Consider the following 57671-nt stretch of genomic DNA (forward strand, 5'->3'; position numbering starts at 1 on the left):
GACCTCTTTCAAAGTTAAAATCTCACTTTTAGAAAGGATATCCATCTGCAATAACCAATATACTTTTCACTTAAATATGGATATTTATTGTTCATAGCTTTCATATCGCCATTGTTTATCTTGTAATACGTCTTTGTAGAAAGGATCAGAACCTATAACTTTAATACAATCTGCCAATGCTTCTACCTCGTCTAAATGATGCGTGGTCAATATAATCAAGCACTCATGCTTCATTTGGTTTAACAAGCGATGAATATCATACCTAGATTTTAAATCTATACCTACAGTAGGTTCATCTAAGATGAGGATTTGAGGTTGGCTTAACAAACCAATCAGTACATTTACTTTACGTTGAGTGCCCCCAGATAAATTTGAAACTGTAACATGTAAATCTTTTAAATTTAATTGTTTTATATATTTCATAATTAAATCGTCAGATATCGATCGTTTACATAATGCTTTGAAACAGTTAATATTTTCATTGACTGTCATATGTTCAAATAATGCAATAGCTTGAGGTACATATCCTATATTCTCTTGCAATTGTTTTTTAGATAACTTTTGGCCAAAGTAGGTAATTTCACCTTGGTCGGATTGTTCTAGTCCTGAAATAATGTTCAATAGCGTTGATTTACCAGCGCCATTTTCACCTAATAAGACAGTTAACTGTTTATCTTCAAATGTCATATTAAGAGACTGGAAAATGGTTTTATTACGATATTTCTTCTGCACACCTTTTAATGTTATCATCCCATCCCTCCTAAATCTGTATGACGATATAAATGAAACTTATGACAAGTCCATATATCAACGTCAAAAATAATCTATGACTCAATGTGTTTACTTTGAATAATAAGTAAGTAACCCCCGCTTCAAATAGCAAAATAATTAAAAATGATTTCGAATAAAATCCCCATGATAACGATTGGTTAAACAATATAGCGCTTATGACTAGTACCGCTAATAATAAAACTGTATGTGTAATAATATATGTAGCATACAATTTCAATTGACTGTATTGGTATATAAACAATCGGATGAGCGGACCATTTTGTTTTAACCTCTGATGTAACACAATTTGTATACTACTAACACACAACACGATCGCAAAAATAATACTTAATGAAATAGAAGTTTCTGAATGGTCTTTTACAAAATAATGTGCGATTTGAGATTGAGGTGTCTTTTTATTCAATGTATTATTTACTTTATTTAAAGTAACGTCATCACCTTTATACTCTAGATGACTTTTGATGATATTCGGAATTTGTTGTTCGTATAGTGACCTACTTATGATTTCTAATGTAATGTTACCAATAAAATCATCTCTTCCATATAATATAATAGTTTCTTTTAGATTATTTTCTTGTAGCCGCTGGCTAAAATTTTCAGGAATTTTCAAACTGACGGTTGCTTCTTTTCTATCTATATATTCATCTAAGTATGTTTCATCAGTTGGCACTTTAATTGTTGTAATAAATTCATTGCGTGTAATATTTTGGACTAATGCTTTAGAAACCGATGATTGATCCATATCTTGTATTGCCACTGGAATTTGAAGCGATTTATTCAATACTTTGTATACACTCCAAATCGATAATAAAGTGAACAATAAGACGCATAAAAACATTAAATGCTGTTTCCATTGTTTTTTTACAACTATGAAAAAATAGGGTTGAATCATAAACGATACCTCCCAACAACTATCCATATTAAGATGAGGATAGATAAAAGTATACTGCCATAAAAGGTGATTGACATATCCAAAATATAATTATTCAACACAATTTCTAGCATTTGGTTCGTCACAAAACTCAATGGCGAGGAATCAAATATTCCCAATATTGAATGTTTAAAATAAATCGTTGGTATCGTAAGACCAGATAGTACAAGGATTAATATGCTCAATATACTTTTTAATACATAGTTCATCCATTTAAAAGCAATCAAATCAATAATAGTTAACCAAATGATAATCATTAATACATAATAGATCAGCTGAATTATAATGGTTAACCAATTATAACTCTCAAATTGATTAGGTAATACTTTAAGCACCCATAAAACGCCGACAACTGCCCATAAGCTTGTATAAAATAGCGTAAATAAGCTTCGTATTAACGTTAATTTTTCAAAAGAAAAATGATACATGCACAATCTTGATCTCAATGCAGTCGTTTGATTCATTTTTAAAATTGTGAACAGCGACAAAGCTAAAATATAAATGGAAGCTAAGTAAGTAGTTACTACGTAATAACTTGCACTATCATATACATGGATTGGCTCATAATCAAAGGCACCAGTACGATTTAATCCTGTAAATAACAAGTCTGTCAACATCATTAATGTAGCTTCTTTATCTTTATGTGTTGCCAATGTTGTATATGTTAACCCTCCGCCCATCGATAACATTAACCTGTGATATACTGAGTCCGTTAACTGATTGATAACCAGGCTTTGGGTTGACTGTTTATCATATGTATATACTGAAATAGGTAAACTTCCATTTTTATAAAAAGCATGCGTCATGCCCTTTTCAAAAATATAATAACCTTCTAAATTTTTAGCTTCTAATTTTTTTTGGGCTTCCTTTTTATTATATTTTTTAATACTAATATCTTTTCCAAAGTTAGCGCCATCACCCAGTGACTGAAGGATAAGTTGTGTTTCAGGAGATTGATCTCTATCAACAACGCCAATTCTAAATTTTTCGTCACCTTGATTAAATTGCTGAACCACTAACAAAGTGGCAAGCAACCCTATAAGAATAAGCAATATATATAGTAGTAAATGCCATTTTTTCAATAAAAAAGAGTGGTAAATGCGAAACAATTGTAATGTTTTCATTTAACCACTCCCTTCTCAATTATTTTTCAAAGTCTTTAGCTAAATCTTTAACGATATCCTCTGCGTTTTTCGAAATTTCTTTCTGTAACTTTTCAAAATCACTATCAGACATACTATTTAAATCTTCAGCATCTGATTGGTCAAATTTAATATCATCTTTAAGCTTTGTTTCACCTTTAATATTAAATGTTACTGGTTCATATTCGATATCTGTAGTAAGTTTAAAATCTTGTTTTTGTGTATTATTCTTCACATCAGTTTCTAACTGATTGTTATATTCAAATTCAGTCGTTTGGTAATTCGCATCAACAACAACCTTGCCTTTATCTGTGCGTTTATCTCCATCTTGAGTTTCGTTATTTGTTAATTTAATTTCTGATTTCTTATAACTTTCGTCAGTGCCCACAGTATAACTATCTTTATATTTATCCTCGTCTTTTGTAGATTTACCTTTTAATGACAATTCAGTATCATCTGCAATAACCTTATAATCTACAACTAACTTATCATCATCAATTTGACTCTCACCTTCTAATTTCACTTCTTGGTTATTATTATCTTTAGCTGTGAGTTCACGTTTAAGAATTTGATTGTCTTCTTCCCAAATTACTGATTTAATACTCGGGAAATCATCTTTATCCGTATCTTTTACTTCTTGTAACGCATCATCCACACTATCTTCATAATCTTCAACTTTGAATTGATCTTCTGCAATTTTTTTAATGTCTTTATCTTTCTTAGCTTTTTCTAAAACTGATTTCAGAATGGATTTTGTCTCACTACGATTGATGTTTAATGTCACTTTATTAACATCTGTATCGTCACCATTTACATCAATTGTCTTTTTTTCTTTTTCAAAATGATCATCATCTAATTTATCTATAATAATATCTGTATATTTACTACTCAGTTCATCAATATCTTCTTGCGAAATTTGTGTGCCTGATAATAATGAATTCAAATTTAATGTATCATTTGTGATGACGCTATCACGATTTGTAGCACTTGGTGTATCACCTGTTATTTTTTCATAAACATCAATGAGCTCATCATTTTTTGCTTTATACACATTATCAAATAACGGCGATGCATAATATTGGTTATCTTTATCTGCGGCCCATTGAAACTTCCCAATTTCATTGTCTGCAATCGTTGGATTTAACGCTAAAACTGATTTTTCTTTTTTAGGATCATGTCCCACTGTTAATCCTAATTCAGAAGCATCTGCAACGGATCGAGGAATACCTGATGACTCCAATAAACGTTTTGGCACATCTGCATTTGCTTTTAAATCAATTAAATATGACTCATCTTTCATTTTATCTTGAAATTCGAACTCATTTTCAAAACGATCCTTTGCGTATGTTTGAAATTGATTCGCTGTTTCTTTTTCACTTAATAAATATGTGTTCTTAGGTGTGTTTTTGGCAAAATAGTAAAAAGCAGCGCCCCCTATACCTGCAATTAATAATACCCCAATAACGACTACAATAATTATCTTTACTGACTTAGACATACCCTTCAGCCTCCCCTTAAGTTTTATTGTTTTTATAATACCACAAATGACTTAATAATAAATTATTTATTTGATTTTTCTTTTATTTTTTAAACTAACTTAAATTTTAATTTATAGTCATATTCACTTACTTCAATATACTATTACATTAAATAAATTGTGCGCCTTACATAAAAATATGAGGCTGGACATAACAATGTCTCAGCCTCATTCATTTATATGATATATTTTCTAATCGTTGTATGTTGGTCCTTGATATTCATGCTTAACTTCTTGCTCCCACCATAATGCGTCCTTTGGGTTTTGAATGACGTCTTCAAAATCTTCTTGTGTTTCAACGTTTGGATATGATCCTCTTAGAGATTTATTTGATGTGGATTTAAACATAGTTAAGAAAATAATAAGTCCAACTACATTAATGAACATTAAATAATACGATGGTGCAATTTGTTGTCCGGTCGTTTCTACCAATGTAGAAAGTATAAATGGCGTTAAACCGCCAAAAATAGCAGCGCCGATATTATAAACAAGAGACAACGTACGTAATCTCACTTTAGTATGGAACATACTCGGTAATACTGAAGGCATAACGCCTTCAAATGTTGACATAAATAGTGCAATGATAAATAACCCAATCACCACGAACGGCAACATCGGTATACTCATTAACCAAAACGCGAGTACGGAGAATAAACTAAATCCAACTAAACCAAATATAATGGTACGCTTATTACCAATTTTATCACTGTACCAACCGAAGAAAAAAACAGCTGGTATCATAAGTAACATCGTAATCGTACTGAGTATAGAGCCCATCGTTCCACCTAAATTAATCGTTGCATTTAAGAAAGATGGCATATAAGATAACACCATATAATTAGCTACATTTAAGAAAGCCACACCTGTAAAGCAAACCACTACATCTTTCCAATAATATTTAAATATATCTAAATATGAATATTCTAATTCTTCTTGTTCTTCTAACGTAGACTCATATGCAGGACTTTCATCAAGTGATGAACGAAGGATAATACCCACAATACCTAATGGCGCTGCAATGATAAATGGAATTCTCCAACCCCATTCAGCCATTTGTTGATCGTTCAACAAGCTATACATCGTACCTGCTAATATGGCGGCTAAAATATTTCCAGCAAGTGTACCTACCTCAAGTCCACTGCCTAATTTGCCACGTGTTTTATCTGGCGAAGTCTCAGCAATATACGTCATTGCGCCTGCGTATTCCCCACCTGTTGAAAATGATTGAATCATTCGTACAACTAACAATAATATAGGCGCCCAAATACCAATTTGTTCTTGGGTCGGTAATAAACCAAGCATCAATGTTGAAGCTGCCATTAATAAAATAGTTGTCGATAAAACAATTTTCCGACCATATTTATCTCCTAAGTGACTAAAAAATATGCCACCGATAGGTCTTACAATAAATGCAAACGCAAATACAGCAAATGTTGAAACAATCTGCATTTCTTGTGGTAGATTACCAAAGAAATTTGCACTTATAATCACTGCTAATTGCGCGTATAGACCAAAATCAAACCATTCGATTGCATTACCAATCCCCGTAGCTACAACCCCTTTTTTAGCTTGACCTGAATCTATATGATTCACTTTTTCTTTTTTAAACTTCACAAAAATAACACCCCTTATTTACTTTCATAAATATAAAATAACCTATACATTAATTTATAAACACTTGAATGATGTATATTTAAAATTTCATTTTATATATTTAATCAATTTAATAATCTATGCGTTGATAAACAAAGATATGTATTTGATACTTATTTGGTATAATCATTTTAAATAATCAAAATTGGAGGACTAAATATTATGAAGAAGGTTTATTTCAATCATGATGGTGGCGTAGATGATTTAATTTCGCTTTTCTTATTAATACATATGGAGGATATCGATTTAATTGGTGTCAGCGCAATTGGTGCCGATAGTTATATCGAACCAGCTACAAGCGCTTCTCAAAAAATAGTGAATCGTTTTTCAAAAACGCCTATTCACATAGCAGCTTCGAAAGAACGTGGTAAGAACCCATTCCCTAAAGACTGGCGTATGCATGCCTTTTTTATGGATGCCCTACCTATTTTAAATGAACAAGTACCTCAACAATCTCAACTATTAGCGGATTCAGCTTACGAAGATATTATAGAAAAAGTGAACATGAGCAAAGAAAAAGTAACATTATTATTTACTGGCCCACTTACTGATTTAGCTAAAGCCATTGCTGTGGATCCAAAAATTGTCCATAACATTGAACGTCTTGTTTGGATGGGTGGCACATTCTTAGAAAAAGGAAATGTTGAAGAACCAGAACATGATGGTACAGCTGAATGGAACGCGTTCTGGGATCCTGAAGCAGTTAAAACTGTTTTTGATACAGAAATGAAAATTGATATGGTCGCTTTAGAAAGCACGAATCAGGTCCCAATGACGTGGGATATCAGACAAATGTGGGCAAATGAACGTCATTATACAGGCGTAGATTTTTTAGGTGTAAGTTATGCAGCTGTTCCACCTCTCACACATTTCCAAACAAATTCTACTTATTTTTTATGGGATGTTTTGACTACCGCTTATGTAGGTAAACCAAACCTTGTAAAGCAATATGATGTTAAAGCCTCTGTTTATACGGAAGGTCCTAGTCAAGGTCGTACCTATATCGATGAACAAAACGGGCGGTTACTTTCTGTCGTGAACCATGTTGAACATAACGATTTCTTTAATTACATCACAAAGTTAGCTAAAAAAGTAAAATAAACAAGAAGAAACACAGTCAGTTTACAATCTTTGACTGTGTTTCTTCTTGTTTATTTTAAAATTATTTCTAATGTAACCATTTATACATTTGGCTTTAACATGACTTACTTTAGTAATTGTTTAGTAGCTCTGCTCAGTTAGAAATGCATCGTTAATGTTGTCTTGTGTAATTGTTTTTAAACGCTTTGTTGTTACCTCTCCCTTATCATTTTGATTTAAACCGTGTTTGCGTGCTAATGCATCATTATATTGATTTAATGAGTACATTTTAAAATTATGCCTGTCATCTTTATAGAATGACTGCTGCATTTCATAATGAGTCACAAGCGACTTCCATTTTACATTATTGATTTCTATGCCTTTAGGTGTTTTTTTAATATTAAACGCTATATTACCACCGAGTATATTATTTTCATCACCTGTTGATTGTCCATTCAAAAAATTTCCCAGAGAATAAGCAACTAAGGTTTTATGATTATTTTTACCCTTTATCCATTTTACAGGTTGAATTACATGCGGATGTGTTCCAATCACTACATCCACACCAGCATCAGCAAATATTTTGGCATATTTTTGTTGCATTTGGTTAGGTTGGTGTTTACCTTCGTTACCCCAATGTGCCGAAACAATCACTACATCACTTTGTTTTTTAGCTTTAGCCACATCTTGCTTAATTTGTTTTTCATCAAAATAATTAATATAATACGGTTGTTTAGGTTGGATATCATTCGTGCCATATGTATAACTTAATAAAGCAACATCTACATTATTTTTATGTATCGTTTGAATTGTATTACGATTATTTTGTGAATCATACGTACCAAAATACGCTATGTCCTCAAATTTTTCCCAAAGGTTAATCTCATTTATAAGACCACTTGAACCTTGGTCTAATGTATGGTTATTAGACCCATTTACTAAATCAAAACCAGTGTTTGATATATCTCTTGCTATCGCCTCCGGTGTATTGAAACGCTTAAAACCAGATAATCCTTTACTGTCTCCGCCAATCGGAGATTCTTGATTAATAAAAGCAATATCCGCAGATTCAACGTCGCTTTTAATGGGACGGTACATCGGTTTAAAATCAAAGCTTCCATCAGCTTTTAATGCATCATTGTAAACTTCTGGATGAATTAAATTATCCCCTACTGCATAAAAAGAAATATTGTGATTTAAATGCTTTATATTAAGCACACAAAATATACTACCAACTATAAAAAGTAAAAATAATAAAGTAAGTAAAAACTTGTATTTCAGCACTTATAAAACAATCCTTTCTATTTAACATAATCTTAATTTTATATTTTTCACTATCAATTTAACCTATAAATACATATATAAACTTTTTATAACTTAATCAACTATAAAAACACCTCCGTATAAACTCATTTTAATATGAATACACGAAGGTGTTTTAGTATTTTTAGCCAAAAGGGAGCCCAATTTCAAAAATAGGAGATTTTTTATTTTACTCATAAATGTTTATATATCGCATGAAATCTAACTACCATTAACAAACAATGACCACTATTTATCTTAATTTACATTCATATTTATCAATTTAAATACATCCATTTTAAACGTATTTTGTAACCGTATCTGCCGATAATCTATAAGAATCATGCCCAGGATTTTTTGCTTTCCCAATCGCAACAATCATTACTGGTTCAAAACGCGTAGCGTCTAAACCAAAAGTCTCAGCAATTTGATCTTTTTCAAATCCGCCTATTGGATTCGTATCATAACCATGTGATCTTGCAACAAGCATCAATTGCATAGCTGCCAAACTACTATCTATTTTAATAATATCGTTCATTTCTGTACGGTTTAAACTTTGATATAACGGTAATATTTTCCCTAGCATTTCAATTTTTACATTTTCTGGCATATAGCCATTTAAAACTGCATTACTGTATATTTCTTCACCATACTCATAGTTTTTCATATCTCCTAATATAATAACCATAGCAGATGATGTGTCATTTTGACGTGTGTTAAATCGAACAAGTGGTCTTAATTTATCTTTGCCTTCTTCACTTTCGACAACTAAAAATCTCCAAGGTTGCATATTTACAGATGAAGGGGCTTTGGTTGCCTTTTGTATCATCTCTTCCATTTCTGTTTGAGGAATTTTTACATTTTCGTCAAATACTTTTACTGACTTTCTATTTAATACAATATCTTCAAAATCATTACTTTTCATTTTTATATCTCTCCTTAACTTTTTTCACAAAATCAAATTATACTCAATTTAATTAAATATACAAATCATTTGTTTAAGGTTTTATTTTTTATTTACTCAAAAATTTTTCTGATTAACGAACTCTATAAAGTCATCATTTTACATAAATGTTATAATTGAATTTGTTATAAAAACTAATTATCTATATATAATATATACATCACAAAATACGATCATAAAAAATCAATGGTTGATATTTTGAATATATCTTTATATTGTAGTAAAATAGGTAAATCCGCTTTGATTCTCAAATAGAATAATAATTAAATTATAAAATATCCTATTATTTAAGAATATGAACATTATATTTTACTTTAAATAATAAATAGAGATAATTGAAAAAGAGGTAAAGTAATGAAATCTATATCGGTCATTGTAACTTATTATAACTCAGAAGATTATATTGAAAATTGCTTGAATAGTCTAAAAAATCAAAGATTCCAAGATTTTGAATTAATATTAGTTAATGATGGCTCAACTGATAATTCAAAAAAAATTGCAAACGATACTATTAAAAATTGGGATCTTCCCATTAAAGTAATTGATTTAAAACAAAACTATGGTCACGCACATGCGAGAAATATTGCGCTACAAGAAGTAACGTCACCGTATTTTATATTTGTAGATTCGGATGATTATCTTGCGTCTTATGCGCTTGCATTTTATATGAAAAAATTAAACCAATATGATGCTTTAATCGCGCCTATCCATTCTTTCACTTTAGATGTTCCACAATACGTAGATCAAAACTTAGTGAAAGTAGAATATTTAAATACAAAATCAAAATCAAATCAATTTTTACGTAAGCATTCAGCATGTAATATTGTTTTCAAGACAGCAATCATGCGCGGCCACGACATTAAATTCAACGAAGATTTAAATATATTTATTGACTGGTCATTCATCTTAGAATTTATTAAATATGCTAATGGATTTGTAAGAGTCAGTAGGTTTCCTTTCTATATCAAAGGCGAAATTTACGACCCATTTGAAAAACCAACGTTATCTACACAAAGCTTTAACATTATTTTCAACGACTATGTATATAGTTTTTCTGATTCGGTGAAACGTGCACCATTAAAAGAAAATAAAAAATTCATCAAAAATAAAATGAAAAATTTATATAAGGATTCATTTGAACCTTCACTAAAGAAAACACCAGAAAGATATGAAGCTAATAGTGAGTTATTACCAAAAGTAACTAAACAATTAATGACTACTATTTTCAAAAGTGAAAAACCATTATTTATTTTAGAATCCTTAATGTTGATGTTTAACAAGAAAAAACCAGCATTTAAAATTAATAAGTTAAGAAAGAATGCACGCTTAGCTAAAAATGTTATTTTACGTCGTAAAAATAAAAATCGTTCATTGTATCTACTTACTGACAATGAAAATAAAGTCAAACCCAATACAATCGTGTTCGAAGCTTTCGGTGGTAAGAACTATAGTGATAGTCCAAAATATATCTATGAATATATGATGAAATACCACCCAAACTATGAATTTATTTGGGTGTTTAGCAAACCTAATCAAGTTTATTTACCTGGTCCTGCTACAAAAGTCAAAAAAGGCTCCAAAGCATATTACGAAGCTTATGCTAACGCTAAATACTGGGTGACGAACGCAAGATTACCATTATACTTAAATAAAAAAGCTAATCAAGTTTACATCCAAACTTGGCACGGAACACCGCTAAAACGTTTAGCTAACGATATGAAAGTTATCCGTATGCCTGGAACCACTACAGAGAATTACAAACGAAACTTCAAAGAAGAAACAAGTCGCTGGGATTACCTTATTTCGCCAAACGCGTACTCATCTAAAATATTTGAAACAGCATTCTGGATGCCTCCAGAAAAAATACTTGAAATTGGATACCCTAGAAATGATGTATTAGTCAATCGCGCTAATGATCAAGATTATATTCAAGAAATCAAAGAAAATTTAAATCTACCTAAAGATAAAAAAGTCATTATGTATGCACCTACCTGGCGTGATGATGAATTTGTTAAAAAAGGTAAATATCTATTTGATTTAAAAATTGATTTAAGTAATTTGCAACAAAAAATTGGTGATGACTATGTCATTTTATTAAGAATGCACTATTTAATTGCTAATGCTTTAGACTTAAGAGGATTTGAAGATTTTGCAATTGATGTATCAGATTATAGCGATATCTCAGAATTATATTTAATCTCTGATTGTCTAATAACAGATTATTCTTCTGTTATGTTTGATTATGGCGTTCTCAAAAGACCTCAAATTTTCTTTGCTTATGATTTAGATAAATATGCTAAAGATTTAAGAGGATTCTACCTAGACTATCATAAAGATTTACCTGGCCCTATTTACCAAGACGCCTATCAATTAGCAGAAGATTTACAACGCTTAGATCAAATTGAAACAGATTATAAAGCAAAAATAAATCAATTCCATGATAATTTCTGTTCAATTGAAAACGGTAAAGCATCGAAAGCCATAGCTGATTTAATAACACAAGACAAGTAAATCACAAAACATATAATAACGCCGGTCGCATTAATTCTTTGCGATCGGCGTTATTATATATTACAACATTCATAAATTTTGATTATTTAATAACCTTTATCAAAATTCATTTTATTTTCTTCATTTATCTTTTTCGTCACAGCAAGCAATGTACCAAATGCAATACTGACACTCAGCATCGAGGATCCACCATAACTTAACAATGGCAGCGTTACCCCTGTTAACGGAATTAAGCCTGATATACCTGCTAAATTAACAAACACTTGGATAAATAAGTAGCTCACAATCCCTACACATATTAATTTATAAAAATGATTACGTGTTTTATTCGCATATATAAGACCTTTAAATAAAATAAAACCGTAAATAATTAAAATAAATAATACGCCTATTAAACCAAGTTCTTCAGCAATTACTGTGAAAATAAAGTCTGTATGCGGTTCAGGCAAATACCCTAACTTAGCCACACCATTACCTATCCCATTACCACTAAATCCCCCATTACCAATAGACATAAGGGCACTTGTCAACTGGTAACCATCGTCACTCTCATACTTAAAAGGGTTTATCATAACGTTAATCCGTTTTAATCTGTATGTATTTTCTGAATCTATCATTAAAGTATAAATCAAATAAAAAACCATAGGGATTAAAGTAAACCCCATAACTTGCAACTTAACTTTATTTGTTATACCTGAATAGATAAGTATACAAGCAATAATACCTACCGTTAATACAGTACCTCCCAAGTCGCCTTGAAGTAAAACTAATACTAAGCCAATACCCAGTAAAAATAAAGGCGCAAAGAGGTAACTTAATTTATGATGCTGTCGACTCGTTAAACGTTGATTAATGATATAAGAAAGATAAAAAATAGAAGTTAACTTTAAAAATTCTGAAGATTGAACACTAAAAAAGCCTAAGTTTATCCAATTTTTTGATCCATTAACTTCTTTACCAATTAACACAGTTAAACATAACAGCACCAACGTGCCAAATACAATCAACATTTGTACTTTAGTGTGCTTTAATATATTGATATTAATAAATAATGAAACAACAATGATTAAAATACCTAAAACTAAAAAAGTAAATTGTTTTTTCATAAAGTAATCGCTTGAAATCGCTTGGCCACCAGTTAACGCCCCTTTAGCTGCTGGCACCATGCTGGCACTGTATACCATAATAACACCTATAACCCCCAAAATAATAAAGCTTATGATTAAACTTATATCTACGCCTTTTTTACTTTCATTTAGTTGTTTAAGCAAGTGCTTCAATTCAATCTCCCCTTAAAAATCTTTAAAGTCCAGTTAATCAAATAATAACTCTTTTGACAATGGTTTATATATAATTATTTTATAATTCAAAAAAACAACAAAGCATGCTTTAAACATTTAAAAAAGGTTATGTAAATAATATTTTTAGGTTTACCTAATAATATTATTTTGTTACATTAGAATAGTTGGAGGGAACAAAATGTTAGAAACAAAAAATATTACAGTAACTTATAATAATACAATTGAAGCTTTAAAAGATATTAGTTTAGAAGTCCCACCAGGTAATATTTATGGCATTATAGGACCCAATGGTGCAGGTAAATCAACGTTAATCAAAGCTATGTTAGATTTATTACCTCATTCTGGTTATACATTATATAATGATAAACCAATCAAAACACAACGTAAAAATTTATCTTACGTTGAGCAAAAAAGTAATATTGATACGACTTTCCCTATGAAAGTCATTGATTGTGTTATTTTAGGTATTTTCCCCACACTTAACCCTTTACAAAGACCGGGTAAACACGCAAAACAAAAAGCTGAAGAAGCTTTAAAAAAGGTTAATATGTATGATTACCGCAATAGACAAATCAGTGATTTATCAGGTGGACAATTTCAACGTATTTTAATTGCAAGAACAATTATCCAAGACGCTGACTTGGTCTTTTTGGATGAACCTTTCGTAGGTATCGATATTACAAGCGAAAATATTATCATTAAATTATTAAAAGAAATGGCCAGACAAGGCAGAACAATATTAATCGTTCATCATGATTTATCTAAAGTGAATAAATATTTTGATGGGTTAATTCTGCTTAATAAATCGTTAATTGCTTATGGTGCTACTTCCGATGTATTTACTGGAGAGCATATTAAACGTGCATTTGGTTCGGAAATATTAGTGTCATCAGAACAAGGAGGTGCAGACAATGATTCAGCAATTCGTGAGTGATGTTATGGAATTTAGTTTCCTACAACGTGCACTCATTACTTCTATTATTATCGGTATCGTCTGTGGCGTCATCGGTTGCTTTATCGTACTCAGAGGGTTAGCACTTATGGGAGATGCTATTTCTCACGCAGTATTACCAGGTGTAGCCATTTCTTATATGTTAGGCGTCAATTTCTTTTATGGCGCTGCATTATTCGGTATTTTAGCTGCACTTGGTATCGGATTTGTAAATCAAAATAGTAATATTAAAAATGACTCTGCAATCGGCATTGTATTTTCATTCTTTTTAGCGTTAGGTGTATTACTCGTTACCAAGGCGCAATCTTCTATTGACTTAACGGAAATTCTTTTTGGTAACGTCTTAACCGTTAAAGGCGAAGATAGAACTTTAACAATGATTGTTGCAGCTATTGTACTCATTATTGTCATTGTCTTCTATAAAGAGCTTTTATTATCTACTTTTGACTCTACTATGGCTGCCGCTTCAGGTTTGCCTGTAAAATTTATACATTATATAATTATGATTTTATTAACATTAGTAACAGTAGCTTCATTACAAACAGTCGGTGTTATCTTGGTAGTTTCTCTACTAATCACGCCTGCAGCAACAGCTTATCTATTATCCAATAGATTATCCACGATGATATTTGTTTCTGCATTTATTGGGGCAATTTCTGCAGTTATCGGCTTATTCTTAAGCTTTTCTTACAATTTACCTTCTGGCGTGGTCATTGTATTAGTTATTACAACGATTTTTATAGTGACATTCTTTTTAGCACCTAAATCAGGTCTCTTATGGAAATCCATTAAAAGTAAACGATCGATTGCGAGGTGAAAACGAATGAAAAAATTAGTTCTACTCATACTCACTTTAATATTATCTGTTATTTTCGTAGGTTGTAGTAGAGAAGATGATATTACATTAAAGTCTAATCATCCCCCTACACAAACCGACAAAGATCAAATTGAAGTCATTACTAGTTTTTCTATGATTGAGGATATGACTAAGTCAATTGGTGGCAAACATGTAAAAGTCACAAATCTTGTGCCTATAGGTACTGATCCGCACGATTATGAGCCAAAACCAGACGACATGAAAGATATTGCACGCTCAGATTTAATTTTGTATAACGGGCTAAATTTAGAAGGCGGGGACAAAGGTTGGTTAGCTAAGGTTTTAGATACAACAGACTATCAAAAACGTAACGCTGTGGCCGTATCCAAAGATGTAAAACCTATGTATATTGGAGATGAGGATAATAAAGAAGTTAACCCACACGCTTTCATCGATCCTTATGTTGGAGAAAAAATGGTAAAGGCTATTACTTCCTCTTTAATACAAAAAAATCCTGAGCATGAAGCATATTTCAAAAAAAATGAGGCACGTTATTTAAAATCGCTACATGAGATTGAACGTGATTACGATAAAAAATTAAACAGCATCCCCAAGGATAATAAGGTATTCGTGACGAGTGAGCAGGCGTTCCAATATTTAACCTCACGCTATAATTTAAAAGAAGGTTATATTTGGGCCATAGATACAGAAGAAAATGGTTCTCCAGAACAAATTAAGAATTTAGTTCAATTTATTCACAGAAACAAACCTCCTGTACTATTTATCGAATCTAATGTAGATAAACGGCCTATGGAAACTGTTTCTACAGAGAGTAATGTTAAAATCTATCCTAAGCCAATCTACTCTGATGAAATTGGCAAAAAAGGCGAAGATGCAGATACTTATTTAAGTTATTTACGCTATAATTTAGAAGTGATATCCGATGGCCTAAATTCAAAAAATAAATAATTAGTATATATCTTAAGCCCTCATTAATTTATAATAAATTAATGAGGGCTTACGTTGTTTTACACCTTTATCTTAACGTGTTAATTATTTTATTGTGCCTGCATCTTTATCGTGTACACCATGACGATAGAAATCAAGATATTCTGGTTCTAATGGTTGTTTACCTCTAATGATATCTGCTGCTTTTTCAGCCATCATTAAGACAGGTGAATGAATATTACCATTAGTTGTTCGTGGCATCACTGAAGCATCTACAACACGTAAGTTTTCCATGCCATGTACTTTAAATGTTTCTGGGTCTACGACTGACATTTCATCAGATTTAGGCCCCATTCTACAACTACATGATGGATGTAATGCAGTTTCTCCATCACGTTTAACCCATTCTATAATTTCCTCATCTGTTTGTACTTCTGGTCCTGGTGAAATTTCTCCACCATTGAAAGGATCTAATGCTTTTTGCGATAAGATGTTTCTAGCTACTCTTATTGCTTCTACCCATTCACGCTTATCTTCTTCAGTTGATAAGTAGTTAAACACAAAGTCTGGTTTTTCAAATGGATCTTTAGATTTAATCTTGAGATGCCCACGAGAGTTAGAGTACATAGGTCCGACATGCACTTGATAACCATGAGCAGTTGGTGCTTTCGTACCATCGTACCTTACTGCAATTGGTAAGAAGTGGAACATTAAGTTTGGATAATCTACTTCGTCGTTTGAACGAACGAAACCGCCACCTTCAAAGTGGTTTGATGCAGCTGCACCTTTACGTCCCAGAATCCATTGCAATCCAATCAACGGCATTTTTAATTTATTTAAACTTGGTTGCATAGAAACTGGTTCTTTACATGCATGTTGCACATAAACTTCTAAATGGTCTTCAAAATTTTCACCTACACCTGGTAAATGCAAACGTGGTTCTACGCCAACTGAACGCAAGTGTTCTGAGTCACCAATACCAGACAATTGTAATAATTGAGGTGAGTTAATTGCACCACCTGATAAGATCACTTCTTTAGCGTTTACTGTATGCTCTTTTCCATTTTTCTTAAATGTAACGCCTGTTACTTTGTTCCCATCAAAATTTAATTTCGTAACGAATGCACGTGTTTGTACTTCTAAATTTTTACGTTTCATTGCAGGATGTAAATATGCTCTAGATGCAGACACGCGGCGTCCGTTATGTACTTGGCTGTCAAACGGTCCGAAACCTTCTTGACGGAAACCATTTACGTCTGGCGTTTTATTATACCCAGCTTCTACGCCAGCGTTAAAGAATGCTTGGAATAATGGGTTGGAAGCAGGTCCGCGTCTCAATTTAATTGGACCATGGTGACCGCGGTACGGATCATCTTTAGTCGCACCAAATGTAGTTTCTAAACGTTTGAAGTATGGTAAACAATGTGCATAATCCCAACTTTCCATGCCTTCTGGTTTAGCCCATTTTTCATAGTCCATTGGATTACCTCTTTGATAAATCATACCGTTAATAGAACTTGATCCACCCAGTACTTTACCACGTGCGTGTCCTACTTTTCTACCATCCATATGTGGTTCTTCATTCGTTTCGTAAATCCAATCATAAAGTTTATTGCCTGCTGGGTACATCAACGCGGCTGGCATTTGTATTAACAAATCCCAAGGATAGTCACTACGACCCGCTTCAAGTACTAACACACTATTAGATGCATCTTCACTTAATCTGCCTCCTAATACGGAACCGGCACTGCCGCCACCAATAATGATATAATCGTATGATTTTTTCATCTTTAATATAGCCTCCTAATGCTTAAATATTATTTTAATTTATAATCGTCTTTTATTATGCTTTACCAAACCAATTGACTGGTTCTGGATTTGTATTACGAAGAATATGTTTCTCGACTTGATATTCAGCTAGTCCTTCTTTACCTAATTCTCTACCGATACCGGATTGCTTATAACCGCCCCATGGCGCTTGTGCAAAGTATGGATGGAAATCATTGATCCACACAGTTCCCATCTTCAATTGATTCACAACACGTTCAGCTTTACTAATATCTTGAGTGAATACGCCACCAGCTAAGCCATAAATAGAATCATTCGCGAGTTCAATCGCTTCTGCTTCTGTGTCAAAGCCTTCGATTGTTACAACAGGACCAAACACCTCTTCTTGGACGATACGCATTGATGTATCACAATCAGTAATTACAGTTGGTTCAAAGAAAAAACCAGCTTTTAAATCTTCGCGCTCTGGTCGTTTACCACCGATAGCAATTGTAGCGTTTTCTGATTTAGCAACTTCCATATATTTTTCTATTTTTTCTCTGTGTTCAGCAGAGATAACGGGCCCCATTTCTGTTTCAGGGTTAAAACCGTCTCCTAATTTAATATTTTTAATTCTTTCAATTAACGCCGATTCAAATTGATTTTTGATATCGTTATGAACTATAATTCTCGCACCTGCCGAACACACTTGTCCTGCATGGAAAAATCCACCATTTAAAGCTTGATCAACTGCAAGTTCAAAATCAGCATCTTCAAAAATAACATTTGGATTTTTTCCACCTAATTCTAGTGCCACATTGGTCACATGATCTGCAGCTTGTTTCATTATATGTTTACCTGTTTTAATACCACCTGTGAATGATACTAAGTCTACATCTTTATGTGAAGATAATGGCTCTCCAACTTCAGAGCCTTTACCTAAAACTAAGTTAATTACGCCTTTAGGAAAACCGACTTCTTCCATTAATTCAAATACACGAATTGTCGTTAACGGCGTAATTTCACTTGGCTTCATTACTAGGGAACAACCAGTTGCAAGTGCTGGAGCAATTTTCCAAGATGCCTGTAGTAAAGGATAGTTCCAAGGTGTAATTTGAGTTACAACGCCTACTGGTTCTTTGATAACTTTACTCTCAGTATTTGGAATCGGAGAATCAATGATTTCTCCGCCATCTTTGTCTGCTAATCCTGCAAAATAGTTAAATACATTTGCGATGTCGTCCATATCTGCATAAGATTCTTCTAGTGTTTTACCTGTGTCTAATGTCTCAAGTCTTGCTAGCTCTTCACGATGTGTTTCAATTAATCCAGCAATAGCATTTACTTTTTTACCTCTATTTTCGCTTGTTTCTTGAGACCAGGTACCCTCTTCAAAAGCGCGTCTTGCAGCTAAAATAGCACGTTCACTATCTTCTGCAGTGCCTTCTGCTACTTCAAAAATAACTTCTTGGTTATATGGGTTTATGATTTTTCTCGTTTCTTTACTTGAGCTGTCTACCCATTCTCCATCTATATATTGACGACGGGACAAATGATTTACAAGTTCCATTAAAATTACCTCCGTTAAGTTTGTTAAATTTTTATTTAACGAATTTTATGAACTTTATGTTATCATAGTAATTGAAAAAGTGTCAAACGAGTTTAAAAATGATAGGGGTTTATACATGCATCTTCTTTAAATGCTATGTACACTATAATCAATCCCTATTTATTTAATTATTGAACTCAACAAGTATTTGGACGGAGGTGGACAATTGGTACATTCGAATAATCCTGATTACCAACTAGAAGAAGCGAAAGATATTGTTATTAACGCTATTGGCGAAACAATGGACCTTTATGGCATAAACAGAAGTGTAGGGAACTTATTTGGGACAATGCTCTTTGAAGATAGCATGACACTTGATGAAATGAGAGAACAGTTACAAATGAGTAAACCAAGTATGAGTGCTGGTGTTAAACGACTTCAAGAATACGATATCGTCAAACAACAGTTTACACGCGGTAGCAGAAAACAACACTTTATCGCTGAAAAAGATTTCTTTAATTTTTTCAGAAATTTCTTTTCACGCAAGTGGCGTAGAGAAATTGTTATCAATTCAGAAGGCGTGCACGATGCAGTAGCAATTCTTGATAAAATTATTGATAATGATAAAGCAGATGAAGCTACAATAGCTGAAGCAAAAGAAGTTAAACAACAATTACTTGATACTTTGCCTTATTATGAATGGCTAGAGCAATTAAGTGATGCGTTAGAATCCGGAGAAATTTTCAAATATTTTCCAATGCCAGAAAGAAAAGAATAATTAAGTTTCCGGAGCGGTATAGCATTTACATTTTTCACAAGTGGTTGCGTTGTCTTTTTCTATCAAAAATATACATGCTTATATGCTTATATAAGCACTCCCAGGACTATGCAGCGGATTACAACTACTGTTTATCTGCTAATAAAGGCCGAGGCATTTTATGTCCCGGCCTATTTTATATTTATAAAGCATAAAAAATACTCCCTTCAATATTTTCACTTTTAAGTGTCCATTTTGAAAGGAGCATGCATCTTCAATATTTTTATTTTACGTTTATAAATTATCGTCTTCTTTTTTCTCTCTAACTTGAGTAATCCTCAACGAACGTCTTTCAACTTCTTTATATTTTTCAGCTCTGTTTTCTAACTTCAACCGATCTTCGGATAACGTCCTTAAGAAGGCAATCATCATCATAATAAAGACTACAAGCACAGGTACACTCGCCAATAAGGAGGCTGTCTTCAGCACTTCTAAGGCACGTTCCCCACCTACTAACATTAAAGCGAATGGTAATAAACATAAAGCAAATGCCCAATATAAACGATTTGCTTTTAATGGTTCTCCAATTACTTTTTTCTGTGAAGCTGATGCCAATATATATGACCCCGAATCAAATGTAGTTGCCAGGAACAAAATTGCAGAAATTAAAAATAACGTAATAATTACATTTGGAAACGGCAATTGATGTAACACTTCAATAATTGTTGCTTCTGTACTATGTGAATTTAAATATTGAATAACGTCAAATGCACCGCTGATTTGTAAATAAACAGCATAGTTCCCAAAAATACCAAAGAACAACGCACAGCCTAACGTGCCATATATCAATGTACCTAACACCAGTTCTTTAAGCGTACGGCCTTTAGAAATACGGGCAATAAATAACCCAATAAACGGCGCGTACACGATCCACCATGACCAATAGAATATTGTCCATTGTTGTGGGAACTTCGTTTCTTCACGTCCGCCGACTCCGCCAAATGGTTCAATCCATGTCGCCATTTGGAAAAAGTTTTTCACCATATTGCCTAAGCCTGTAATCGAGGTTTCCATTATAAAGACAGTAGGACCGACTATAAATACAAAACCAAGTAAAACAAATGACAATATCACATTCCAATCACTTAGAACTTTAATTCCTTTTTTCAATCCTGAATAAGAACTATAAGCAAATATCGCTGTGATCATTAACAGAATGGCACCACGCATTATCATGTTATCCCCATCTATACCTGTCAATCGCTCAATACCTGCTGCGACCATTGGGACACCCAGCGCTAAAGAAGTCGCAGCGCCGCCTAACAAACCAAAGATGAATATGATATCAACGACTTGACCAATAAAACCATCTGTCTGACTTTTTAAAATTGGTCGTAGCGTCTGACTTATTTTATAGATTGGTTTTTTCTTCACAAATATAAGATAACCAATACATAATGCTGGTAACACAAATGTTGCCCAAGCTATGGGGCCCCAATGAAACATGCCATACATTGTAGCATAGTTTAAAGCTGTATCAGTCATCCCTTCAGCACCATGAGGCGGATCCTGGTAATAGAAAGCCCATTCTATAATACCCCAATACAAAATATCAGAAGCAATACCAGCGCAAAATAACATCGCCGCCCAACTAAAATTATTAAATTCAGGCTTATCCGTTGCTTTACCTAACGTAACATTACCGTATTTACCAAATGCTATGTATAATACAAATATTAAAGTAGCTAAACCTATGATGAGATACACCGAGCCTATCGTACTTGAAACCGCATCATTCATTGTTGTGATAATGTCTTGACTGGCTTTAGGAAAAACCATCATTGGAATTACTGCAATAAGTAAAATTACGGATGACCCTATAAAGGTCGTCCAATCCATAACTCTATTATTTTTCAAAATTTGACACCCCTTATAGTAAATATTATGTAAAAAATCGCTAACTTATTTTTTTATCGTTAGCGAAACGATATATTAATTCACAAACATGAGCCTAACGAACTTTAAATAATAATGCAAATTACATTCAAAAACACGAGAGCCAAAAGATGAATATTTATATAATAATAATTATTAGCGTAGCTTTGGTATTTGCTACAATCACAGTGTTAAGTTTAAATTTAACGAATTTAACGAAAGAAACAAATTTATTTTATGTATTTTTATACTTTATTTTTGTATTAATATTAATTTTATATTTTTTGAAAAACTTTTATTTTTCAAGTTTCCAGGAATGTTTTTCCAGTTACATAATTCTCTTATTTTATTACAATCATATTGTGTGAATTAATCATTGCGCGTTGAGGAGTGGATAACGTGTAGCATTACTATAAATGATATTGGAAAAATGCGTTTGATTTTAACGGATGTGCTAGAAGAAAATAATTTTGGTTTCCCTTTTTAGTCAATGTACTCATCACTCTCATATTAACTTTAGGCGTAAACTATATGCTTAAGGTATCTACGAAAATTAGTGACGTAATTGAAACTTTCTTCACCGTTATCATTATTTATCCCAGATTTTGCGTTAACTACGAGAGGTATGCATGATATTGGAACAACAATGGCTTTTCCAACTGTATTTGCAATCTTGTACATAATATCGAAAGTACAATTGTATATTACGTTTAGTAATGGGGTTTTTTCAATATTATACAACTTATTTTTGGTATTTGAGGTATCGTACTCTTTATTTTAAGTATCATTGCGCTGTTTTATATATCTATGACTAGTGACAAAACTTCTAATCAGTACGGGTGGTCTCGTGTATAATGACTTAAGTGATAATAAAATTTGCTACATCCCCCCTTACATTTTAGTTAAATTATTTTATAATCGATATGTACTATATTTCTAACAAATGAGGTATTAATCATGGATAAAAATAAAATAATAAATTATTGGGATAAACGTGCTACTTCATTTAGTGACGATAAACAAGCAGAATTAAAAAGTGAACATGCTCAAAGATGGCTAGATGAAATCAATCAAATTATTAAAATCAAGTCTGGCATGAAAATTTTAGATATTGGAACAGGTGCAGGCTTTTTAGCTATTTTATGCCGTCAACAAGGCGCACAAGTAACTGGCATTGATCTCTCCCCTGATATGATTCAATCAGCAAAACAAAACGCCTCACTTTTTGATCAGCAAATTCATTTTCAAGTCATGGATGCTGAAAACTTAAAATTTGATGATGCACATTTTGATTTAGTTATAGCTAGAAATGTCACTTGGTTACTACCTGACACGAAAGCCGCCTACCAAGAATGGCTACGTGTTTTAAAACCGAAAGGCAAACTAATCAATATTGACGGAAACTATGGCAAAGACTCATTTGTAGATTATAGTGATCTGCCAAGCGATCATGCACACAATACACTAGGTGATGAGATGTTACAAGAAAGCGAAGATATAAAGCAGAGTATTTCGATCAATCACTATGAAAGACCGCAATATGATTTAGACATACTTCAACAAATCCATACGCAATCTATTCATCTAGATACAGATATCTACAAACGTATTTATAAATCAGAAGATGATTTTTATAATCCGACCCCCATATTTTTAATAGCAATTACGAAATAATTGAATATCTTAAGTGCCAAAATATTGCTAATGATATAGATTTTTTAATATTTTAAGTCACTCAAAGCCTAGAACTTGCGTTGTACCTTAATTTTTATCATACTATATATGTATAATAGCTAAAGGAGTGGTAAGAATGAATAAAGAACAATTAGAAAAGATGAAAAACGGTAAAGGATTCATCGCTGCATTAGACCAAAGTGGTGGCAGTACGCCTAAAGCGTTAAGTGACTATGGCGTTACTGAAGACCAATATAGCAGCGAAGATGAAATGTTTAAACTCGTTCATGACATGCGTACTCGCATCGTTTCTTCACCTGCATTCAGCTCGGATAAAATTGTAGGTGCAATTCTTTTCGAACAAACGATGGATCGCGAAGTAGAAGGTAAACATACTGGTGATTATTTAGCTGATAAAGGCATTGTTCCTTTATTAAAAGTAGATAAAGGCTTAGCTGAAGAAAAAGACGGTGTACAATTAATGAAACCAATGCCAAATTTAGACGATTTACTAAGTCGTGCAAACGACCATAAAATCTTTGGCACAAAAATGCGTTCGAATATTTTAGAATTTAATAAAGCTGGTATTGATCAAGTTGTTCAACAACAATTTGAAGTTGCAAAACAAATTATTTCAGCTGGATTAGTTCCAATCATTGAACCAGAAGTAAATATTAATGCCGAAAATAAAGCTGAAATCGAATCATATTTAACAAGTGCTATTTTAGCTGAATTAAATAAATTAAATGATGATCAATTAGTTATGTTGAAATTAACAATCCCAACTAAAGCAAACCAATACCAAGAATTGATTGAGCACCCTAATGTGGTTCGTGTAGTTGCATTATCAGGGGGCTATAGTAGAGAACATGCTAATGAAGTATTGAAACAAAACAAAGGCTTAATTGCCAGTTTCTCTCGTGCGTTAATCAATGACTTAAATGTTAATCAATCAGATGAAGAATTCGATAGAATCTTAGGCGAAACAATCGAATCAATCTACGATGCATCAGTAAACAAAGTTTAATATAAACATATTAGCGTGTTAATATAAATATATTAACACGCTAATATGTTTATATTTCCCGGGAAATCATCTGGGGTAAAATAGACGTATTTAATATAAAAGCATAGTCATTAATTATAAAATCCCCCTCGAACATCAAAGTTCATGTTGAAGGGGGATTTTTCTATTTAAAATGTTGCTGCTTTAGACGTGTATATGTCAAAACAATTGTTATACTTTTAGCAGGCGCACTTTTATGACGCAAATGTCGCCCATATATTATAAACGTGATTCATTTTTACGTGCTATCATTTTTCGTTTAACATTGGGTAAACTACTTGGCCATCTGTTTCAATAATCGGCATTGCGCCCCATTTTCCTAACTCATGCTGTTCGTCATATACATTTTGTTGATGATGCAACATAATATGATATACTTTCCAATTATGCGCGCCAAGCCAATTACTAATAATTAACCTATGACAGCGTGCTGGATGTGACTCAGCACACATAATCGCTACCCGTCGATGACTTGCTAATTGCTGTAATGCTTTTATGCCTTCTTGAAATGTCTCTGTCAAACTATAGTCTGCATAATTATGAAAAGATTCATTTTTCCATGCTTCATTAATTTTTCTCCCTATAGTATCTGAAGATGTTCTTCTGCCCCCAAGGTTAGGCATTACACAATATTCTACTTTTGCCTCACCTAACCATTGTTTTAACACCTTCTCATTATATTGTGTATGTCGTTTACTCGTCCTAAATGCTCTTATATCTATAACTTCTTCTATGTTATATGCATTAAGCATTGTAATAAATTGATTTTGACTATAATTAGAATGACCTATAGTGTAAATGTCATACATCGTTCCCACTCCTTTTATTTAAATCTATCCTTCAATATATCCATTTATTTGAAATTTTCAAATTTACTTATATAACTTCACTATAAATATTGAAACCGTCTAGCCACAAGAACAAACAAACTATATAATAATATTAATTTACAACATATCAACACATTTTTAAGGGGTTTAATATATGAAAACTTATTTACACAGATGGATTATTGAAGCTTTAAGCTATATGGCTTTAGGTTTATTTGGTTCTTTAATTATTGGATTAATCCTAGAAACACTAGGGGGACAAACACTGTTACTACAATTAGATTTGTCATTTTTATCTGAAATAGGTAAAGTAGCAATGTCTGTCACTGGGGCTGCTATAGGTGTGGCGATTGCTTACGGTTTAGGCGCAAAACCGCTGATTGTATTTTCTTGTGTCATTGTAGGGACATTGGGTTATACAACATTTGAAGGAGGCCCTGTAGGCGCTTATATTGCCACAGTCGTCGTAGTAGAGCTGAGCAAATTATACGCTGGAAAAACAAAAATCGATATTATTTTATCTCCTCTTTTAACTTTATTAATTGGTGGTTTTATTGCAAAAGCATTCGGTCCTGCGTTGAACCAATTTATGACTGGATTAGGAAATATTATTATCGTTTCAACAGAGCAACAACCTTTAATTATGGGCATCTTGGTTTCAGTGATTTTTGGCTTAGCTTTAACCGCACCAATTTCTAGTGCTGCGTTAGCGCTAATGCTAGATTTAAGCGGTTTAGCTGCAGGTGCTGCGACCATAGGATGTGCTGCACAAATGGTCGGTTTTGCAGTCACCGGATTTAAAGATAACGGATGGGGCGGCACGCTTTCAGTGGGTATTGGTACGAGTATGTTACAAGTTCCTAACATCATTAAACACCCAATGATTCTACTACCACCTACTGTCACAAGTGCCCTTGTTGCACCTATTATGACGACGTTATTCCCAATGACAAATAATGCTGCAGGCGCTGGTATGGGTACAAGTGGATTAATCGGTCAAATTATGACTATCAACACAATGGGTGGTTCATTACGTACTTGGGTATTAATATTCGTCTTTCATATCATATTGCCCGCAATCATCAGTTTTCTCCTCTATAAATTCTGTTTGAAAAAGCAATGGATTAAAGCAGGAGATCAACTTATTCACATTGCAAACTAACAATAAAAATCAAAGCCTGGGGCATATAACATGTCTCAGGCTTTGATTTGCTATTAGCAGTTGATTATTAAATGATAAATATCTTGATATCACGCTTGTATTTTTTCTTAATGTGCTTTTACGAATCGAGTCATAGAGAAATATTAAAAATAGATGGTTATACCATCGCTTTATTTTACGTTATTCTTTATTAATATGCGCATTAATAGGCACATCCATATCAGATTTTTTTGTCTGTGTTATATATAAAATTGCTGCTATGACATACCAAGCTAATACAATGAGCCATTCTGAAGGCCAAGCTAATGAGGATGGCATGCCCGGTAAATATATAGCTATAAACAAAACACTTAGAATAATAGCTATGCTGCCAACAATCTTCCCATTTTTAATACGGTATGGTCTGGGGAACTCAGGTTGAACCTTGCGTAATTTCATAAATGAAATAGCCACTAGTAAATAACCTAATACTACACCTATACCGCCAGCATTGACAATCCACACAAGCGCTGCTCTACCTAATAGTGGCGCAACAAATGCTAGTATACCAAGAAACAAAATACCATGTGTCGGTGTCTTATACTTTGGATGTATAAATGCAAACCACTTTGGAATCATTTGATTTTTAGCCATGGCATATAATATTCTACTACCGCCAATAATAAACGCATTCCAACTTGTGATAATACCAGCTACGCCGCCTAGCACAAGTAAGACACCAAACCCACTATGACCAAACAAATTGACCATTGCATCCGCTGTTGCTAAATTGCTGGCATTTAAAGCTTGAGGCGATAAACCTGTCGCTACACCAAAAACAATTAGTAAATAAAAAATAACAGAGGCAATAATCGACAATATTAGGATGCCGCCTATTTTCTTCGCTGGCGCTTTAACTTCTTCTGCAATTTGTGGAATCACATCAAACCCTACAAATAGGAAAGGGATCATCATCAACACTGACATCGTACCGCCTACACCATTTTCAAAAGGTTGTAAATGATTAAAGTTGCCGTTAAAACCTGCCCCGAAGACGAGTAACAAGCCTACACCTACTATAAAAATTGTAAAAACAGTCTGTATGATCGCTGCAGGTTTAACACCGAAATAATTGAGTGAAGTTAATACCACACTACCAAGTGAACCAATAATAACCCAAGTGAGATACACATCCCAACCGGCTACGTTCCACATTAATCCTTGATGTTGAAATGGAATAACGTAGTCAATAACGGTGGGTAAAGCGACCGCTTCAAATGTAATTACAGAAACATAGCCGAATAATACAGACCAACCAGATATAAACGCAATACCTGGGGAAAATGCTTTTTTAACAAAAACAAATCCTCCACCCGTTTCTGGAATTGCTGCAGCTAATTCTGCATATGTAAGTCCGATTACAATTACTAAGAAACCACCAAGTAAAAATGCTACAATACTACCTACAAAACCAGCTGTTGATACCCATTCTCCTGATAATACGACCCATCCCCATCCAAGCATGGCACCGATTGCAAGAAATAAGACATCAACAATATTCATCGTCTTATTAAATTGAGACTTCATTTAACATACCCCATAACATTCATCAATTTAAAAGTGAACCTATGAGATTGTGGTCAATAGTTTGACCACTTAATCTCATTATCACTCATTTATTATTTTAAACTTCTATGTCTTCCTTTGTTTATTAACAGCACTACTTTGTCGTCATCTTAAATGCCAATTGATAAATATTTTGTTTCTAAATACGGTTCTATGCCTTCTGTCCCACCTTCTCTACCATAACCACTTTCTTTCAAACCACCAAATGGCGCATGCGCTGCTGAAGGTCCGCCGTCATTCCATCCAATAACGCCATATTCTAATTCGTTATATAATTTTAAGCCAGTTCGATAATCATTTGTAAAGAAATAAGACGCCAAGCCGAATTCAGTGTCATTAGCTATTTTTATCGCTTCATCTAGATCATCATAAACCATAACAGGTGCAACTGGCCCGAATGTTTCTTCATGCATTACTTTCATACCTAAATTTGCGTTAGAAATGACCACTGGCTTTAAGAAATTACCTTTTAATGATTGTATCTCATCAAGCGTACGTGATAGCTTACCGCCTTTCTCTTGGGCATCCGTAATATGTGTCAGTACCTTTTTGACTGCATTATTATCAATTAAAGGACCAACTTTAACATCATCTTGTAAACCGTCACCTACTATTAGTGCATGCACTTTATCAATCAATTGTGCTGTATATTGTTCTGCAATATCTCGATGCACAAAGATACGATTAGCACAAATACAAGTTTGTCCAGCATTTCTAAATTTAGAATCAATTGTCCCTTGTACTGCCGCTTCAATATCAGCATCTTTATGAACAATTAAAGGTGCTAAGCCTCCTAATTCCATCGTTACATTCTTCACACTTTTGGCTGATTGTTCTATCAGTGATTTACCAACCGCTGTTGAACCAGTAAAGGTTAATTTATGGATACTTTCATGTGATGTGAAAATATCCCCAGCATCTTTACCTGAAGCAATAATATACGATATAGCATCTTTAGGTATGCCAGCTTTATGTGCAAGTTCAACCAGTTTAATCGTTGTTAATGGGGTTTTCACTGCAGGTTTACATATTATCGTACAGCCTGCTGCCAATGCAGGTGCCATCTTACGCGTTATCATTGCTGCTGGAAAATTCCAAGGCGTAATTGCACCGACTACGCCAACTGGAAATTTATCTATCACTATTTTTTTGGATGGCGTATTGGCAGGTATTGTTCGACCATATACTCTCTTTGCTTCTTCTGCATACCATTTAACGTAAGCATTAGCATAAGTTACTTCACCTTTTGCTTCATCTAAAGGTTTGCCTCCTTCTAACGTAATTAATTTCGCAAGATCATCTTGATGTTCATCAATCAGGTTAGCCCATTGATACAACTTTGCTGAACGTTCGTGTGCGTCAACTAATTTCCAATCTTGGAATGCGTCATTCGCGTGTTTAATTTGTGAATTGATTTCATCATGGTTCGTGTAATCCAAACGTTCTATAACTTCATTTGTAGACGGATTAAATACTTCTAATTGTGTCATTACGATTTCTCCTTTTCGATGATTTATATTATGAGGTATGACTTATCTATACCCTATATTTAAAAATAAATTTTTAACCGTTCATATGCGTTTGGGTAGTACCCACTACATTTAATGTATTGGTTAAAATGGATAAACCTTGTTGCAATTCATCTTCTGAAATGACTAAAGGTGCTAAGAAACGAATAACATTCCCTTTAATGCCAGCAGATAATAATAGTAAACCTTGTTCATTTGCCGTTTGAATAATTTTTCCGGTTAATGCTTTATCAGGTTCACCCTTCTGTTCATCAATAATTTCACAAGCAACCATAGCCCCAAGTCTTCGAATACGAGCTATATATGGATGCTGCTTTGCTATTTGATATAAGTAATCTTCAAGTTGCTCGCCTAGTTTTTCGGCTTTGCTATTTAAATCTTCTTCTTCTATAATTTCAATGACTTTTAAAGCTGCTTCACACGCTAAAGGATTTCCAGTATAGGTGCCGCCTAGTTCTCCAGGTTCTGCACTATCTATCATTTCTGCTCTCCCAACCACACCGCTCAATGGAAAGCCTGCTGCTAAAGATTTAGATACTGTTATTAAATCTGGCTCAATACCAAAATGTTCAATCGCAAACGTTTTACCAGTTCTTGCAAAACCTGTTTGAATTTCATCTGCAACAAAAATAATTCCGTTAGCTTCACATATATTTTTAACAGCTGTCACGAATTTTTTATCAGGTATAATAAAGCCACCTTCGCCTTGTACTGGTTCCATTACAATACAGGCAACTTCACTTGGATCTACTGTTTCAATAAAAAAGTCATGTAATTTTTGTATTATTTGATCGACATAAGCTGCTTTCGATAATTCTTCAGATTTTTCAGAAATATCAGGGTATGGTGCTTGGTAAACAGCTGAGGCGAAAGGTCCAAATCCTAATTTGTAAGGCTTTACTTTACTCGTCATAGACATCGTCAAATTAGTACGGCCATGAAACCCTCTCACAAATGATACGACCGCTTGTCTTCCAGTATACTTTCTAGCAATTTTGACCGCATTTTCTACAGCTTCTGCACCTGAATTAAGCAAGATTGTTTTTTTAGCAAAATCACCTGGTGTAATTTCAGTTAACTTTTGCGCTAAATTTAAGTAACTTTCATACATAATGACATTGAAGCCAGGATGTATAAACTTATCTAATTGTTCTTTTAAATGTTTCGTTATTTTAGGATGTGTATGACCTACATTTAATGTACCAATTGCACCTGCAAAATCAATAAACTGATTACCTTCTACATCCGTGATGGTAGCACTCTGTGCATGCTCTGCAACATGTAAGTTGCCATTGCCTACACCACGCGCTACATATTGTTCCCTTTGTTTTTTATAATGTTCAAATTGATTTATCATCAATCATCCCTCCTTGTTAACTTAATTCAAGATTTACAGTTTCCTAAAAATTTAAGGGATTATTGGTATAGTGTAAAGAACCAGTTATATCACTTTAATGGTACCAGTTTATTCCCAGAGCACTTCCTTTAAACGTCGTACAGCTTGGGGTATCTGTGCCTGTTTGATTTTTGAAAAACCTATAATAAGCGTTTTATTCGTCTTATTATTTTCAAGCGGTTCTACAGAAAATCGGTTTAACGTATAAAGTTCCAATCTTTTTTCTTTGGCACGAGATTCAATTTCAGCATAAGAATATGTGGTGTTGATTTCCACGATGAAATGCAAACCCGCGCGTGTATCTTTAACTTTAATATTATTTTTAAACACATTTGTTAGTTGTGCTATAAGGTATTCCCTTTTCTTTTCATATAAATGATGCATCTTTTTTACATATTTTTCATAATGTCCTTCTTTGATCATTAAATTTAATGTCAGTGCATTAATCATTGAAAAATCAGGTATCATATTTAAGTTCAACATCTCAAATTGTTTCACTAATTTAATTGGTAAAATCATATAACTCATCCGTAATCCAGGCATTAAAGTTTTAGAAAAAGTACCTAAATAAATCACACGTTCATTTTTGTCAAAACTAAACAATGAAGGTATATTATCTGTTTCATATTTAAATTCACTATCATAATCGTCTTCAATGATATAACTATGTGTTTCACTTGCCCAATTCAAAAGATTAATACGACGCGAAACAGGCATAATTGTCCCCATAGGAAATTGATGTGATGGTGTCACTATAACAGCGCCGGGTTGAACTTGTTTGATTTTATTAATCGATATACCTTTATTATCTAAAGAAATTGGTTCTAAATGTGCGTGTGTTTGTTTAATCAAAGACCTAAATCTTGAATAACCCGGGTTTTCTACTGCAATTTTTATACCCTTAGGTAATAGCTGCATGAGTTTTGTTAATAAAGTATTCGTACCAGAACCAATAACGATTTGTTCTGGATGACATTGTATGCCCCTTTGATAAGATACTAATTTAGCAATCGACTGCCTTAGCTCAACTGGGCCTTTAATATGAGGTATCGAAGATAAATAATTATCATAATTTTGAAATACACGTTTAATCAATTTAGTCCATAAATCGACTGGAAATGCTGCAATATCCGTACTCATATGTGAAAAAGAGTACTCAAAACTATCTTCAGTGGGAAACTCTTGAACTTCCAAAGCGATTTGTGCATTTGGATCCACAATCAACTTGTCTAAAGGTTCAATAAAATATCCTTTTCGCTCTTCAGTATAAATGTAACCTTCTGCTAGCAATTGTTCATACGCAGCTTTCACACTATTCACGCTGATGTTTAAATATTTAGCCATATCCCTTTTTGAAGGTAATTTCTCACGGCTCTCATATTTGAATGCAAGTATATCTTCTTTTAATTGACTATATAATTGTCGATAAATATATTGACCTGCCTCACGTTGCATCCAATCCCCCCTTGTTTTCATTCTAATTTATAAATTTTTCCTCTTACATCGCTTACATTATTATAATAAAAACGAGAACGGGATAGAAATCAAAAATGCTAATTTGATTTCTAATACCCATTCTCGTTAGAATGATAAATGATTGAAATGCTGAGTTTTATCGCTCACCACACCAATAAAATATCGATTGCGCACCTTCAAAACAATACGATTAACTATGTTTCAGTCGTAAGGCAATTTAATTTTTATGTCGTGGAAGTGCAATATATCTGATTGCTTTCAATTTTTTATAAAATTGGAGATGCTAGTTTTGCAATAGATTGCTTAAATTTAATCCAAGTTGAACGTTGTTCGTAACGTGCTTCTGTGAGTTCTTCTGATACTTTCAAATCTTCCATAAATGCAGCTTTCAGTTCTTTCACAATCTTTTCATCATACATAAAGGCATTAATTTCAAAATTTAATTCAAAACTACGCACATCCATGTTTGATGATCCTACACTAGCTACTTCGTCATCGATAATCATCATCTTAGAATGAATAAAACCATTCTCATAGGTATAGACTTTGACGCCGTCTCTAATCAATTGAGCAACACTTGTAATCGTTGCCCAATATACGAAGATATGGTCCGGTTTATTAGGTATGATTAACCGAACGTCGACACCAGCTTTTGCAGCTATACGTAAGGCGTTAACATAACCTTTATCCGGTATAAAATAAGGACTGTGCATATAAATAGATTTTTTTGCATTCATAATCATTTTCATATAACCAAACTCTATTTGATGCCAATTATCGCTAGGCGCACTGAGTGCGATTTGCAGTGGAACATCTCCGCCTTGATTTGCGTTATCCGGGAAATACTTGTCAGTATATTCGAGTTGTTCACGGTGGGATTGAGAATTCCAATCATGTATGAAACTTAATTGTAAAGCGTCTACGCCATCGCCCTTAACTCTTAAGTGCGTATCACGCCAGTAACCAAAGTTCTCGTCTAATCCCAAATATTCGTCACCAATATTAAATCCACCTACATAACCGGTCATACCATCGATGACTAAAATTTTACGGTGATTTCTATTATTAACTCTAAAATTCACTAAAGGAATCTTAGCTTGGAAGAAAGCTTCAACTTGCCCACCAGCTTCTTGAAATTTTTTGAATTTAGATTTATGTACTGATTTAGAGCCGACTGCATCATACAATATTTTAACTTCTAAACCTTCTTCAGCTTTTTGCTGCAAAATATCAACGATTTCAGAACCTAAACCATCTAATTTCAAAACATAATATTCTAAATGAATATAATGTTTTGCGTTACGTAAATCTTCTTTCATTTGATCGAACAACTGATGGCCATCAGTATAAATGTCAATATTATTATTATAACTTAAAAATGTAGGTTCTTTTGTTAATAATGTATTTACAATATCTGCGTGCTTTTTTATTAATGGAGAATCGGAATTGTTTATCTTATTGGTAGAATCTAACAATTGTGTTTTCATACGTTTTTTTATATCATCTATCTGGTTATTGTGAAAACCTTGTTCACGTTTTTTTCGTACACCTCGCCCAAAAAAGATATAGATGATAAAACCTAAAATGGGCACGACAAAGAGTAAAAAAAGCCAAGCCCATGTTGCAGTAGCGTCTCTTCTATCTCGGTCTAAAAAAACAATAACAAAAGCTAACGCTATATTAACGACAAAGAAAAATGCAAGTATTCCTCTATAAATTGGGCTTACACTTGGATCAAATATTAATTGCATACAGACACCTCATCATGTTTATTAATTATTAATGAATACTAAGTACTTTTTGTGATTTTGTATATTAAAATGCAGCACAATTTATTAAGCTCAACTATTTTAAATGTATTAAATACCAAGCTAAAGTACGTTACAAAATATCGTACAATATTTAAAATAGACTGTCTATTCTTCCATCGTTTTCTCTATCGTACGATTACGACCAGCTTGTGATCCAAATAATGTGATTAACAATGAAGTGATTAATAAAATACTTAATGATGCCATCCATTTGCCTGTTGCATCATGTAATACACCAAACAATAATGGGCCAACAGCAGCAAATATATAACCTACTGATTGCGCCATACCTGACAACTTAGCTGATGTTTGGCTATGTTCAGTTCTCAAACTAAAGAATGTGTTTACTAGGCCAAATGCTATACCACTAGCAACACCGATTAATACTGTTGAAATGAGAGCAAATTCTGGTTTAAACAACATAATCGAGACGCCAATCACAAAACAAACCCCAGTCAAAAATGTTAATAGGAATTGCGACTTCATTTTAGTAGCAAAAATTGGAGTAATAAACGTTAAAGGTATAATTGCTATTTGCATTATAGATAAATACATGCCTGCTTCATTAATCGACATACCATTTTGAGATAAGTACGCAGGTAACCAATTGATTAACGAATAAAAAATCAGTGATTGCCCGCCCATAAGCATGGTGATTTGCCATGATAACGGAGACTTCCAAACATTAACACTCTCTTGTGGTACGGAGGCTGTTGTATCTTGCTTAGTATTTAATTGAAACATCCATATAATGATTGTTATCAGCGTAATCACACCTATCACGCTAATAGCAATGTTGTAATTAAATGCTTTGACAAGTGGCGCTGTTCCATAGGAAGATAGCCCTCCAAATACATTCATAACCACTGTATAGTAACCCGTCATAATACCTATATGTAAGGGGAACTTCGCTTTAATAACAGCGGGCGCAAGTACATTGCCAAAACCAATACCAATACCGATAAGAACCGTACCTATATACAGCCATGAAATACCTATGACTGAACGTACAATAACACCAATCAGTATCAACCATAAAGCTACAAAAATCGTTTTCTCTAATCCAAAGCGATTACTTGTTTTCGCAGCAAATAATGAAACAATTGCAAATGCAATCAATGGTACTACTGTAATCACGCTAACCGCACTATTAGACATGGCTAAGTCGTGTTTAATATCAGGTAACGCAACACCAATCGAAGTAATAGGCGCCCTAAGATTCGCGCCTACAAGCAATATGCCTATAAATAATAACCAATTAATCGGTTTTACTTTTCTATTATTTTCCATTTTGTCCACCTTACTTAACTATTTTCATAAATAACATTATATATGGTACAATATGTACGTTATAATGTAAATAGGAGCGATTCACTTGTATAATATTCAAAATATCATTGCCAAAAATATTGCTGATTATCGTAGTAAACATCAACTTAGTTTAGATAAAATGTCTAATTTAACTGGTGTTAGCAAAAATATGCTGAGCCAAATTGAAAAAGGTGTGTCCAATCCAACCATTACTACGTTATGGAAAATTGCCAACGGGTTACACCTCTCTCTTTCTGAACTTACATCAACAAAAAAAGAGTGTGTAGATTTTGTAGACGAGTCAGACATCGTCCCTATTATGGATGACAACATTAAAATCTATCCTTATTTTCCATATAATGATAAGAATCACTTTGAAATGTTTAAAATGGAAATTCAACCTGGTGGCAAAATGGACTCCGATGCACACCATGTGCAATCAGAAGAATTTATCATTGTTAACACAGGCAGTTTAAAAATTGAAGTCGATGGAACCACTTATACAATTAGCAATAACCAAGCTTTTCGTTTTAACAGTGATGTAGCTCATAGCTACTGTAATCCAACCAAAGACGTTGTTACATTTACTGCCACAATTCATTATCAAACGCCATAGTTATTGAAATTGATATATACAAACTGTATTCGAAACCATCCATAAATATAAACGAGAATAACAAACATTGATCTCTCTAAACATACCTTTTCACCTCCTGTCGCCACTTCTAGTGTGTATAGATAATTATTTAATATTAATATAGGCCAATTCAATGAACTATTGCCAACAGATAGGGAGCGGGACAGAATTCATTTCACAAAATATGAATTCTGTTTTGTTCTCTATTTTTGTATAGATCAATTCATATTCAATAATAAAGTTAATAAAATAACTATAAATATATTTTTCATTTTATATTGCCTTGACCGCAAAAATTATGTCATATATATTTGACATAATCACATCATTCTAACTATAAAAAAGGCAGTGAGTCCGTAAATTGAACAAAGTAAAACATTATCGAATCCAACAAAAAATATCTCAACTTTCTTTAGCACGTTCATCAGGTGTCTCACGACAGACGATTAATATGGTTGAAAATAACAAGTACAATCCTTCATTAAACTTATGTATACATATTGCGAAAGCGTTAAATGTCACGTTAAACGATTTATTTTGGGAGGAAGAAACGAATGAATAAAAAAGACAAATGGATTTATCAAAATTTTGCTGGTTTAATTGGTATACCAGATGAGTACCAGCGGCATGAAATAGATAAGTTAATGGCAAAAATTGCTATCATTGCTTTATATACACTATTAGCTTTAGTATATTTATCTATTTTTCTAGATATTGAACGCGCATTTTTATCTCCGTTCACCATTGGCGGTGTACTATTAATTATTATTTTATTTTGTAGAGTGAGCATGAACCAATTCAGCGCTGACCCCGTAGAAATCGAAGTACATGATCAATATACATATCATCAATTGCTCAAAGAAACACGGAATAAAAGAATTATTTTCTTAGTTATTGCTTTAATTTATATGCCAGTTACCGCAACTATCGTTGCACCTATCCTGGCAGGTAATCCCTTGAATTTTAGTTATTTATTCAATATAAGTACTTATTTACCATTTTTAATGTGGGCTATTTTTACCGTTGCAAAAGACTCACGTGTAAAATTAATAAAAAAGAGGAGGACGCTGATATTGACTAACGAAAAAATACTCCGCTTAATTCCAAATTATAGATATACAGATGAATATGAACGGAAAGTGTTATTAAATATATATGCCAAACTATATGTATGGATATTTTGGGGCACTTTGATTATTTCCACATTGGACATCTTTGTTTCTATGTATCTAAAACAAATTCCAGTCGTTAGTATACTTGCAATGATTGCATTAACCGCAGCTTCGATTGTGTTTACTTCTTCACTTCGCAATAAAAAAATAGATCGTTTTGAAGTCGATTCTAAAAAGGGATACCAACGATATATTAAAAAAGCACGTAAAGGAAGTTTCATATTTGCATTTGCTATGTTTATTGTCTTCAATATAAATAATTACTTAATCCCGTTTGTCATACATCAATCTCTCCCTGAAAATTCAGAGTTAACTTATCAATTGTTAATTTTTGCTACGATTGCTGCTATTGCTGGATGGATAATATATATGATATCCAAAGCCAAGATTACACGTACGTATAAAGATTAAAAGCTAACATAAAATGACCCGCATGACTTTTTGTATTATAGTCATGCGGGCAGTCTTAAATACGACTTTCTATTCGTTCATCTCTGCACGCTATAAAAATCTTTCTATATAGAATGCTGATTCCTCTATAGATTTATGTTCAGTGTTAACTACAATTGCATTCAACTTGGCAAACATTTCTTCGGCGTACATCAATTCTTCCTTGATGCGGTCAATACTATTATAATCAGTTGGCCCGTGTAATCCCAATATCTTCACGCGCTCATTCCGAATATTTAAAATATAATTAGGTTTGGCTGTTAAACCAAATATTTTGAGTTCTTTATGTCTAAAAACCTCATCTGGTATATCCACTTCTGGTACCAAAGGGATATTTGCTATCTTATATCCTTTATTTGCTAAATACATACTAAGTGGTGTCTTTGAAGTACGAGAAACACCTATGATTAAAGCGTCCGCTTCTTCTATGTCAGTAAAATGTTTTCCGTCATCATACTTAACAGCATATTCTATGGCTTCAATTCTTTTAAAATAATTTTCGTCTAATTTGCGTAATGCACCACTTTCTAAAATTGGTGAACAATTCGTTCGTCGCTGAATAATACCGATTAAATCCGACATGTAATCAACATATGGAATTTGTTGTTCAAGTGCATATTGCCGGCCTCTTTTATTAAATTCTGGATTCACTAAAGTCGTTACAACCACTGCGCCGCGTTTTTTGGCTAATGAAAGCACATTAAGTAATTCATCGTGATTTTTGATAAAAGGAAACTTTTTTATCTCAACATGAACTATATCCGGAAACTGCGTTAATGTTGCGTTAATCATACGTTGTGCAGTTTCTCCGATTGAGTCGGATACAACAAATAGGCTTAGTTGTAATTGCTCAAAATCATTGGACACGTAATCTACCACCTTTGACTTCACTTTGTGCCGTAGATAGTAAGGCACCGGGCACTCTAAACGGTGAGCAAGAAACATAATCTAATTCTAATTGGTTAAAATATTGTATGGATCTATGGTCTCCGCCTAACTCTCCACACACACCTATTTTAATCGTCGGATTTACAGATTTCGCCTGTTCTGTCGTCCGTTGAATTAATTGCCCTACACCCTCTAAATCTAATGTTTGGAATGGGTCTATATCTAATATACCTTGTTCTGAATATGCATTTATAAATTTACCAGCATCATCACGTGAGAAACCGAATGTTAATTGCGTTAAATCATTTGTCCCAAAACTAAAGAAGTCACATTCTTTTGCTAAATCTTCAGCAATTAGACACGCCCTCGGTGTTTCAATCATAGTGCCAAGCAAGTAATGCGCGCTTTCATCCATTTCAATTTCTAATCTTTCTATTTTATCTATGATTTGTGCTTTTAATGTTGTAAACTCTGACACAGAAGAAACAAGCGGAATCATAATTTCAGGTTGGCAATCAATGCCTTGTTGTTTCAGTTTCAAAGCACTCTCGACAATAGCTTCTGCTTGCATGATATAAAGTTCTGGATAAGTTATAGCTAAACGACAACCACGATGACCTAACATAGGATTCACTTCATTTAAACTTGCTATATAGTGTTCCAATTCTGAAACAGATACATTAAGCTGACGCGCAACACTGTGTTTTTCCTCTGTTGATTTAGGTAAAAATTCATGTAGTGGCGGGTCCAGCAAACGAATGATAGTTGGACGTTCGCCCGACAGTTTTAATATTGTTTCAAAGTCTTCTTTTTGATATTGCTTAATCTTATTTAAAGCATTAATCCTATTTTCTTGTGTATAAGATAAGATAAACCGTCTCATTTCAATTAAACGTTCTGCCCCAAAGAACATATGCTCAGTACGGACTAAACCGATACCTTTCGCTCCAAATTGGTAACCTGCTTGAATATCTTGGGGCGTTTCTGCGTTCATACGTACGTCTAACCTTGCCACTTCTTCTGACCATTGCATAAACGTTTCAAAGTCTTTGCTTCTTTCAGCCTTCGTTGTTTTAACTTCATCCAAATAAATGTCACCTTTAGCACCATCGACTGAAATAATATCACCTTCATTTAATGTGCCATTTGGATATGTTACTTTTTTATCTATGATATTAATCTCAATATCCGAACATCCTGTCACGCAACATTTCCCCATCCCTCTTGCGACAACTGCTGCATGAGACGTCATGCCACCATGTGTCGTAACAATTGCTTTACTTGCAATCATACCTTCAATATCTTCAGGAGAAGTTTCAGGCCTCATCAATATAACATGCGCTCCTTGCTCAGCTTTTAATTTTGCAGTTTCAGCCGAAAATACGATTTGACCGCTTGCTGCGCCAGGGCTCGCTGGTAGTCCCATCTTAGAAATAATAGTAGCCGCTTCTAATGCATTATCATCAAAATTAGGATGCAGTAATTGGTCTATTGATTTTACTTCAACATTCATAACAGCTTCTTTTTTTGAAATAATCCCTTCTTCTACTAAATCTACCGCAATATGAATCGCTGCATTAGCAGTACGTTTACCATTTCGGGTTTGCAAAATATAGAGTTGCTCATTTTCAATTGTAAATTCAATATCCTGCATATCTTTATAGTGCATTTCTAATTGTTGAGCAACCTTTAAAAATTGTTGGTGAACGTGAGGCATCTGCACTTTTAAAGTCTCAATATTTTTTGGTGTGCGTATACCTGCCACAACGTCTTCGCCTTGTGCATTTAATAAATATTCACCAAACAATTTCGCTTCCCCAGTAACTGGATTGCGTGTAAAAGCCACACCAGTACCACTTTGATTGCCACTGTTTCCAAAAACCATCTCTTGAATATTGACAGCTGTACCAATACCATATGGTATCTCATTTAACTGACGATATACACGCGCTCGGTCGTTATCCCAAGATTTAAACACTGCTTTAATAGCCTCAGTCAATTGCACAATAGGTTCTTGCGGAAATGGTTTATAAGCCTCTTCTAAATATACGTTTTTATAATACTCACAAATTTCTCGCAATCCTTCAGCTGGAATATCTGCATCGTTCTGATAATGATATCGCGATTTATATTGATTAAAATATGTATCAAATAATGCCATCGGGATATCGTATACAACTTCACCAAACATTTGTAACAACCTACGATAACAATCATATGCGAAACGTTCATCGTTCGTCTTTTCTGCTAATATTTTAACATTATTATCATTAAGCCCTAAATTTAATATTGTGTCCATCATACCAGGCATAGAAATTTTCGCGCCACTTCTTACAGATACTAACAATAACGCTTCTTCGGAAGAAAATGATTTTTTAGTGCGTTTGGAAAATGCTTCTAATTGTTCATGTAATGATTCCATAACCTCTTCTGAAAGTTTAGAACCATGGTTCAAATATTCAATACATGCTTGCGTCGTCAGTGTAAAACCATCGGGAACAGGTAAACCTAAGCGTTTCATTTCTGCTAAATTCGCACCTTTACCACCTAATAAATCTTTCATTGCTTTTTTGCCTTCATCAAATGCATAAATATATTTTGTCATACAAAAGCACCTCAATCTTTTAATGTGTCATACTAATTATTATTGAGTATGTCATATTAAAATCTAAAAAACAACTAAAAATTACTATTATATACTTATTTTGCTTTAAAACCCCAAAGTGATTGAATTCAGATTAAATAAAAAAGCCTAAGCAATACCATGACGCTGTATTGCTTAGAACTTTAAATTTTCCAGTTTATTGCCATATTTAAATTTAAGATATCAATTATGTCACTATGCAACTATGATTTATAAAATAAGTGATATATCATAGGTAGTCTTCATATCAACTACCATACTACAATTAGCACTATAGTTAATAAAATTGAAACACACTTAATTCTATTCAATTATTACTGTTGATATAAACTGGTTTAATTAGTGGAAAATAATAAATAAGTAGGATAAATAGAGCGTTTTGCGTTAAGAACTATAATACTTTTGTAGTTAGTAGTTTAAAATATAATTTAAACTGGCATAAATAGCATAACAAACTATTTTTAAGTAGGTAACTGGTTAATATATAATCATTGGGCGGTTTTTTAAAAGCTACATTTCAATATGTTATCAAAATAATACTCAAACGGAATGACATACTACATCATAGCGTATACATTTTCGGCGTTGTGCTTTAGCATTTTAAAATTATAGATGCTCTTCTTGTTTTACATAAGGTTCACTTCCAATATCTTAAAATTCACTAAGAATCCATTAGTGTATGTGTTATCACTTAATTATTCAAAATGGCGCCATTTTTTCATAGATTTTATGATTAATCACAAATTTTTTCACATTCAAAAACATTCGTTTTTAAAATTTATAGTATTTAAAAGTGATAACTTAATTTAATTATATTGTTGAGGCAGTTTTTTGTAAAGCGCTTTTTATCGTTTTAACAAAATACAGCCGCGTCACTTCTTCAATTTTATCAATGGTTGTTAATATTTTTATTTTATTACTCATATTTCGCTAAATCCCCTTCTCTTAATCCATTTACATGATTTACTCAACACCACATAGCAATTTGTAACTTAACCGCATCAGAGTACTTTTTAGGGTTTAAACCTGTTTCTTTTTTACACTTTTCTAGTCTGTATAACAGCGTATTTCTATGAATGTATAAATATTTTGCTGTCTTTGTAATATTTAAATCATTATAAAAGAAGCTTTTTAACGTATCTATACTCAGTTGATCCATCTCCCCTAAAACTCTCTTTTTATAGCGCTGCCTTATATTTTCGTCTATTTGATATAACAATGTTTTTTCTTCAATATCTTCAAATGAAGTCATCGCTTCTCCGTTTTCATTTAACATAAATACCAATTCGCACTCTTCATAAGCATTTTTAAAACCTTTTAAATTTTTAAATATCAGACTCGAAGCCATGTAAACTTTCAATTCAAGATCCTGAAACACTTGATATATATTACTGATTTTTTTATCTAATTCTGAAGTAGATTGATCCATAGCTAGAATGACAATTCGATTGTAATTTGTGAATGCAATTGTAAATGAGCGACCATCTATACTACGAGTGAGTGAACGAACGATACTATTTCTAGAAAACATCTGTTTTTCTATATCGATAATAACGCACTTTTTAAAAGTCAATAAATTCATGTTTAGGTGTTTTATCAAATATTGTATAAATGATTTTGAAGCTTCACTTTTTAACAATTCTTCAATCAGTAATTCTTGAGTCCGTATTTGCCCTTCCAATTCATATGTAAAATAATTCTGATACAACAATAATTCTGTAGACATTTTAACTAAATCTGCTACATACATTAATTGATCTGGATTGCCTGTTATACCTATGACACCCACAATATTATCTTGAAAAATAATCGGCAAATTAACACCTGCTTGCGTCCCTTTTAAGCAGACACTGTCTTCTTGGGTAATTACTACTGTTTCTTTTTGTTTCAACACTTGCCTAGCGCCTTCATGTATAATACCAACACGCTTTTGATCAAAGGAAGCAATAATCATGCCATTGTAATCCATAATATTAATATTACTGCTAGTTCTTTTAGCTGTTTCTTTAACTATGAAAGAAGCCATTTCTTCAGTTAATACATTCATTTTCTCACTCCCTTCTAATTTTTATACAAAATTAGAACATTAATTTTGTATAGTTTAACCCTATTTTCTAGAAAATGAAATCGATACACTAAAAGAACACGTAATAGAAAACGCTTTCTAAAAAGGAGCAACATAATCATGGAAATTATTTTAGCACCAGATTCATTTAAAGGTAGTATGAAAGCCAGTGAAGTAACAAACTATATGAAAGAAAGTATTTTAGACATATTTCCTAAAGCCATCATTCATGATTTACCGGTTGGAGATGGCGGCGAAGGTACATTAGAAGCCTTAATTAATGCAACTAATGGTGTACTTACTTCGATTGATGTTACTGGACCTTTAGGGGAAAAAGTGCTTGCGCAATACGGCGTTATAAATAACGATACTTGTGTAATAGAGATGGCAGAAGCTTCCGGGTTGAAACATTTATGTGAAGATGCACTAAATCCACTGGTAACGACAACATATGGAACTGGCGAATTAATTCTACATGCATTAAATAAAGGGTATAAAAAATTTATCCTAGCTATAGGTGGATCTGCAACCAATGATGCGGGCGCAGGTATGCTACAAGCGTTAGGCGCTGAATTAACAGATAATCAAAACCATTCATTAACGTTAGGCGGTGGCGCATTAAAAAATTTAAATCATATTGATTTAACACATTTTGATTCTAGAATTGCTAATTGTAAATTTATCATTGCTTCGGATGTTCAAAACCCTTTGGTAGGTCAAAACGGTGCATCTTTCATTTTTGGAAAACAAAAAGGTGCATCACCAGAAGATATAAAGCAATTAGACCTTAATCTTAATCACTGGGCAAATCATGTTGAAAATACAACTGGGATAAAACTTCATGACTTGAAAGGAGCTGGTGCAGCAGGTGGTCTTGGGGGCGCATTCAAAGCATTTTTTCCTAGTTATTTTAAAGATGGTATTCAAGTTGTTATAGAACACATTCAATTTGAAAAATATGTAAAGCGCGCTGACCTAGTTATTACAGGGGAAGGAAAAATTGATTATCAAACGTTTTATGGAAAAGCACCTATTGGTATCGCAAAATGTGCTCAAAAATATAACGTGCCTGTTATTTTTATAGGGGGAGCTGTAGAAATAGATATAACAGACTTAAAAAATACTGGCGTAATCAGTGCTTTTAGTTTAAGTAATGGGCCTATGTCATTAGCAGAAATCTTTTCAAATTCGGAAAAATTAATAAAACAAACAACAAAGAATATTGTAAGTACATTTTTCCATAACCATTAACATATTAAGGGGATGTTTGTTATGAGAATTAAGGATACAATAGAAAAAATACCTGGCGGGCTGATGGTCGTGCCATTATTACTGGGGGCTTCTATCAATACGATTGATCAATTGCATCTCAAGCCAATAATGAATTTGTTAAAATCCTTAGGCGCCCCCAAAACTGAAGAAGGCTACTATGAAATGCTGCAAATTGGTGGATTTTCACAAGAATTATTTAAAGATAGCGCACTTGTCTTAATAGCTCTATTTATTTTTTGTGTAGGAAGTCAAATGAACTTAAAAATTGGCGGCAAAGCATTAAAAAAAGGTATGCTATTAACAACAACTAAATATTTTTCGGGTCTAGCAGTGGGTCTTTTATTAGGTTTGCTATTTGACCCTTGGAATGGTTTATTTGGATTATCTACAATAGCCATTATTGCAGCAATGACAAATAGTAATAGTGGGATGTATGCTGCTTTAACTAGTACATATGGCAATCGTTCTGATGTAGGCGGTTTGTCTATACTTGCTATTAATGACGGTCCATTATTAACGCTGATTTCACTAGGGTTTATTGGTACAACATTTCCTATTATCTCATTTATTTCTGTTTTGTTACCATTAAGTATAGGAATGATTTTAGGAAATCTTGATCCTAAAATTTCAGAATTTTTACGCCCAGGCGAAACCATACTTATTCCCTTTTTTGCTTTTTCTTTAGGCGCGGGTATGAATTTAGCTGAATTCTTTAATTTTTCAGTGTTATCAGGCGGATTAACACTAGCATTATTAACTTTTATTTGTACTGCATTTACAGGCGTCATTGCCTTTAAATTATTCAAAGAAAAAAGCGTCATTGCCCCTATTTCTGAATCTTCTACAGCGGGTAATGCTGTGTCTACACCTGCAGCAGTCGTTGCAGCCGCTTCAACTGCTTTAGCAAATGGCAATTTAAGTCAAAATGAATTTGCCATGATAGAAAAAATAGCACCACTCGCTACGGCACAAATTTCAATTTCGGCCATAACAACAGCGATATTGTGTCCAATAGCTGTTATTATGGTAGATAAATATCAAAAAAACAAAGGTGTTTATGGCACAAATGAATATTTTACTCACAAATCATCTATTAATGCGAATGAACAGCGCAGTTCACGCGTTTATGTAAGCGCTTCATATAAGGAGGATGAATAAATTTGAAAACCGAAATATTATATGGCAAATCAAATCTTAACGTTGAATTACCAGACAATAGCGTATTAATTGAACCCACCCCTATTCCTGCACTTGAAAACGACATAGATGCGATACGCAGTGCATTGCAGCATCCTATTGATTCAGAACCACTGAGTGATTTAGTCCAACCAAACCAAACGGTTTCAATCGTAATTAGCGATATCACTCGCCCCACTCCAAATCATGTACTCGTACCATTAATTATTGAAGCATTAGATCATGTGCCTTTAGAAAATATTGTTATTATTAATGGCACTGGTACGCATCGTGACCAAACTAGAGATGAATTAATACAAATGCTCGGCGAGGATATTGTTAATCATGTTAGGATTGTTCATAACCATTGTAATGACAAAGAAACTTTAAAAAAAGTAGGCCAAAGTAAATACGGGTGTGATGTTTATTTAAATAAAGACTATGTTGATTCTGATTTCAAAATTGTGACTGGCTTTATTGAACCACATTTTTTCGCCGGCTTTTCAGGTGGTCCAAAAGGTATCATGCCTGGTATTGCTGGCATAGACACAATTATGACGTTTCACAATGCTAAAATGATTGGCGATATCCGCTCAACATGGGGCAATATGACAGATAATCCAGTACAAGATATGACGAGAGAAATTAACGCAATGTGCAAACCTGATTTTATGTTAAATGTCACGTTGAATAAAGAAAAGGAAATTACAGAAGTATTTGCTGGTGAATTATATAAAGCACATGATAAAGGATGTGCCTATGCTAAAAAGCACGCTATGTTTAGATGTGATCATCGTTTTGATGTGGTCATCGCTTCTAATTCAGGTTACCCGCTAGATCAAAACTTATATCAAACAGTCAAAGGCATGAGTGCCGCTCATAAAGTGGTTAAAAAGGGTGGCAGTATCATCATGTTATCTGAATGTAGTGATGGTTTTCCAAATCATGGTAATTATGCAGAAATACTTAAAATGGCAGACACACCTAAAGCACTTGTTGAAATGATCAACGACCCTAACTTTGCTATGTTAGACCAATGGCAAGTACAAAAACAAGCCGTAATTCAAACTTTTGCACATGTTTATTTATACTCCAAATTAACCGACCAACAAGCAAAAGATGCTATGTTACATCCAGTTTCAAATGTAGAAAAAACATTAAAATCTTTAGAAGAAAAATATGGAAAAGATATGACGATTGGTGTTATGCCACTCGGCCCACTAACCATACCTTACGTAGAATCGTAATATTTAAGTTTTAAAAGTAATTATTAAGGAGGCAATTTAAATGATGACTCAAATACAAAATAAAGAAGAAAGACTTGAAAATATCTTAAAAGAAATGAAGCAAGTGATAGTCGCTTTTTCGGGCGGTGTAGATAGTAGCCTTGTCTTAAAAAAAGCAATTGATGTATTAGGCAGCAGTAATGTCAAAGCAGTTATTGTTAAATCTGAATTGTTTAGAAATGAAGAATTTAATCAAGCTATACAATTAGGACACATACTAAATGCACATATTATAGAAACTGAAATTGCAGAATTAAAAGAACCACACATTGTTGAAAATACACCTGACAGTTGGTATTACAGTAAATATTTATTGTATGCAAAACTTGAAGAATTAAGAAAAAATAATGCGTTTCATTATGTTCTAGATGGCATGATTATGGATGACATTTCAGATTTCAGACCTGGACTTAAAGCAAGAACTGAATTTGGGGTGAGAAGTGTTTTACAAGAAGCCGATCTTTATAAAGATGAAGTACGAGAATTGAGCAAATTACACGATCTTCCTGTTTGGAACAAACCAGCACTTTGCAGCTTAGCTTCTCGTATTCCTTATGGAGAACCTTTAAGTTTTAGTAAAGTAAGCAAAGTGAATGAAGCTGAAAAATACATTCTTAGCTTGGATATAAATCACGTTAGAGTACGTTATCATCATAATATAGCACGTATTGAAGTTGATGAAACTGATATTCCTACCATTATCCAACACAGAAATCAAATTACTCTATATCTTAAAGAACTTGGATTTGATTATGTAACAATCGATTTAGAAGGTTATCGTACAGGTAGTATGAACGAAGTTATGCATACCCATGACTGATTTAATAACATAAAGGTGGCTTAATTATGACAGATCATTATGATTCCATTGAATCATTACTGCAAGCTGTAAAGACAAATCAATTATCCGTTTCTGATGCTAAAGCTGAATTAAATCAATATGATGAATTAGGTTTTGCAAAGATTGATTTGCATCGAAGCAAACGGCAAGGTTTTCCCGAAGTCATATTTGGGGAAGGCAAAACTGAAAAACATTTGATTAAGATTAGTCACTCACTATTATTACACGAGGAAACGGTATTAATTACTAGAATAAATAGTGAAAAAGCGAATACTATTATTACAAAATATCCTCAGTTAGAATACCATGCAACAGCAAATATTGTGTGTACACGCTTAAATTATATACACAAAACCGAACGGCAAACAGCCATTATTTGCGCTGGTACTTCTGATCTCCCTGTTGCTGAAGAAGCCGCCGTGACAGCAGAAGTGATGGGGATATCAGTAAAACGATTTTACGATGTTGGCGTTTCAGGTATACATCGACTTTTCGCCCATATTGAGGATATACGCGCCTGCAATGTTTCTGTAGTAGTTGCCGGCATGGAGGGTGCGTTGTCGAGTGTCGTTGCTGGTTTAGTTGATCATCCTGTGTACGCAGTACCAACCAGTATTGGATATGGTGCTAATTTAGACGGGGTCACGACGCTACTTTCTATGGTTAATTCTTGTGCGCCTGGTACAAGCGTCCTTAACATTGACAATGGCTTTGGTGGAGGGTATAACGCTGCCATGATTATCAATATGCTAGAACACCATTCAAAGATGGAGTGATTTTATATGACAAATGCAATTTATTTAGACTGCCACGCTGGTATTGCTGGTGATATGCTTTTATCTTCACTTGTAGATTTAGGCGCAGACGTCGCTTATATTGAAACTCATTTACAACGTTTACCGTTAAATGAGTTTCAAATGCAATTTTCAAATCAGAATAAAAAAGGCATTCAAGCCAAATACTTAAATATAGAATTTAATGAAGCGCATCATCATAGAACTGCTTCTGATATTTTTAAAATAATACAAAATAGCCATTTACCAAATAGAGTCAAAATGCGTAGCCAAAAAATATTTAATACCATTGCTCAAGCAGAAGCTAAAATTCATGGCATGTCAGTAGAAGATGTCCATTTTCATGAAGTTGGCGCTATGGATTCTATTATTGATATTATTGGTGGATGTCTTGCTTTAGAAAATTTAAATATTGATGAAATATACGCTTCTCCTATACCAACGGGAGGCGGTAAAGTAAACATCGCTCATGGACTATATCCGGTTCCGGCGCCGGCGACTGCTGAAATTTTGAAAGGTATCCCACTTGCTTCGTTCGATATTGGTAGTGAATTAACCACACCAACAGGCGCAGCTTTTATTAAAGCATTAGCGTCTAAAATTGGCCCTTTACCTTCTATCACAATAGATCATATTGGTTATGGTTGTGGAACAAAAAATTTCGACTTTCCAAATATCTTAAGGGCAATTCAATTTAAAACAAAAGATAACACACCAACACAAGTACAAGTCATTGAATGTCAAATAGACGATATGTCTGCAGAAATGTTAAGTTATTTTCTTGAACAAGTATTTGAAGATGGCGCGTTAGATGCCTACTTTACTCCGATTACTATGAAAAAAAGTAGACCCGCAACAAAGCTTACTATCATTAGCAAAATTGAAAACGCGTCATTTTTTGAAGACTATGTCCTTAAAAACACAACTTCTCTAGGCGTCAGAAGTTATACAGTTAATCGTAAAGTGCTTCATAGACAATTCGAAACGGTTCATACTAGCTATGGTGCTATTTTAGTAAAAACTGCTATGTTAAACGATAAAATCATTAAAGCAAAACCCGAATTTGAAGATGTACGAAACGCTGCTATTCAATCAAACACACCTTTTGTACAAGTATATGACCATATCAACCAAGAAATTCAAAAACACATACAAATTGGTTGAAATTTCATTAGAAAAAGACCCCACTGAACCAATTACTATACTGAGACTCTAAAAGTTACATTTTCAGTTTAACTTTTAGAGCACAGATTATACATTGAGTGGGGTTTTTAATATCATTATTTATCTTTTTTATGATCAGACTGTTTAGCATTTGGATTCGAATATTTTTCCGGGCTATAATCCGCACCTTTTGTATAATTACCTGATGTATCCCATAATAAAAATTCATCAATACCATGATCTTTTAGCGCTTGGATTTGTGCTGTTACCTCATCTTTATCATACACTTTATAACGCCCCTCCCCTAAGTAAGAAGCTGTAAAATCTTGAAGCCATGGACGAGATTTAACTTTTTGGCTATCTATCCCTTTAAGTGCTTCTTTTTCTTTATCTAAATAGCGATCTATAGTTTTATATGGTTCTGTATCTGGATTTTCTAATCCAAAATCACCAGGGTTCCAATGTGATGGATAAATCATTGATGAAATAACATCGACGTTTTTAGCAATCTTGGGAAAGCTTTGTCCAATACCTGGTGTTTCTTTAACTGTAGCTGCGTACCCAAATACATCTGCAGACGTTTGAACATCATATGATTTCAAATCTTTACGTGCTGATTTTAAAAATTCTGTAATCGTATCTACCCGTTGTTCAACCTTATTCAATCCACTCTCTTCGTATTTACCACTCGAATATTGTAATGATTGATCTTTATTTTCGAATCCTTCTGGAAAACGGACGTAATCAAATTGTATTTCTTTAAATCCTGCCTTGGCGGCTTCTTTTGCTACATTTAGATTATAGTCCCATACATTAACATTAAATGGATTTGTGAAACTGTCTCCCCCTTCATTTTCCCATACGTTACCTTCAGATGTTTTAAATGACCAGTCAGGTCTTTGATTTGATAGTTTTGAATCTTTGAATGTAACAATACGCGCAATTGGATAGATATCATTTTTTTCCATTTCTTTGATGATTTTTTTGGCATCTATTCGGTCTAAGGTATTACTACGAATTAATTTATTATCGCTTTTCAAATCCATCGTAATATTACCTTCGTCATCTTTGACATCGATAACCATCGCATTCAATTCCGTATCGTTTATGAATTTAACCAGTTCATCAAATTGTTCATTACTTGTTGCGCCTGGCGCAACATAAATGCCTTTTACACCATCTTTCGGATAATCGATTTTACTATATGTATCTTTGCTTGATTGGCTTGTTTTCTTATCTTTACTGCTATTTTTCTCATTGTTCGAATCATTATCATTGTTACAAGCAGACATTACTAGTGCCATTGCCAATATAATTGTTAGGAATTTCCATACGCGCATCGACTTACAACCTCATCCCCAAATATTTTACTAAAAAAAGATTTTTTAATATTATTATATTTCACACTACCTACGATATATTATTTTAATATTTTAAGCAAGGCGAATTACTATTGTGTGTCACGAGGGGGAACCATAAAAAAGAGCAAGACAAAAATTCAATTTTTTAAAAGAATTCATTGCCTTGCTCAGCTATTTATATACTGATTTTTTAAATTTCACTTAATAGATGGACCTATATTAATGTTAGCGCTTGATAACGCCTTCTCTAAAACATCTACCACGCAAATACTATGTTCTAATTGTTTTAAAGCAAATTCAGTATTTTGATTACGGATAACTTGCTCAATTTTCACAAATTCCTCATACATCCGGTGGTTATGTAGATTGACTTGATAATACTGTGTGCCGCCCGTATGGTATTTTAGCTCAAATGCCTTTAATTCATTCGTTGGTCCTTTAATATGGATAGTTGCTTGATCTCCTTGGATATAAGATTGATTATCTGAATTAGAATCTTTAGCTCCGATACAGACAACTTTCATGCCATCATAATCTAGTTGTAAAATTCCGGATGTATCAATATTATTTTCTACATTTGCATAATATGCTACTTTACTGGGCTCACCAAATAAAGCCAATGCTAAGTGAATATTATAAACATTGATATCCATTAATGCGCCCCCACCTTGTTTTGGGTCAAATGCAGGCTGAATCATACCTTTTTTAAAATCATCATATCTTGAAGAGTACTGTGAATAGTTAAATTGAGCAATCTTACAATTCCCAATTTCTGAGATAGATTGTTTTAACACGTCATAATTACTTAAATATAAATTCGTAATTGCCTCAATGATAATCACGCCACGCTCTGCCGCTAAATCTTTTAAAGCGATTAACTCTGATTTAGTTAATGTAAATGGTTTTTCACAAATTACATGTTTACCTTCTACTATCGCTTTACGCGCATAATCAAAATGAAGGTGATTCGGTACAGCTAAATAAATCGTATCTATACTTTCATCTTTTAAAAATGCTTGATAGTCTTCAAAAACAGACTTTATTTCAAATCGTTTTTTTAATTGAGCGACATTACCCGGGTTACGACCAGTTGTAACTATACTTTTTATTTTTATTTCGGGTATTTCTGACATAACTGGCAGTGCTTCTTTGACAATTTTACCTGCTCCAACTATACCAATGTTCATAACCATCCTCTTTTCATTGTCATTTTAATTGTTATATCATATGTGTCTAAATAATGACTGATATTTCTCTATTTTATATTAATAGTTTATATAATTAAAGTTCGTGCATCACTTATAACATTTCTCAATTTTTTATAAAAATTAAATAAAAAAGCATCCCATTCTAGGGACACTTCTTAATCTCTCTGCTCAGAAGATTTATAACTGGTTAAAATTATTTTCTTGAACGTCAGTTATTTTAGCAACCTCTATAGTTTGTTCTTTAGGCTCTAATACGTGTATATATTGTTTATCGTCGTTATCTTCAACCTTGCTCACCTTTATACGGTCATGCTCTATTGTTTCAATAATAATTCGACCATGTTTATTTAAAGCCTCTATAACTTGTTGTTTATCCAATATTAAACCTCCTTAAGCAATAAATAATAGCTTAATATTTGTTTACCCATAAAACAATTTCTAAATCAGTCACTGCTCAAATTTTTAGTTTAATAAAAAGCAGGATGTAATCTATTTATTCAAAAAAATGTCATGCCCACTTCAACATCGCTTAATATTTTAACTTAATATCAAATCTACAAGTTCTTCAGCAGAAGTTTTACCAAAATAGTAAGCAACATCGATTGCACTTAAAGCCTCGAGTAAATCTGCTTTAATGACTCGTACACCAATGAGTTGTTGCTCTACTTCTTTAATATTACCTTGACCAAAGAAATCACCATAAATACGGCATGCAGCAATGCGGCCTTTTTCAACTGAAAGTGTAATATCAACTGTGCCGGCTGCTAATTTTGCATCTCTATTATATTCATAACGTGGGGAACGCCCGTAATTCCATTCCCAGTTTTTATATTTTGAAGCGACCATTTCATCAATAGCTTGCCAATCTTTTTCTGTTAATTCATAACGTTTAGCATTATTGATATCGTCTAATTCTAATAATTGTTCAACCATCAAATCTTTAAATTCGTGTATGGTAACATCTTGATATGCTGCCGCCAAGTAATCTCGTATATTTCCAACTCTTGATCTTACGGATTTAATACCTTTTGATTCAATTTTTTTACGGTTGGGCTTTAATACTTTGACCATAGGTTCATAATCGACATCTAATAAGAGAGAATAGCCTCCATAGATACGGCCTTGTATTAAGGTCATCGCAGCTCCCGAAACTTTCTTGCCATTAATTTCTAAATCATTACGCCCACTTTGGACGACTTCAGTAGCTCCAAGATGATGTAGTGCATTAATTGCTGGCTCATAGAATTTTTGGAAATCGCCGTAAATCGAATTATCATTTTGTAATAGACAACACATATTTACCGCACCGCGATCTACATAAACCGCACCGCCACCTGTCTCTCGACGCATAACTTGTATGTCATGCGCATCTACATAATCTTGATTAATTTCTACTGCTGTATTCTGAAAACGACCTATCTCTACTTTGGGGTCGCAGTAATAAGGCAATAAAATATCATCGTCTAAAAATATATTTTGACTAACATAGACCTGCATTGCTGTACTAACAGCGCCATCCGTAATATATTCGCCATTTCGAATTGGTTCAATTAAATACATAACTTTCTCCTACTTAGTTAATTTATTATTTGCTTCTGTAATTAATGTCGAAATATCATCAGTTAAATGTACTGTTCTTTCACGTATGTTTTGCGGTATACGATACGCTTTTTTATTCAACGTCATAAATAGCGCATCGGGATTATGGCGTGTCATTCGCTGAAATGGATGTTTCACAAATTGCGGTGTTGTGTACCCAATACCGATTTCTAAATATAACACTTTGCCTTCTTTATGGTTTTCGAGGAATTGATTATAACGCTTGAGTTGTGCTTCAAAATCTGCATCTTCAACCATCCCTACTTGTGCTTTTCGCTTATTTATTTCCATTGGTGCATCACACTTTGGACAATGCGGCATAAGTTCGCGTGGTACTTCCATATTAGATTGTGCTTTAACCATTTGACGGATAGCTGCATCATCTCTATACGTTTCTGCGTGACAATGTTGGCTACATTGCCAAAGAATATATTCTCCTTGAATATGAAACACCTTATTTAAATCATAATTAGCTACTGCAAATGCATTATCTGCATTTGTTGTAATAATATGATGTGCTTTGTCTTTTAGTATTTCTTTTAATGCGATATACGAAGCACCTACTGGTTGGTCTAAGTAATTCAATGCAACGAACCGACTTTGAAAGGCCCAATATTCTTGCCAACTTTCAAATGTATGGAGGCTTGCTTGTAACATATCAAAAAAACCGTACTTTTCTATAAAGTCTGGAAAATTTTGAGTAAATCTTTTGCCAATATAAGTAAAACCATCTGATGCCGACATACCTGCGCCGATACCAACAACCACTGCATCTGCTTCATTGATAGCTTCTGCTAAAACATCAGATTGACTATTATGATTGGTTGATATGGCACGCCATGTTGATTCAGTCATAACGTTTTAGTTCCTCCTTGTATAATTGAGCATCTGTATCAGTATACACATTAAAAATAATATTCATATCGATGTTATGCTCTTTTTTATATGCCAATACAGTATCAATAGCAATCTTTGCCGCTTCTACTTGCGGAAAGCCAAACACCCCTGTAGAGATGCAACAAAACGCAATACTATCTAAATGATGTTGTTCTGCAATTTCTAAACAACTACGGTAAGAACGTGCCAACAAATCCTTATTCATGTTTGAGACTGGTAATTTATGGATTTGTGGCCCTACTGTATGAATAACATGTTGAGCAGGGAGATTATATCCTGAAGTTATTTTAGCTTTGCCTATACCTTCTTTTTTACCTTGTTGTTCCATAAGTTCATGACACGCTAAACGTAACTGTACACCTGCTTTTGTATGGATAATGTTATCAATACAATTGTGATTAGGCTCAAAACAGCCTAATAACCGACTATTAGCTGCATTCACGATAGCATCTACTTTTAATTGGGTAATATCACCTTGCCATAAAAACACATCATCGCCTATAGATGGCGATAATGTGTCCATAGTAGTCATAAAATGATTATTATACGTTTGTAAAAACGCATCTTGAACATTTAAATACATCTCAGAGATAGGTTGAGGCGGTCTTATATTTGCAAGTCCCCTATACATTTCCCATTGGGCTGTGTCACTCTCTGGCAGGTCTAATGTAGCTTCACCATAAGCTTCACGCCATAAGTATTCAATTAAATACGATAAACGTTCTTGTTGTTGCATATATTATGCCTCTGGAAGTGCATTAAATGCTGCTTCGTCAACATTTTCTAATTTAATTAACCAATTTTCTTCTGGCTTTTCTGAATTTAAAATTGTCGGTTCGTCTTCAGCTTTGGTGTTACGTTCTACAATTTTGCCTGCTAAAGGAGATTGAACGTCTAGCACTGTTTTAGAAGCCTCGATACTAACAATTTCATCGTCTACTTCAATATCATCATTACCCATAAATTCAACATAACCAACTGTACCAATGTCATCTTGTAATTCTGGTGTCATACTATAAACATATTGCTCTCCTACTTTTTCTACCCATAAATAATTCGCTAATTTTTTCATAATCATAACTTCCTTTCATAAATTATTATAAATATATTTCTGCAAGTAATTCAATTGCTCGACAACGCGCTTCGATACCTGGTATTAAAGGCACCACCATCACTTCATCAGCGTCAAATTTTTGTATCATACTATCTAATCGTAGTTTTACAGTATCTTTGGTACCAACAATCATACGCGCACGGCCTTGAGTTATTTGGCGCTTATCCCGCTCTGTTAGGTGATACGCGTTTGCTGTATCAATTGTAGGCATGTGTTCAAACTCAGCAAATTGTTGTTTACCTAATAGCCAAATGTCTAGGCTTTTACCTAAAGCTTTAGCTTCTTCTTCTGTATCAGCTAAAGCAATAAAAACAGTGACCATCACAGTTGCATCCATATTCAATGAAGAGGGTTGAAATGCATCACGATAGATATCGACGCTATCTTTCGCTCTATCTATAGCGTTAGCGCTAGGTAGCAAAAATGTACCTAACGTGTACCCCATGCCTTGTGCACCTGCTTTTTTAGCAGATGCCACACTCGTGCTTAGTAACCACATCTGAGGAATGGTACTTGTGCTTGGTTGCGCTACAACATGGTCATGTCGTTGTTTAGTTTGCTGTTCTGTTAAATACTGACGGACGTCTTCAATAGACTGCCCGTAGTCTAAAAAGCGTGCTTTGGTTTCGTTCATAGCTTCTTTCACATATGATGTACCTGCATTATTGCCTATCCCTAAATCAACTCGGCCGGGATGTAATGCTTCTAACATACGAAAATTCTCAGCTACTTTATATGGACTATAATGAGGTAACATGACCCCACCAGAACCCAAACGAATTTTTTGTGTTTTATTCAATATTTGCATCATTAACAATTCTGGACTACTACATGCAAATGCTGGAACGTTATGATGTTCTGTCATCCAAAAACGCTTATAACCGAGTTTGTCAGCTAACTGTGCTAAGCGAATAGTATCTTGTAAGGCATCTTCAGCAGTTTTGCCTTCATCAATGATAGCGTAATCTAACACATTAAATTGGACCACTTGAAATACCACCTCCACTAATCATACATCATACGATACGCTTTGTTAACGTTCATTCTTTAAGTAAGTATATTTGAGTATCTAACCACTTTCAGTTAAGATAAATCCAATACATTATCCTCATCTAATAGGATAACCCATATAGAGAATTTTTGTTAGATTTTGCTTGAAAAATTCTCTACTTTTTTAATTATTTTGACCCTAATCTCATTAAGTGTTACTTTAAAATTAATTATTACAACGAAGATAGAGGTTTTAGTTATGAACACTAATTATGATGCATTATTTGAACCATTAACATTACCGAACGGGGTTAT

Annotated in this window: 48 protein-coding genes (1 of these 48 only partly in view); 19 read left to right on the forward strand and 29 right to left on the reverse strand. The window is 33.5% G+C overall.

The annotated features are described in order from the left end of the window. Positions 1-84: 84 nt before the first annotated feature. From IEU88_RS02455 to IEU88_RS02475, 5 genes are all read right to left on the reverse strand, one after another. On the reverse strand, positions 85-750 hold the full coding sequence (locus IEU88_RS02455) for an ABC transporter ATP-binding protein (RefSeq protein ID WP_096808273.1): 666 nt from the start codon (positions 748-750) through the stop codon (positions 85-87). 10 nt (positions 751-760) lie between these two features. After that, positions 761-1684 carry an ABC transporter permease gene (locus IEU88_RS02460; RefSeq protein WP_103373089.1) on the reverse strand — a complete coding sequence of 308 codons (924 nt, stop codon included), beginning with the start codon at positions 1682-1684 and terminating at the stop codon, positions 761-763. Next, positions 1681-2847: an ABC transporter permease gene (locus IEU88_RS02465; RefSeq protein ID WP_103373090.1), complete on the reverse strand. Its 1167-nt coding sequence runs from the start codon at positions 2845-2847 to the stop codon at positions 1681-1683. The genes IEU88_RS02460 and IEU88_RS02465 overlap by 4 nt, the downstream gene beginning before the upstream one ends. A gap of 19 nt (positions 2848-2866) precedes the next feature. Continuing rightward, complete coding sequence (locus IEU88_RS02470; protein ID WP_103373091.1) at positions 2867-4363, reverse strand: DUF6583 family protein; 1497 nt, start codon at positions 4361-4363, stop codon at positions 2867-2869. A 231-nt stretch (positions 4364-4594) separates the two neighbouring features. Then, the gene (locus tag IEU88_RS02475; RefSeq protein WP_096808269.1) at positions 4595-6016 is read right to left on the reverse strand and encodes an MFS transporter; all 1422 of its coding nucleotides are present in this window, start codon (positions 6014-6016) and stop codon (positions 4595-4597) included. Between the two features lie 201 nt (positions 6017-6217). Here IEU88_RS02475 and IEU88_RS02480 point away from each other — a divergent pair, with 201 nt between their 5' ends. Beyond that, positions 6218-7156, forward strand: coding sequence for a nucleoside hydrolase (locus tag IEU88_RS02480; protein WP_103373524.1), 939 nt, complete (start codon positions 6218-6220; stop codon positions 7154-7156). 120 nt (positions 7157-7276) lie between these two features. Here the strand turns inward: IEU88_RS02480 and IEU88_RS02485 are convergent, their stop codons facing one another. Both IEU88_RS02485 and IEU88_RS02490 read right to left on the reverse strand, forming a co-directional pair. Then, complete coding sequence (locus IEU88_RS02485; protein ID WP_170006935.1) at positions 7277-8419, reverse strand: CapA family protein; 1143 nt, start codon at positions 8417-8419, stop codon at positions 7277-7279. Positions 8420-8735: 316 nt separating this feature from the next. Beyond that, positions 8736-9362 carry a nitroreductase family protein gene (locus IEU88_RS02490; RefSeq protein ID WP_096808267.1) on the reverse strand — a complete coding sequence of 209 codons (627 nt, stop codon included), beginning with the start codon at positions 9360-9362 and terminating at the stop codon, positions 8736-8738. A 393-nt stretch (positions 9363-9755) separates the two neighbouring features. On the opposite strand from IEU88_RS02490, the gene IEU88_RS02495 reads away from it, so the two are divergent. Then, on the forward strand, positions 9756-11912 hold the full coding sequence (locus IEU88_RS02495) for a bifunctional glycosyltransferase/CDP-glycerol:glycerophosphate glycerophosphotransferase (RefSeq protein ID WP_103372698.1): 2157 nt from the start codon (positions 9756-9758) through the stop codon (positions 11910-11912). Positions 11913-11998: 86 nt separating this feature from the next. On the opposite strand, the gene IEU88_RS02500 is transcribed toward IEU88_RS02495, so the two are convergent. Further along, positions 11999-13192 (reverse strand): FtsW/RodA/SpoVE family cell cycle protein, encoded by a 1194-nt coding sequence (locus IEU88_RS02500; RefSeq protein WP_103372699.1) that lies wholly within the window; start codon positions 13190-13192, stop codon positions 11999-12001. A gap of 199 nt (positions 13193-13391) precedes the next feature. Here IEU88_RS02500 and IEU88_RS02505 point away from each other — a divergent pair, with 199 nt between their 5' ends. From IEU88_RS02505 to IEU88_RS02515, 3 genes are read left to right on the forward strand one after another with little or no spacing between them, the layout of a single operon-like run. Further along, positions 13392-14147 carry a metal ABC transporter ATP-binding protein gene (locus tag IEU88_RS02505; RefSeq protein WP_096808264.1) on the forward strand — a complete coding sequence of 252 codons (756 nt, stop codon included), beginning with the start codon at positions 13392-13394 and terminating at the stop codon, positions 14145-14147. Further along, positions 14125-14982: a metal ABC transporter permease gene (locus IEU88_RS02510; protein WP_096808263.1), complete on the forward strand. Its 858-nt coding sequence runs from the start codon at positions 14125-14127 to the stop codon at positions 14980-14982. Before IEU88_RS02505 ends, IEU88_RS02510 begins: the two co-directional genes overlap by 23 nt. 6 nt (positions 14983-14988) lie before the next feature. Further along, positions 14989-15951 (forward strand): metal ABC transporter solute-binding protein, Zn/Mn family, encoded by a 963-nt coding sequence (locus IEU88_RS02515; protein ID WP_096808262.1) that lies wholly within the window; start codon positions 14989-14991, stop codon positions 15949-15951. Between the two features lie 84 nt (positions 15952-16035). Here IEU88_RS02515 and betA read toward each other — a convergent pair whose 3' ends face one another. Continuing rightward, positions 16036-17718, reverse strand: a complete 1683-nt coding sequence (gene betA / locus IEU88_RS02520) for a choline dehydrogenase (RefSeq protein ID WP_096808261.1) — start codon at positions 17716-17718, stop codon at positions 16036-16038. 55 nt (positions 17719-17773) lie between these two features. Next, complete coding sequence (gene betB, locus IEU88_RS02525) at positions 17774-19267, reverse strand: betaine-aldehyde dehydrogenase (protein ID WP_103372700.1); 1494 nt, start codon at positions 19265-19267, stop codon at positions 17774-17776. A 205-nt stretch (positions 19268-19472) separates the two neighbouring features. Between betB and cudC the strand changes: the two genes are divergently transcribed. Next, positions 19473-20024, forward strand: a complete 552-nt coding sequence (cudC, locus tag IEU88_RS02530) for a choline uptake/conversion transcriptional regulator CudC (RefSeq protein ID WP_096808259.1) — start codon at positions 19473-19475, stop codon at positions 20022-20024. Between the two features lie 273 nt (positions 20025-20297). Here cudC and IEU88_RS02535 read toward each other — a convergent pair whose 3' ends face one another. After that, positions 20298-21920, reverse strand: a complete 1623-nt coding sequence (locus tag IEU88_RS02535) for a BCCT family transporter (RefSeq protein WP_103372701.1) — start codon at positions 21918-21920, stop codon at positions 20298-20300. 975 nt (positions 21921-22895) lie between these two features. On the opposite strand from IEU88_RS02535, the gene IEU88_RS02540 reads away from it, so the two are divergent. Further along, positions 22896-23612, forward strand: a complete 717-nt coding sequence (locus tag IEU88_RS02540) for a class I SAM-dependent methyltransferase (RefSeq protein WP_096808257.1) — start codon at positions 22896-22898, stop codon at positions 23610-23612. 136 nt (positions 23613-23748) lie between these two features. Further along, entirely contained in the window at positions 23749-24639 is an 891-nt protein-coding gene (locus IEU88_RS02545; protein ID WP_103372966.1) for a fructose bisphosphate aldolase, read from the forward strand. A gap of 287 nt (positions 24640-24926) precedes the next feature. Here IEU88_RS02545 and IEU88_RS02550 read toward each other — a convergent pair whose 3' ends face one another. Further along, positions 24927-25487, reverse strand: a complete 561-nt coding sequence (locus IEU88_RS02550) for a DUF488 domain-containing protein (RefSeq protein WP_103372965.1) — start codon at positions 25485-25487, stop codon at positions 24927-24929. A 175-nt stretch (positions 25488-25662) separates the two neighbouring features. Here IEU88_RS02550 and IEU88_RS02555 point away from each other — a divergent pair, with 175 nt between their 5' ends. Beyond that, a complete protein-coding gene (locus IEU88_RS02555; protein ID WP_096808254.1) occupies positions 25663-26670 on the forward strand; it encodes a PTS sugar transporter subunit IIC in 1008 nt (335 codons plus the stop codon). A gap of 180 nt (positions 26671-26850) precedes the next feature. On the opposite strand, the gene IEU88_RS02560 is transcribed toward IEU88_RS02555, so the two are convergent. From IEU88_RS02560 to IEU88_RS02585, 6 genes are all read right to left on the reverse strand, one after another. Continuing rightward, positions 26851-28236, reverse strand: coding sequence for an APC family permease (locus IEU88_RS02560; RefSeq protein WP_103372964.1), 1386 nt, complete (start codon positions 28234-28236; stop codon positions 26851-26853). A 149-nt stretch (positions 28237-28385) separates the two neighbouring features. Further along, complete coding sequence (locus IEU88_RS02565; protein WP_103372963.1) at positions 28386-29765, reverse strand: NAD-dependent succinate-semialdehyde dehydrogenase; 1380 nt, start codon at positions 29763-29765, stop codon at positions 28386-28388. Between the two features lie 73 nt (positions 29766-29838). Continuing rightward, positions 29839-31161 (reverse strand): 4-aminobutyrate--2-oxoglutarate transaminase, encoded by a 1323-nt coding sequence (gabT, locus tag IEU88_RS02570; RefSeq protein WP_103372962.1) that lies wholly within the window; start codon positions 31159-31161, stop codon positions 29839-29841. Between the two features lie 108 nt (positions 31162-31269). Further along, entirely contained in the window at positions 31270-32655 is a 1386-nt protein-coding gene (gene gabR / locus IEU88_RS02575; RefSeq protein ID WP_103372961.1) for a MocR-like transcriptional regulator GabR, read from the reverse strand. 287 nt (positions 32656-32942) lie between these two features. Beyond that, positions 32943-34427, reverse strand: a complete 1485-nt coding sequence (gene cls / locus IEU88_RS02580) for a cardiolipin synthase (RefSeq protein ID WP_103372960.1) — start codon at positions 34425-34427, stop codon at positions 32943-32945. A 165-nt stretch (positions 34428-34592) separates the two neighbouring features. After that, entirely contained in the window at positions 34593-35777 is a 1185-nt protein-coding gene (locus tag IEU88_RS02585) for a CynX/NimT family MFS transporter (RefSeq protein WP_096808248.1), read from the reverse strand. An 85-nt stretch (positions 35778-35862) separates the two neighbouring features. Between IEU88_RS02585 and IEU88_RS02590 the strand changes: the two genes are divergently transcribed. The 3 genes from IEU88_RS02590 to IEU88_RS13645 all read left to right on the forward strand — a co-directional run bounded on the left by IEU88_RS02590 (position 35863) and on the right by IEU88_RS13645 (position 38018). Then, the gene (locus IEU88_RS02590; protein ID WP_096808247.1) at positions 35863-36414 is read left to right on the forward strand and encodes a helix-turn-helix domain-containing protein; all 552 of its coding nucleotides are present in this window, start codon (positions 35863-35865) and stop codon (positions 36412-36414) included. A 382-nt stretch (positions 36415-36796) separates the two neighbouring features. Next, positions 36797-36997: a helix-turn-helix transcriptional regulator gene (locus tag IEU88_RS02595; protein ID WP_103372959.1), complete on the forward strand. Its 201-nt coding sequence runs from the start codon at positions 36797-36799 to the stop codon at positions 36995-36997. After that, positions 36990-38018, forward strand: a complete 1029-nt coding sequence (locus tag IEU88_RS13645; RefSeq protein WP_229718982.1) for a hypothetical protein — start codon at positions 36990-36992, stop codon at positions 38016-38018. The genes IEU88_RS02595 and IEU88_RS13645 overlap by 8 nt, the downstream gene beginning before the upstream one ends. Before the next feature lie 90 nt (positions 38019-38108). Here the strand turns inward: IEU88_RS13645 and IEU88_RS02605 are convergent, their stop codons facing one another. The 3 genes from IEU88_RS02605 to IEU88_RS02615 form a co-directional block, all read right to left on the reverse strand. Continuing rightward, positions 38109-38924 (reverse strand): pyruvate, water dikinase regulatory protein, encoded by an 816-nt coding sequence (locus IEU88_RS02605; RefSeq protein ID WP_096808243.1) that lies wholly within the window; start codon positions 38922-38924, stop codon positions 38109-38111. Next, the gene (gene ppdK / locus IEU88_RS02610) at positions 38914-41550 is read right to left on the reverse strand and encodes a pyruvate, phosphate dikinase (protein WP_103372958.1); all 2637 of its coding nucleotides are present in this window, start codon (positions 41548-41550) and stop codon (positions 38914-38916) included. The genes IEU88_RS02605 and ppdK overlap by 11 nt, the downstream gene beginning before the upstream one ends. A 1006-nt stretch (positions 41551-42556) precedes the next feature. Beyond that, a complete protein-coding gene (locus IEU88_RS02615; RefSeq protein ID WP_103372957.1) occupies positions 42557-43636 on the reverse strand; it encodes a CdaR family transcriptional regulator in 1080 nt (359 codons plus the stop codon). 138 nt (positions 43637-43774) lie between these two features. On the opposite strand from IEU88_RS02615, the gene IEU88_RS02620 reads away from it, so the two are divergent. Genes IEU88_RS02620 through larC form a run of 6 tightly spaced genes read left to right on the forward strand, consistent with a single transcriptional unit; the run spans position 43775 to position 50187 of the window. Then, the gene (locus IEU88_RS02620; RefSeq protein ID WP_103372956.1) at positions 43775-44905 is read left to right on the forward strand and encodes a glycerate kinase; all 1131 of its coding nucleotides are present in this window, start codon (positions 43775-43777) and stop codon (positions 44903-44905) included. A 21-nt stretch (positions 44906-44926) separates the two neighbouring features. After that, positions 44927-46084, forward strand: a complete 1158-nt coding sequence (locus IEU88_RS02625; protein WP_103372955.1) for a 2-keto-3-deoxygluconate permease — start codon at positions 44927-44929, stop codon at positions 46082-46084. Between the two features lie 2 nt (positions 46085-46086). Next, positions 46087-47349: a nickel-dependent lactate racemase gene (larA, locus tag IEU88_RS02630; RefSeq protein WP_096808238.1), complete on the forward strand. Its 1263-nt coding sequence runs from the start codon at positions 46087-46089 to the stop codon at positions 47347-47349. A 43-nt stretch (positions 47350-47392) separates the two neighbouring features. After that, entirely contained in the window at positions 47393-48208 is an 816-nt protein-coding gene (larE, locus tag IEU88_RS02635; RefSeq protein ID WP_170006872.1) for an ATP-dependent sacrificial sulfur transferase LarE, read from the forward strand. A 26-nt stretch (positions 48209-48234) separates the two neighbouring features. Further along, on the forward strand, positions 48235-49005 hold the full coding sequence (larB, locus tag IEU88_RS02640) for a nickel pincer cofactor biosynthesis protein LarB (RefSeq protein WP_103372953.1): 771 nt from the start codon (positions 48235-48237) through the stop codon (positions 49003-49005). 6 nt (positions 49006-49011) lie between these two features. After that, positions 49012-50187: a nickel pincer cofactor biosynthesis protein LarC gene (gene larC, locus IEU88_RS02645; RefSeq protein WP_103372952.1), complete on the forward strand. Its 1176-nt coding sequence runs from the start codon at positions 49012-49014 to the stop codon at positions 50185-50187. 116 nt (positions 50188-50303) lie between these two features. Here the strand turns inward: larC and IEU88_RS02650 are convergent, their stop codons facing one another. The 8 genes from IEU88_RS02650 to IEU88_RS02685 all read right to left on the reverse strand — a co-directional run bounded on the left by IEU88_RS02650 (position 50304) and on the right by IEU88_RS02685 (position 57354). Beyond that, on the reverse strand, positions 50304-51527 hold the full coding sequence (locus IEU88_RS02650) for a putative glycoside hydrolase (RefSeq protein ID WP_103372951.1): 1224 nt from the start codon (positions 51525-51527) through the stop codon (positions 50304-50306). A gap of 218 nt (positions 51528-51745) precedes the next feature. After that, positions 51746-52735 (reverse strand): Gfo/Idh/MocA family protein, encoded by a 990-nt coding sequence (locus IEU88_RS02655; protein ID WP_103372950.1) that lies wholly within the window; start codon positions 52733-52735, stop codon positions 51746-51748. 198 nt (positions 52736-52933) lie between these two features. Next, positions 52934-53134 (reverse strand): hypothetical protein, encoded by a 201-nt coding sequence (locus tag IEU88_RS02660; protein ID WP_096823743.1) that lies wholly within the window; start codon positions 53132-53134, stop codon positions 52934-52936. 159 nt (positions 53135-53293) lie between these two features. Continuing rightward, positions 53294-54316, reverse strand: coding sequence for a lipoate--protein ligase (gene lplA, locus IEU88_RS02665; protein ID WP_096808231.1), 1023 nt, complete (start codon positions 54314-54316; stop codon positions 53294-53296). A 9-nt stretch (positions 54317-54325) separates the two neighbouring features. Then, on the reverse strand, positions 54326-55210 hold the full coding sequence (locus IEU88_RS02670) for an SIR2 family NAD-dependent protein deacylase (protein WP_096823742.1): 885 nt from the start codon (positions 55208-55210) through the stop codon (positions 54326-54328). Continuing rightward, on the reverse strand, positions 55203-55988 hold the full coding sequence (locus IEU88_RS02675) for a protein-ADP-ribose hydrolase (protein ID WP_096808229.1): 786 nt from the start codon (positions 55986-55988) through the stop codon (positions 55203-55205). Before IEU88_RS02675 ends, IEU88_RS02670 begins: the two co-directional genes overlap by 8 nt. A 3-nt stretch (positions 55989-55991) precedes the next feature. Beyond that, positions 55992-56324, reverse strand: a complete 333-nt coding sequence (locus IEU88_RS02680; RefSeq protein ID WP_096808228.1) for a glycine cleavage system H family protein — start codon at positions 56322-56324, stop codon at positions 55992-55994. A gap of 25 nt (positions 56325-56349) precedes the next feature. Beyond that, positions 56350-57354 (reverse strand): LLM class flavin-dependent oxidoreductase, encoded by a 1005-nt coding sequence (locus tag IEU88_RS02685; protein ID WP_103372949.1) that lies wholly within the window; start codon positions 57352-57354, stop codon positions 56350-56352. 261 nt (positions 57355-57615) lie between these two features. Here IEU88_RS02685 and IEU88_RS02690 point away from each other — a divergent pair, with 261 nt between their 5' ends. Next, on the forward strand, positions 57616-57671 hold the 5' portion of the coding sequence (locus IEU88_RS02690) for an NADH-dependent flavin oxidoreductase (protein WP_103372948.1). 1174 nt of this gene lie beyond the right edge of the window; 56 of the gene's 1230 nt are visible here — the first part of the coding sequence; it begins with the start codon at positions 57616-57618; its stop codon lies off the right edge, out of view.

The sequence above is a fragment of the Staphylococcus nepalensis genome (genome assembly GCF_014635045.1).
Lineage (GTDB): Bacteria > Bacillota > Bacilli > Staphylococcales > Staphylococcaceae > Staphylococcus > Staphylococcus nepalensis.

Coding starts and splice junctions, on each gene's coding strand:
- IEU88_RS02455 (WP_096808273.1), bottom strand. CDS start 750: ATGATAACATTAAAAGGTGTGCAGAAGAAATATCGTAATAAAACCATT.
- IEU88_RS02460 (WP_103373089.1), bottom strand. CDS start 1,684: ATGATTCAACCCTATTTTTTCATAGTTGTAAAAAAACAATGGAAACAG.
- IEU88_RS02465 (WP_103373090.1), bottom strand. CDS start 2,847: ATGAAAACATTACAATTGTTTCGCATTTACCACTCTTTTTTATTGAAA.
- IEU88_RS02470 (WP_103373091.1), bottom strand. CDS start 4,363: ATGTCTAAGTCAGTAAAGATAATTATTGTAGTCGTTATTGGGGTATTA.
- IEU88_RS02480 (WP_103373524.1), top strand. CDS start 6,218: ATGAAGAAGGTTTATTTCAATCATGATGGTGGCGTAGATGATTTAATT.
- IEU88_RS02490 (WP_096808267.1), bottom strand. CDS start 9,362: ATGAAAAGTAATGATTTTGAAGATATTGTATTAAATAGAAAGTCAGTA.
- IEU88_RS02495 (WP_103372698.1), top strand. CDS start 9,756: ATGAAATCTATATCGGTCATTGTAACTTATTATAACTCAGAAGATTAT.
- IEU88_RS02505 (WP_096808264.1), top strand. CDS start 13,392: ATGTTAGAAACAAAAAATATTACAGTAACTTATAATAATACAATTGAA.
- IEU88_RS02510 (WP_096808263.1), top strand. CDS start 14,125: ATGATTCAGCAATTCGTGAGTGATGTTATGGAATTTAGTTTCCTACAA.
- IEU88_RS02515 (WP_096808262.1), top strand. CDS start 14,989: ATGAAAAAATTAGTTCTACTCATACTCACTTTAATATTATCTGTTATT.
- betA (WP_096808261.1), bottom strand. CDS start 17,718: ATGAAAAAATCATACGATTATATCATTATTGGTGGCGGCAGTGCCGGT.
- betB (WP_103372700.1), bottom strand. CDS start 19,267: ATGGAACTTGTAAATCATTTGTCCCGTCGTCAATATATAGATGGAGAA.
- IEU88_RS02540 (WP_096808257.1), top strand. CDS start 22,896: ATGGATAAAAATAAAATAATAAATTATTGGGATAAACGTGCTACTTCA.
- IEU88_RS02545 (WP_103372966.1), top strand. CDS start 23,749: ATGAATAAAGAACAATTAGAAAAGATGAAAAACGGTAAAGGATTCATC.
- IEU88_RS02550 (WP_103372965.1), bottom strand. CDS start 25,487: ATGTATGACATTTACACTATAGGTCATTCTAATTATAGTCAAAATCAA.
- IEU88_RS02555 (WP_096808254.1), top strand. CDS start 25,663: ATGAAAACTTATTTACACAGATGGATTATTGAAGCTTTAAGCTATATG.
- IEU88_RS02560 (WP_103372964.1), bottom strand. CDS start 28,236: ATGAAGTCTCAATTTAATAAGACGATGAATATTGTTGATGTCTTATTT.
- IEU88_RS02565 (WP_103372963.1), bottom strand. CDS start 29,765: ATGACACAATTAGAAGTATTTAATCCGTCTACAAATGAAGTTATAGAA.
- gabT (WP_103372962.1), bottom strand. CDS start 31,161: ATGATAAATCAATTTGAACATTATAAAAAACAAAGGGAACAATATGTA.
- gabR (WP_103372961.1), bottom strand. CDS start 32,655: ATGCAACGTGAGGCAGGTCAATATATTTATCGACAATTATATAGTCAA.
- cls (WP_103372960.1), bottom strand. CDS start 34,427: ATGCAATTAATATTTGATCCAAGTGTAAGCCCAATTTATAGAGGAATA.
- IEU88_RS02585 (WP_096808248.1), bottom strand. CDS start 35,777: ATGGAAAATAATAGAAAAGTAAAACCGATTAATTGGTTATTATTTATA.
- IEU88_RS13645 (WP_229718982.1), top strand. CDS start 36,990: ATGAATAAAAAAGACAAATGGATTTATCAAAATTTTGCTGGTTTAATT.
- ppdK (WP_103372958.1), bottom strand. CDS start 41,550: ATGACAAAATATATTTATGCATTTGATGAAGGCAAAAAAGCAATGAAA.
- IEU88_RS02615 (WP_103372957.1), bottom strand. CDS start 43,636: ATGAATGTATTAACTGAAGAAATGGCTTCTTTCATAGTTAAAGAAACA.
- IEU88_RS02620 (WP_103372956.1), top strand. CDS start 43,775: ATGGAAATTATTTTAGCACCAGATTCATTTAAAGGTAGTATGAAAGCC.
- IEU88_RS02625 (WP_103372955.1), top strand. CDS start 44,927: ATGAGAATTAAGGATACAATAGAAAAAATACCTGGCGGGCTGATGGTC.
- larE (WP_170006872.1), top strand. CDS start 47,393: ATGACTCAAATACAAAATAAAGAAGAAAGACTTGAAAATATCTTAAAA.
- larB (WP_103372953.1), top strand. CDS start 48,235: ATGACAGATCATTATGATTCCATTGAATCATTACTGCAAGCTGTAAAG.
- larC (WP_103372952.1), top strand. CDS start 49,012: ATGACAAATGCAATTTATTTAGACTGCCACGCTGGTATTGCTGGTGAT.
- IEU88_RS02650 (WP_103372951.1), bottom strand. CDS start 51,527: ATGCGCGTATGGAAATTCCTAACAATTATATTGGCAATGGCACTAGTA.
- IEU88_RS02655 (WP_103372950.1), bottom strand. CDS start 52,735: ATGAACATTGGTATAGTTGGAGCAGGTAAAATTGTCAAAGAAGCACTG.
- lplA (WP_096808231.1), bottom strand. CDS start 54,316: ATGTATTTAATTGAACCAATTCGAAATGGCGAATATATTACGGATGGC.
- IEU88_RS02670 (WP_096823742.1), bottom strand. CDS start 55,210: ATGACTGAATCAACATGGCGTGCCATATCAACCAATCATAATAGTCAA.
- IEU88_RS02675 (WP_096808229.1), bottom strand. CDS start 55,988: ATGCAACAACAAGAACGTTTATCGTATTTAATTGAATACTTATGGCGT.
- IEU88_RS02680 (WP_096808228.1), bottom strand. CDS start 56,324: ATGAAAAAATTAGCGAATTATTTATGGGTAGAAAAAGTAGGAGAGCAA.